At 29.5% G+C, this 57,671-nt stretch carries 53 protein-coding genes (1 of these 53 running past the window's edge); 48 read left to right on the forward strand and 5 right to left on the reverse strand.

Annotated features, from left to right (window positions below; all coding sequences use genetic code 11):
- Window positions 1–510: 510 nt before the first annotated feature.
- The 12 genes from NSA23_RS13445 (at window position 511) to NSA23_RS13500 (ending at window position 15,293) form a co-directional block, all read left to right on the forward strand.
- Entirely contained in the window at window positions 511–2,412 is a 1,902-nt protein-coding gene (locus NSA23_RS13445; RefSeq protein WP_257490612.1) for an acyl-CoA dehydrogenase family protein, read from the forward strand.
- A 56-nt stretch (window positions 2,413–2,468) separates the two neighbouring features.
- Window positions 2,469–3,668, forward strand: a complete 1,200-nt coding sequence (locus NSA23_RS13450) for an FprA family A-type flavoprotein (RefSeq protein ID WP_042679597.1) — start codon at window positions 2,469–2,471, stop codon at window positions 3,666–3,668.
- A gap of 811 nt (window positions 3,669–4,479) precedes the next feature.
- Window positions 4,480–5,415 carry a DUF1177 domain-containing protein gene (locus tag NSA23_RS13455; RefSeq protein ID WP_042679598.1) on the forward strand — a complete coding sequence of 312 codons (936 nt, stop codon included), beginning with the start codon at window positions 4,480–4,482 and terminating at the stop codon, window positions 5,413–5,415.
- A 51-nt stretch (window positions 5,416–5,466) separates the two neighbouring features.
- Window positions 5,467–7,059 (forward strand): ABC transporter substrate-binding protein, encoded by a 1,593-nt coding sequence (locus tag NSA23_RS13460; protein ID WP_257490613.1) that lies wholly within the window; start codon window positions 5,467–5,469, stop codon window positions 7,057–7,059.
- 72 nt (window positions 7,060–7,131) lie between these two features.
- Window positions 7,132–8,097, forward strand: a complete 966-nt coding sequence (locus tag NSA23_RS13465) for an ABC transporter permease (RefSeq protein ID WP_042679602.1) — start codon at window positions 7,132–7,134, stop codon at window positions 8,095–8,097.
- On the forward strand, window positions 8,097–9,014 hold the full coding sequence (locus NSA23_RS13470; protein ID WP_222704723.1) for an ABC transporter permease: 918 nt from the start codon (window positions 8,097–8,099) through the stop codon (window positions 9,012–9,014). The genes NSA23_RS13465 and NSA23_RS13470 overlap by 1 nt, the downstream gene beginning before the upstream one ends.
- A gap of 31 nt (window positions 9,015–9,045) precedes the next feature.
- Window positions 9,046–10,059, forward strand: a complete 1,014-nt coding sequence (locus NSA23_RS13475) for an ABC transporter ATP-binding protein (RefSeq protein ID WP_042679604.1) — start codon at window positions 9,046–9,048, stop codon at window positions 10,057–10,059.
- Complete coding sequence (locus tag NSA23_RS13480) at window positions 10,052–11,020, forward strand: ABC transporter ATP-binding protein (RefSeq protein ID WP_042679606.1); 969 nt, start codon at window positions 10,052–10,054, stop codon at window positions 11,018–11,020. Before NSA23_RS13475 ends, NSA23_RS13480 begins: the two co-directional genes overlap by 8 nt.
- A 19-nt stretch (window positions 11,021–11,039) precedes the next feature.
- Window positions 11,040–12,284, forward strand: coding sequence for a M20 family metallopeptidase (locus NSA23_RS13485; RefSeq protein ID WP_042679608.1), 1,245 nt, complete (start codon window positions 11,040–11,042; stop codon window positions 12,282–12,284).
- A 26-nt stretch (window positions 12,285–12,310) separates the two neighbouring features.
- Window positions 12,311–13,456 (forward strand): amidohydrolase, encoded by a 1,146-nt coding sequence (locus tag NSA23_RS13490; protein WP_042679611.1) that lies wholly within the window; start codon window positions 12,311–12,313, stop codon window positions 13,454–13,456.
- Between the two features lie 16 nt (window positions 13,457–13,472).
- Window positions 13,473–14,612, forward strand: coding sequence for an amidohydrolase family protein (locus NSA23_RS13495; protein ID WP_042679613.1), 1,140 nt, complete (start codon window positions 13,473–13,475; stop codon window positions 14,610–14,612).
- Between the two features lie 9 nt (window positions 14,613–14,621).
- On the forward strand, window positions 14,622–15,293 hold the full coding sequence (locus NSA23_RS13500; protein ID WP_042679615.1) for an AroM family protein: 672 nt from the start codon (window positions 14,622–14,624) through the stop codon (window positions 15,291–15,293).
- Here the strand turns inward: NSA23_RS13500 and NSA23_RS13505 are convergent.
- Complete coding sequence (locus NSA23_RS13505; RefSeq protein ID WP_042679617.1) at window positions 15,285–16,928, reverse strand: helix-turn-helix domain-containing protein; 1,644 nt, start codon at window positions 16,926–16,928, stop codon at window positions 15,285–15,287. The two genes, NSA23_RS13500 and NSA23_RS13505, sit on opposite strands and share 9 nt — an antisense overlap.
- A 408-nt stretch (window positions 16,929–17,336) precedes the next feature.
- On the opposite strand from NSA23_RS13505, the gene NSA23_RS13510 reads away from it, so the two are divergent.
- On the forward strand, window positions 17,337–18,506 hold the full coding sequence (locus NSA23_RS13510; protein WP_042679619.1) for a flagellin N-terminal helical domain-containing protein: 1,170 nt from the start codon (window positions 17,337–17,339) through the stop codon (window positions 18,504–18,506).
- 445 nt (window positions 18,507–18,951) lie between these two features.
- Here the strand turns inward: NSA23_RS13510 and NSA23_RS13515 are convergent, their stop codons facing one another.
- A complete protein-coding gene (locus NSA23_RS13515; RefSeq protein ID WP_147524967.1) occupies window positions 18,952–19,185 on the reverse strand; it encodes a hypothetical protein in 234 nt (77 codons plus the stop codon).
- Between the two features lie 375 nt (window positions 19,186–19,560).
- Between NSA23_RS13515 and NSA23_RS13520 the strand changes: the two genes are divergently transcribed.
- The 32 genes from NSA23_RS13520 (at window position 19,561) to NSA23_RS13675 (ending at window position 51,035) form a co-directional block, all read left to right on the forward strand.
- Window positions 19,561–20,721, forward strand: a complete 1,161-nt coding sequence (locus NSA23_RS13520) for a CD0519/CD1768 family membrane protein (RefSeq protein WP_042679623.1) — start codon at window positions 19,561–19,563, stop codon at window positions 20,719–20,721.
- Between the two features lie 418 nt (window positions 20,722–21,139).
- Entirely contained in the window at window positions 21,140–21,301 is a 162-nt protein-coding gene (locus NSA23_RS13525; protein ID WP_257490614.1) for a hypothetical protein, read from the forward strand.
- A gap of 244 nt (window positions 21,302–21,545) precedes the next feature.
- A complete protein-coding gene (locus NSA23_RS13530) occupies window positions 21,546–23,330 on the forward strand; it encodes a BglG family transcription antiterminator (protein WP_476726960.1) in 1,785 nt (594 codons plus the stop codon).
- Window positions 23,317–23,793 carry a PTS sugar transporter subunit IIA gene (locus NSA23_RS13535; RefSeq protein WP_222704724.1) on the forward strand — a complete coding sequence of 159 codons (477 nt, stop codon included), beginning with the start codon at window positions 23,317–23,319 and terminating at the stop codon, window positions 23,791–23,793. Before NSA23_RS13530 ends, NSA23_RS13535 begins: the two co-directional genes overlap by 14 nt.
- Before the next feature lie 9 nt (window positions 23,794–23,802).
- Window positions 23,803–24,342 carry an RDD family protein gene (locus NSA23_RS13540; RefSeq protein WP_042679627.1) on the forward strand — a complete coding sequence of 180 codons (540 nt, stop codon included), beginning with the start codon at window positions 23,803–23,805 and terminating at the stop codon, window positions 24,340–24,342.
- 45 nt (window positions 24,343–24,387) lie between these two features.
- Window positions 24,388–24,714 (forward strand): PTS sugar transporter subunit IIB, encoded by a 327-nt coding sequence (locus NSA23_RS13545; RefSeq protein ID WP_257490615.1) that lies wholly within the window; start codon window positions 24,388–24,390, stop codon window positions 24,712–24,714.
- An 11-nt stretch (window positions 24,715–24,725) separates the two neighbouring features.
- Window positions 24,726–26,072: a PTS sugar transporter subunit IIC gene (locus tag NSA23_RS13550; protein ID WP_257490616.1), complete on the forward strand. Its 1,347-nt coding sequence runs from the start codon at window positions 24,726–24,728 to the stop codon at window positions 26,070–26,072.
- A 9-nt stretch (window positions 26,073–26,081) separates the two neighbouring features.
- Entirely contained in the window at window positions 26,082–26,603 is a 522-nt protein-coding gene (locus NSA23_RS13555; protein ID WP_257490617.1) for a GrdB-related putative oxidoreductase, read from the forward strand.
- Between the two features lie 67 nt (window positions 26,604–26,670).
- The gene (locus NSA23_RS13560) at window positions 26,671–27,795 is read left to right on the forward strand and encodes a Sapep family Mn(2+)-dependent dipeptidase (protein ID WP_257490618.1); all 1,125 of its coding nucleotides are present in this window, start codon (window positions 26,671–26,673) and stop codon (window positions 27,793–27,795) included.
- 36 nt (window positions 27,796–27,831) lie between these two features.
- Entirely contained in the window at window positions 27,832–28,791 is a 960-nt protein-coding gene (locus tag NSA23_RS13565; protein WP_081915170.1) for a glycosylasparaginase, read from the forward strand.
- Window positions 28,792–28,822: 31 nt separating this feature from the next.
- Window positions 28,823–29,146, forward strand: coding sequence for a PTS sugar transporter subunit IIA (locus tag NSA23_RS13570; protein WP_042679636.1), 324 nt, complete (start codon window positions 28,823–28,825; stop codon window positions 29,144–29,146).
- Between the two features lie 277 nt (window positions 29,147–29,423).
- Window positions 29,424–30,845 (forward strand): sigma-54 interaction domain-containing protein, encoded by a 1,422-nt coding sequence (locus NSA23_RS13575; RefSeq protein ID WP_257490619.1) that lies wholly within the window; start codon window positions 29,424–29,426, stop codon window positions 30,843–30,845.
- A 159-nt stretch (window positions 30,846–31,004) separates the two neighbouring features.
- The gene (locus NSA23_RS13580) at window positions 31,005–31,127 is read left to right on the forward strand and encodes an NAD/NADP octopine/nopaline dehydrogenase family protein (RefSeq protein ID WP_222704725.1); all 123 of its coding nucleotides are present in this window, start codon (window positions 31,005–31,007) and stop codon (window positions 31,125–31,127) included.
- A gap of 173 nt (window positions 31,128–31,300) precedes the next feature.
- Window positions 31,301–32,713 carry a Na+/H+ antiporter NhaC family protein gene (locus NSA23_RS13585; protein ID WP_257490620.1) on the forward strand — a complete coding sequence of 471 codons (1,413 nt, stop codon included), beginning with the start codon at window positions 31,301–31,303 and terminating at the stop codon, window positions 32,711–32,713.
- Window positions 32,714–32,752: 39 nt separating this feature from the next.
- The gene (ald, locus tag NSA23_RS13590; RefSeq protein ID WP_042679642.1) at window positions 32,753–33,871 is read left to right on the forward strand and encodes an alanine dehydrogenase; all 1,119 of its coding nucleotides are present in this window, start codon (window positions 32,753–32,755) and stop codon (window positions 33,869–33,871) included.
- A 404-nt stretch (window positions 33,872–34,275) separates the two neighbouring features.
- Window positions 34,276–34,851, forward strand: a complete 576-nt coding sequence (locus tag NSA23_RS13595) for a pentapeptide repeat-containing protein (protein WP_257490621.1) — start codon at window positions 34,276–34,278, stop codon at window positions 34,849–34,851.
- A 790-nt stretch (window positions 34,852–35,641) separates the two neighbouring features.
- Window positions 35,642–38,584 (forward strand): sigma 54-interacting transcriptional regulator, encoded by a 2,943-nt coding sequence (locus NSA23_RS13600; RefSeq protein WP_257490622.1) that lies wholly within the window; start codon window positions 35,642–35,644, stop codon window positions 38,582–38,584.
- A 20-nt stretch (window positions 38,585–38,604) separates the two neighbouring features.
- Window positions 38,605–39,081 (forward strand): PTS sugar transporter subunit IIA, encoded by a 477-nt coding sequence (locus tag NSA23_RS13605; RefSeq protein WP_042679646.1) that lies wholly within the window; start codon window positions 38,605–38,607, stop codon window positions 39,079–39,081.
- Between the two features lie 66 nt (window positions 39,082–39,147).
- Entirely contained in the window at window positions 39,148–40,176 is a 1,029-nt protein-coding gene (locus NSA23_RS13610) for an alcohol dehydrogenase catalytic domain-containing protein (RefSeq protein ID WP_042679648.1), read from the forward strand.
- A 160-nt stretch (window positions 40,177–40,336) separates the two neighbouring features.
- A complete protein-coding gene (rpiB, locus tag NSA23_RS13615; RefSeq protein ID WP_042679650.1) occupies window positions 40,337–40,798 on the forward strand; it encodes a ribose 5-phosphate isomerase B in 462 nt (153 codons plus the stop codon).
- 40 nt (window positions 40,799–40,838) lie between these two features.
- The gene (locus NSA23_RS13620; RefSeq protein WP_042679652.1) at window positions 40,839–41,666 is read left to right on the forward strand and encodes a transketolase; all 828 of its coding nucleotides are present in this window, start codon (window positions 40,839–40,841) and stop codon (window positions 41,664–41,666) included.
- Entirely contained in the window at window positions 41,659–42,597 is a 939-nt protein-coding gene (locus tag NSA23_RS13625) for a transketolase family protein (RefSeq protein ID WP_257490623.1), read from the forward strand. The genes NSA23_RS13620 and NSA23_RS13625 overlap by 8 nt, the downstream gene beginning before the upstream one ends.
- A gap of 25 nt (window positions 42,598–42,622) precedes the next feature.
- Window positions 42,623–44,008, forward strand: a complete 1,386-nt coding sequence (locus NSA23_RS13630; protein ID WP_081915172.1) for a PTS galactitol transporter subunit IIC — start codon at window positions 42,623–42,625, stop codon at window positions 44,006–44,008.
- Between the two features lie 51 nt (window positions 44,009–44,059).
- Complete coding sequence (locus NSA23_RS13635) at window positions 44,060–44,350, forward strand: PTS sugar transporter subunit IIB (protein WP_042679657.1); 291 nt, start codon at window positions 44,060–44,062, stop codon at window positions 44,348–44,350.
- Between the two features lie 119 nt (window positions 44,351–44,469).
- Window positions 44,470–44,925 (forward strand): hypothetical protein, encoded by a 456-nt coding sequence (locus tag NSA23_RS13640; protein WP_042679659.1) that lies wholly within the window; start codon window positions 44,470–44,472, stop codon window positions 44,923–44,925.
- Between the two features lie 62 nt (window positions 44,926–44,987).
- Window positions 44,988–45,749, forward strand: coding sequence for an SDR family NAD(P)-dependent oxidoreductase (locus NSA23_RS13645; RefSeq protein WP_042679661.1), 762 nt, complete (start codon window positions 44,988–44,990; stop codon window positions 45,747–45,749).
- 61 nt (window positions 45,750–45,810) lie between these two features.
- Window positions 45,811–46,839: an NAD(P)H-dependent glycerol-3-phosphate dehydrogenase gene (locus NSA23_RS13650; RefSeq protein ID WP_042679663.1), complete on the forward strand. Its 1,029-nt coding sequence runs from the start codon at window positions 45,811–45,813 to the stop codon at window positions 46,837–46,839.
- 136 nt (window positions 46,840–46,975) lie between these two features.
- Window positions 46,976–47,779 carry a Cof-type HAD-IIB family hydrolase gene (locus NSA23_RS13655; RefSeq protein WP_257490624.1) on the forward strand — a complete coding sequence of 268 codons (804 nt, stop codon included), beginning with the start codon at window positions 46,976–46,978 and terminating at the stop codon, window positions 47,777–47,779.
- Window positions 47,780–47,845: 66 nt separating this feature from the next.
- Window positions 47,846–49,060 (forward strand): 6-phosphofructokinase, encoded by a 1,215-nt coding sequence (locus NSA23_RS13660; RefSeq protein ID WP_042679667.1) that lies wholly within the window; start codon window positions 47,846–47,848, stop codon window positions 49,058–49,060.
- Window positions 49,061–49,206: 146 nt separating this feature from the next.
- Window positions 49,207–49,338: a hypothetical protein gene (locus tag NSA23_RS13665; protein WP_257490625.1), complete on the forward strand. Its 132-nt coding sequence runs from the start codon at window positions 49,207–49,209 to the stop codon at window positions 49,336–49,338.
- Window positions 49,339–49,362: 24 nt separating this feature from the next.
- Window positions 49,363–49,818: an RNA polymerase sigma factor gene (locus NSA23_RS13670; RefSeq protein WP_042679668.1), complete on the forward strand. Its 456-nt coding sequence runs from the start codon at window positions 49,363–49,365 to the stop codon at window positions 49,816–49,818.
- A gap of 11 nt (window positions 49,819–49,829) precedes the next feature.
- Window positions 49,830–51,035 carry a hypothetical protein gene (locus tag NSA23_RS13675; protein WP_042679670.1) on the forward strand — a complete coding sequence of 402 codons (1,206 nt, stop codon included), beginning with the start codon at window positions 49,830–49,832 and terminating at the stop codon, window positions 51,033–51,035.
- Between the two features lie 83 nt (window positions 51,036–51,118).
- Here the strand turns inward: NSA23_RS13675 and NSA23_RS13680 are convergent, their stop codons facing one another.
- Genes NSA23_RS13680 through NSA23_RS13690 form a run of 3 tightly spaced genes read right to left on the reverse strand, consistent with a single transcriptional unit; the run spans window position 51,119 to window position 56,296 of the window.
- The gene (locus NSA23_RS13680; protein ID WP_042679672.1) at window positions 51,119–52,285 is read right to left on the reverse strand and encodes a mannitol-1-phosphate 5-dehydrogenase; all 1,167 of its coding nucleotides are present in this window, start codon (window positions 52,283–52,285) and stop codon (window positions 51,119–51,121) included.
- 35 nt (window positions 52,286–52,320) lie between these two features.
- The gene (locus tag NSA23_RS13685) at window positions 52,321–54,204 is read right to left on the reverse strand and encodes a PTS mannitol transporter subunit IICBA (RefSeq protein ID WP_042679674.1); all 1,884 of its coding nucleotides are present in this window, start codon (window positions 54,202–54,204) and stop codon (window positions 52,321–52,323) included.
- A gap of 4 nt (window positions 54,205–54,208) precedes the next feature.
- Complete coding sequence (locus NSA23_RS13690) at window positions 54,209–56,296, reverse strand: BglG family transcription antiterminator (RefSeq protein ID WP_042679676.1); 2,088 nt, start codon at window positions 56,294–56,296, stop codon at window positions 54,209–54,211.
- A gap of 369 nt (window positions 56,297–56,665) precedes the next feature.
- On the opposite strand from NSA23_RS13690, the gene NSA23_RS13695 reads away from it, so the two are divergent.
- The 3 genes in view from NSA23_RS13695 to NSA23_RS13705 are tightly spaced (at most 36 nt apart) and all read left to right on the forward strand, a layout consistent with a single transcriptional unit that may run on beyond the window.
- On the forward strand, window positions 56,666–57,313 hold the full coding sequence (locus tag NSA23_RS13695) for a YeeE/YedE thiosulfate transporter family protein (protein ID WP_042679678.1): 648 nt from the start codon (window positions 56,666–56,668) through the stop codon (window positions 57,311–57,313).
- Window positions 57,314–57,337: 24 nt separating this feature from the next.
- Window positions 57,338–57,568 (forward strand): sulfurtransferase TusA family protein, encoded by a 231-nt coding sequence (locus NSA23_RS13700; RefSeq protein ID WP_042679679.1) that lies wholly within the window; start codon window positions 57,338–57,340, stop codon window positions 57,566–57,568.
- A 36-nt stretch (window positions 57,569–57,604) separates the two neighbouring features.
- On the forward strand, window positions 57,605–57,671 hold the start of the coding sequence (locus NSA23_RS13705) for a YeeE/YedE thiosulfate transporter family protein (RefSeq protein ID WP_042679681.1). The gene runs 464 nt beyond the window's last position; 67 of the gene's 531 nt are visible here — the first part of the coding sequence; the start codon lies at window positions 57,605–57,607; the stop codon falls past the right edge of the window.

Raw genomic sequence — 57,671 nt, forward strand, 5'->3', positions numbered from 1 at the left:
GCTATACCTAAAATTAGACTAAGAAAAATATATTTAAATTTATGGAAACTTAGGTACTTCAGTTGTCAACTTGAACATAAAAAAAGAGGCGTTTCATAACTGATAAATCAGTTATGAAACAGCCCCTATTTTTATTATACTGGACTGATTTAATAAATTATTTAAATAAAATTTCAAAAAAATTGGGGAAAACTCAATTGAAGGTGGTATATATATAATGAACAATAATATAGAGCTTGGTTTAAATGTTCTAATGAATAAATATTTAAACTTTTGTGAAGATTAGTTCAAATTCATATTGCAATCTTCACTTCTAAAAGATATAATGAATGTATACCTTAAAGGTAAACATTTAAAAAATATTTTAAATAGAGTAAATGCCGTGAAATATATGGATTAGATGGGTTCTATTTGAGAAACTCTACTTGCGGCAGATTAGGAATGCGTTTTTATATATTCCTAAGAATCATATTCATGATAATGTATTGATCATAAAAAGGAGGTAAATTTATGTTTTTCAAGACTACGGTACAACATGAAGAATTGAGAACAAAAATTAGAAAGTTTGCTGAAGAAGAAGTTAAACCTATTGCATTTATGTTGGACCAGGAAAATAAATTTCCTAAAGAAGCTATTAAAAAGCTAGGTAAAATGGGGATGATGGGAATTCCATATCCAAAAGAGTATGGTGGAGCTGGTTTGGATGTAATAAGCTATGCAATTGCTGTTGAGGAGTTATCTAGAGTAGATGGTGGTACAGGTGTTATTCTTTCTGCACATACATCTTTAGGTGCATATCCAATTGCTGCCTACGGAACAGAAGAACAGAAACAAAAATATTTAGTTCCATTGGCAAAAGGGGAGAAAATAGGTGCCTTTGGCTTAACTGAAGAAAATGCTGGTAGTGATGCTGGGGGTACAGAAACTACTGCTGTTTTAGAAGGGGATCATTATATTTTAAATGGTGAAAAGATCTTTATTACTAATGCAGGTGAAGCTGATATTTATATTGTATTTGCAGTTACTACACCAGGAATAGGCACTCGTGGTATAAGTGCATTTATTGTAGAGAAAGATTGGGAAGGTTTCACCTTTGGTGAACATTACGATAAAATGGGTATTCGTTCTTCTGCTACTGCAGAGCTGATTTTCAACAATGTAAAAGTTCCAAAGAAAAATCTATTAGGTAAAGAAGGCGAAGGTTTCAAAATTGCTATGTCTACATTAGATGGTGGGCGTATTGGTATTGCAGCCCAGGCCCTTGGTATTGCACAAGGTGCTTATGAAAATGCATTAGAGTATGCAAAAGAAAGAGTTCAATTTGGCAAGCCTATTGCTCATAATCAGGCTATATCTTTTAAATTAGCTGATATGGCGACAAAGCTTAGAGCATCTAGATTCCTTGTTTATAGTGCAGCAGAACTAAAGGAAAACAATGAGCCTTATAATATGGAAGCAGCTATGGCAAAACAATATGTTTCTGATGTTACTCTTGAGATTGTCAATGATGCCCTTCAAATATTTGGTGGAAGTGGTTATTTGAAAGGTATGGAAGTTGAACGTGCTTATAGAGATGCTAAAATTTGTACAATATATGAAGGAACTAATGAAATTCAACGTATTGTTATTGCTTCTCATATTATTGGTAAGATGCCAAAAACTGAAGCTAAAGTTTCTCAAGGTGGACCTGCTACAGGTTATCGTAAGAAGAAGATTTTCAAAGAAGGAACTCCTAAGGAACAAGTTGATGCTCTTGTAGAAGAATTGAAGAAAGAGGGATATGATTTCACAGTTGGAATTCCTCTTGATACTCCTATTAGCAAGGCTGAAAGGGTAGTCAGTGCAGGTCTAGGTATAGGAGAAAAAGAGAATATGAAGCTTATAGAAGATTTAGCAGTTCAAGCTGGTGCAGCTATAGGTTCTTCTCGTCCAGTAGCTGAAAATCTTAAGTATTTACCATTGAATCGTTATGTTGGTATGTCAGGTCAAAAGTTTAATGGAAATCTTTATATTGCCTGTGGTATTTCAGGGGCAGGACAGCATTTGAAGGGTATAAAGAATGCTACTACAATTGTTGCAATAAATAATGATCCTAATGCAAAAATTTTCAAGAATGCAGATTATGGTATTGTAGGAGATTTGAAAGAAATATTGCCATTATTAACTGCTGCTTTAGATAATGGAGAACCTAAGAAGGAGGCACCACCTATGAAGAAGATGAAGAGGGCTGTTCCAAAGAAAGTTGTTCCAAACTGGAAACATCATGTATGTAATGGATGTGGTTATGAATACGATCCAGGTGTAGGTGATCCTGAAGGTGAAGTACGTCCAGGCACATTATTTAATGATATACCTGAAGAATGGACTTGTCCAGCTTGTGGTGAAGAAAAAGATATGTTTATAGAAGCTTAATCTTTATAATAAATATATAAAAAAATATATTTTTAACGTAAAAGGAGGATTAGTATATGTATTGTGTTAGGGAAATAACTGAGGATCTTTATTGGGTTGGAGGAAATGATCGCCGTCTTGAACTATTTGAAAACATACATCCCATCCCAAAAGGTGTTTCATACAATTCTTACTTACTTTTAGATAAGAAGACTGTATTATTTGATACTGTAGATTGGTCAATCTGTCGTCAATTTCTTGATAATATTAAAGGGGTTTTAGGTGATAGACCTTTAGATTATATGGTAATTAACCATATGGAGCCAGATCATGCAGCTTGTATTGAGGAGGTTATTCTTCGCTATCCAGATGTAAAGATCATATGCACTGATAAAGCCTTTATGTTTATGAATCAATTTGGTTTCCATGTTGGTGACAGGGTAATAGAAGTCAAAGAAGGAGACACTATGTCCTTTGGGAAACATGAAGTTGTATTTGTATCTGCTCCAATGGTACATTGGCCAGAAGTTATGGTAACATATGATACTACTAATGGTGTACTATTTTCTGCTGATGCTTTTGGTACTTTCGGTGCTTTAGATGGTAAGTTATTTAATGATGAAATGGATTTTGATCGTGATTGGTTAGATGAGGCAAGAAGATATTATACTAATATTGTAGGTAAATATGGTCCTCATGTTCAATCTTTGCTAAAGAAAGCTAGTGATCTTGATATTAAGATGATATGTCCACTACATGGACCAGTATGGCGCACTGATTTAGAATATTTTATTGATAAATATGATAAATGGAGTAGATATGAACCAGAGGAAAAAGGTGTAATGATTGTATATGCATCAATGTATGGCAATACAGAGGCTGCTAGTGAAGATTTAGCAAGAAGATTGGTTGAAAAAGGAATGACAAATGTAGTTATGTATGATGTTTCAAATACTCATGTTTCCTATTTGATTTCTGAAACATTTAAATACAGCCATATAGTTCTTGCTGGAGTAACTTATAATTTAAATATTTACCCACCAATGCTTAATTATCTTATGGACATGAAATCATTAAATCTACAAAAACGTACTGTTGCTATTATTGAAAATGGTTCATGGGCTCCTCAATCTGGTAAATTGATGAGAGAACTTTTAGATGAAATGAAAGAAATGACTATTTTAGATGAAGAAATGTCGATAAGTTCTGCTATAACTGAAGAGGATGCAGACTCAATGGACGATCTTGCTGATAGTATTATAGACTCAATGAAATAATTTTAGAAAGAATATAAATTAGGAACCGACTCATGGATTTTATACATGAGTCGGTTTTTTGATACTAAAATATTTAATTGCAAAAAGGAAGGAGAAAGCATTTCTAATGGTTTAATTTTCTCAATATTGTGGATATAAGATTAACTTTGTGGATAAATATATAATGAACAATAAGCTTATCCACAAAGTTTATTTTAAGTCTGAAAAAGCAGTAAAACTCTAATAGGATATGTTTATTTATCAGTTATCTAAAGATAATATTTATTGTTATTTACAAGAGGAAATAATCTTACAATATTTGTTTTCAACTAAAAAAGAGTAAATTTTCTATACCCTTAATATTAAATCATCTACCTAAACCCTTAAAAAATCTGCTAAGGCAACTGCTTTATTAAAAAAAGGGTTTTGTTTTGCTCCTCAAAATCCCTCCTCTAAAATTATTTATTGATTTTATAATTTAAAAATAACATATAATTATACAATTTCATATTCATATTTAATATCTTTTTCTGCCAAATCATTTACTATATTTTTTACTTCTAGTCACTTATTAACCCGAGTTACCTTTGATGGGTTAGATTAAGTTTGAGTTAAAGATAAGAGATATAATTTCTAATAAAAAATATAAAAAAGTGTGCACTTGCACACTTTACCACATTAAAATATAGAAGTTTATACACAGGGAAAGAAACAATATTTGTTGAATAAGACTGAATAAAGTTATAAATATGGAGATTTAATAAAAACAAAATATTCGAAATATTTATTATTAAGATGTTTGCTAAAAACATTATTGCAAGGAGGTCAAAAAATGATATTGAAACAAGTACTAGAAATTTACGAATTACTTGATAAACCTAATGCAAATGGTAAAGAAGTTGCAGAATTTTTTAAATCTAGAGGGTGCCAAAATGTAAAGGTAAAAACTATAGAAGGAGAAAAGGGAAGTACTGATTTTATAAAAATAGTCATTGAAGGCAAAAATGGCAAACTTTCTGGAGGAAATGCTCCTACTTTAGGCATTATTGGAAGACTTGGAGGATTAGGAGCGAGACCTGAGCTTGTAGGATTTGTATCTGACGGAGATGGGGCTTTGACTGCTTTGTCTGTAGGGCTTAAGTTAGTTGATATGCATAATAATGGAGATGTTTTGAATGGAGATGTAATAGTAACTACTCATATATGTCCAGATGCTCCTACTCAAGAACATTATCCTGTTCCATTTATGGATTCTTCAGTAGATATGGAAGTTATGAATGAATCAGAAGTTGTAGAAGAAATGGATGGAATTTTATCTATTGATACTACAAAAGGGAATGAAATTTTAAATTATAAAGGATTTGCTATATCTCCTACAGTTAAGGAAGGATATATTTTAAAAGTAAGTGATGACTTATTATCTATAATAAAGAGAACAACAGGGAAAATGGCTAATGTATTTCCTCTTTCTATTCAAGATATTACTCCTTATGGAAATGATTTATATCACTTGAATAGTATTTTACAGCCAGCTACTGCTACAAAAGTACCAGTTGTAGGAGTAGCTATTACAACAGAAACTTCCGTAGCAGGATGTGCTACTGGTGCTACAAGTCCTTATGATGTTGAGGTAACAGGTAGATTTGCAGTAGAGGTGGCTAAAGACTTTGGAGAAGGAAGATGTGCATTTTATGATGAAGAAGAGTTTAAAAAAATAATTAGTTTATATGGAAGTAATGAAAGATTCCAAAAGAAATCTACGAAATAATTAATTTATTGATTTTAACTTTGAAAAATCCCAAATTAAAGGAGGAAAAAAATGAATAGGAGAAAGAAAGGCTTATTATTTATTTTAGTAGCAATAATGGTATTATCCTTTACCTTAACAGGCTGTGGGAAGAACAAAAGTGATAAAAAAGCTGGAGGAGATAAAGAAGGGGGTACTTTAACAATTGCCCTTTCATCTACACCTAAAAATTTAGATCCAGTAAAGTACACAGGTGTTTATGAAGGAAATATTATTCGTTCTATTGGTGATACTTTAGTGTTCTATGATAAAGAGCTTAAAGAAGTTATTCCTGGATTAGCTACAGAGTGGGAAATTTCTAAAGATTTAAAAGAATACAAATTTACTCTTAGAGATGATGTGTATTTTCAAAAAGGTAAATATCAAGATGGAAGAAAGATGACTGCTGAAGATGTTAAATATAGTTTAGAGCGTTCAGAAAAAGAATCAGCTATGGGTAGACTTAGAATGCTTGACCATGTAGAAGTTGTTTCAGATAATGAAATAATTGCATATTTGAAAGAGCCAAATGCTGCATTTTTGACAGTATTAACAGATTCAGGCAATATAATTGTTCCCAAAGAAGAGGTAGAAGGTTGGGGAGATGAATTTGGATTACATTTAGTTGGTACTGGTTCATATGCATTTAAGGAATGGCGTAAAGATGATTGCGTAATATTAGAAAAAAATGAAAAATATTGGGGTTCAAAACCTAATTTAGATCAAGTAGTATTTAAGTTTATTTCTGATACCAATATGAGAGCAAATGCTCTTAGAACTGGTGAAATAGATGTTGCTACAGATTTGCAAGGAGAAAGTATAGAAGCTATTAAAAAGGATGAGAAATTAGAAATAAGAGAAAAACCAGGTATGAAAGTGTCTTTTGTATCTATGAATTTGAAAAATGGACCAACTAAGGACAAGAAAGTTAGAGAAGCTATTCTTTCTGCAATTGATGTAGATGCATTAGTTAAGGGATTGTATTCATGGGATGAAGCAGAAAGAGCATATTTACCTCTTCCTCCAGGATCTTGGGGATATGATAAATCTATTGAAGAATTAGTTCCTAAATATGATCCTGCAAAAGCTAAGAAATTATTAGCTGAAGCTGGCTATCCTAATGGAGGATTTGAACTTAATATTTATATTACTGATGACCCAATGAGAGTTAAAATGGCTACAATTATCCAAAGTGATTTAAAAGAAAATTTAAATATAGACCTAAAAATTAATACTGCTGAATGGGGAACTTTTAGTGATGTTGCATCTAAAGGAAAGGCTGATTTATATGGAATGTCTTGGGCTTGGTATCCAGATCCAGATTTTTTCTTATATCAAATGTTCCATAGTGCTCAAATTGGTTCATTAGGAAATGGACAAGGTTTTGAAAATGCAAAGGTAGATGAACTACTAAATAGAGCAGTTTCTGAAACGGGCAATCAAGAAGAAAGAGCAAAACTTTATCAAGAAGCTCTTAAAATAATTGCAGAAGAATACCCAAGATTAGATTATTCAAATGAAAAAGTAATTTATGGAATGAACAAGAAGGTAAAAGATTTTGTACTGTTTGGTGATAATCAAATATTTATAAACCATCCAGAATTTAATGTTTATAAAGAAAAATAGGAATCAGCAGAGATTTGCAAATGGATTTTATGTTTGTAAATCTCTGCGACCTTTTAAAGAGAGGTGAAAAATTTGCTTAAATATACATTAAAAAGATTATTGCAGTTGATCCCTACATTATTAATAGTGGTACTTATAATATTTGTCATAACTAGAGTTGTACCTGGTAATCCAGCAGCTGTAATGCTAGGACCTCAAGCTAGTGTTCAAGATGTAGAAAAATTAGAGGAAGAATTAGGTTTAAACAATAGTATTTGGACTCAAATGCTAGATTATTTAAAGGGTTTACTAAAAGGAGATCTTGGTAAATCCTATTACTATAATGAACCTGTAATAGATATTATTAGTGAAAGATTTCCAAATACTTTATTGTTATCTGTTTTTAGCATGTTTTTAAGTCTATTAATTGGGATTCCAGCAGGAGTTATATCTGCTACAAAACAGTATTCTAAATTTGACTATATAACTATGGTTTTAGCTTTAATAGGTATTTCAATGCCTGTATTTTGGCTAGGACTAATGCTTGTATTAATTTTTAGTGTAAAACTTGGTTGGTTACCTTCAGTAGGTATAGGGGAGGCAGGCTTTATAGATGGACTTAAACATATAATTTTACCTGGTTTATCTCTAGCAATTATATCTGCTGGAGTGTTTGCAAGATTTACTCGTTCAAGTATGCTAGATATTATTAAGGAAGATTATATAAAGACTGCTAGAGCAAAAGGATTAAGGGAAAAGATAGTTATTTGGAAACATGCTTTTAAAAATGCATTGCCACCTATTATCACTATTATAGGTATTCAATTTTCTTCTTTACTTTCTGGTGCTATACTTACTGAAACTATTTTTAGCTGGCCAGGAATGGGAAAATTGATTGTAGATTCTATTGAAAAAAGAGATTATTCCTTGGTACAAGGAGGAGTACTCTTTGTTGCCTTCGTATATGTAGTTATTAATCTAATTGTAGATATTAGTTATGCTTTATTAAATCCAAAAGTTAGAGCAGAATTTGAAGGTACTAAGGAAGGGGGTAAGTAATGAGGATGGAAGATATGAAAAGACATGATGAAATAGATGAAGAAACTTTATTAAACTTGGAGATTATGAAAAAAGAAGAAAAAGCCAACAGTTTTATTAAGAAATTATTGAGAAACAAAACAGCTGTTGTTGGGATGATAATTATAACCATAACTATTATATCTGCTATATTTTCTCCCTTTCTTTCAACCCATGACCCTAATAAGGTAAACACCGAAGAAGCTTGTTTAAAACCTGGTGAAAATGGTCATATATTTGGAACTGATGAATATGGTAGAGATTTATATAGCCGTATAGTATATGGTTCAAGAATATCTATAATAGTTGGAGTATGTGCAACCACTTTAGGTGCAATATTGGGAATCATACTTGGAATAATTTCTGGTTATAAAGGAGGAATTACAGATACAATTATAATGCGATTTGTAGATGGAATGTTTGCTTTCCCTTTTATATTATTAGCTATAGTAATGATGACTGTATTTGGTAGTGGATTGCAAAATGTTGTACTTGCCATTGGTATTGCTAATATACCAAGTTATGCTCGTATTGTAAGAGGACAAGTTCTTATTGTAAAAAAACAGGAGTATTGCCAAGCATTAATAGCCCTAGGGGCATCTAATAAAAAAATAATAATAGATCATATTTTTCCTAATATTTTATCTCCTATTATTGTATATGGGACTTTAAATATTGCGGGAGCAATAATAAGTGAGGCTGCTCTTAGTTTTCTAGGTTTAGGAATACAACCACCAACTCCATCTTGGGGAAATATTTTGAAATCTGGAAAGGATTATTTAATTACAGCTCCCCATATAGCAACATTTTCTGGACTGGCTATATTAGTGACTGTTTTAGGTTTCAATTTATTTGGTGACGGAGTAAGAGATGCTTTAGATCCAAAATTAAAACAATAACTAATAATATTCAATAACGGGTGGTGAAAAAATGGAAGAGAAACTTTTAGAAGTAAAGGATTTAAAAACTTATTTCCATACTTCTTCTGGAGTAGTAAAGGCAGTAGATGGAGTAAGTTTTAGTATAGATAGAGGTAAAACTTTAGGAATAGTAGGTGAGTCTGGCTCAGGAAAAAGTGTAACAGCTTCAACTATTATGGGACTTATACCTTCTCCACCGGGGAAAGTAGAAGGTGGAGAAATTATATTTGAAGGAAATGATATATTAAAAATTCATAAAGAAGAACTTTTAAATATACGAGGAAAAGATATTGCAATGATATTTCAGGATCCAATGACAGCTCTTAATCCAGTTTTCACAGTAGGATATCAAATTACTGAAGCTATTTTAGCTCATAGAGATATATCAAAAAAAGATGCAAAGAAAATTGCTATTAATGCTTTAGAAATGGTAGGAATACCAGATGCAAAATCCAGATATAAATGTTATCCTCACGAGTTTTCAGGGGGAATGAGACAAAGAGCTGTTATCGCTATGGCTATAGTGTGTGATCCAAAACTTCTTATTGCTGATGAACCTACTACAGCTTTAGATGTAACTATACAAGCTCAGATATTGGATTTAATGAAAGAATTACAAAAAAAGTTAAATACATCTATTTTAATAATTACTCATGATTTAGGTGTAATATGGGAAGTGTCAGATTATGTAATGGTGATGTATGCTGGAAGAACTGTAGAATATACAGAAACTAAGACTCTTTATAAAAATGCAAAGCATCCATATACTTGGGGATTATTAGATTCAATTCCCAAGTTAGAAAGTGATAGTGATAAGATGTTAAATACTATAGAAGGTAATCCTCCTGATTTAAGATCTACAGGGAAAGGATGCAATTTTGCTGGAAGATGTCCTTATGCTAAAGATATTTGTAAAAAGTCACCTCCAAAATTAGTGGAGGTAGAACCTAAACATTTTGTGGCATGCTATTTCCAGACAGAAGATACTAGCCTTGGAAAGGGGGGCCAGATTAAAAATGAGTGAAGTTATATTAGAAGTAGAAAATTTAAAAAAATATTTTCCTGTAACAAATGGGAAGCTTTTTGGGAGAACTAATTATTTAAAAGCTGTGAATGATATATCCTTTACTATTGAAAAAGGGAAGACTTTAGGACTTATAGGGGAATCTGGCTGTGGCAAATCTACTGTTGGAAAGACAATAATAGGTTTAAATAATATTACAGACGGAGTTATAAAGTTTAAGGGGAAAGATATAGGTAGTTTAAATAATAAAGAAATGAAACCTTTAAGAAAAGATATTCAAATGATATTTCAGGATCCCTATTCTTCATTAGATCCAAAAAAGAAAATTGGATATTCTGTTAAAGAACCTTTAGATATTCATAATATTGGGGAGGAGGGGGAAAGACAAGATAAGGCTAGACAACTTTTAGAAATGGTAGGCCTTAGCTATTATTATATGAATAGGTATCCCCATGAATTTAGTGGTGGACAGAGGCAGAGAATAAATATAGCTAGGGCTCTTACTTTAGATCCAGAACTAATAATTTGTGATGAACCAACTTCTGCGTTAGATGTTTCCATACAAGCTCAGGTTTTAAATATTTTCAAACAATTGCAAGAAAAATTTGATTTAACTTATTTATTTATATCTCATAATTTAAGTGTAGTGAAATATTTAAGTGATGATATTGCAATTATGTATTTAGGAAAAATAGTTGAAATAGGTGATGTAAAGGAGATATATAAAAATCCTCTTCATCCTTATACAAAAGCACTATTTTCAGCTATTCCTACTGAAGATCCTAACATAATAAAAGATAGAATTAATCTTAAGGGGGAAATACCTAGTCCATTAAATCCTCCTTCAGGATGTAAATTTCATAATAGGTGTCCTCATAAGATGAAAGTTTGTGAAGAAGTAGATCCTAATTTAATAAATGTAGATGTTAATCATAAAGTTGGGTGTCATTTATATAAATAAAGTTTCAGGAGGGATGAAAATGGATATTAAGCAAAATCTTTGGAAGAAAGTTGATGAAAAAAAAGAAGAATTAATAGATTTAACCTCAAAACTCATTTCAATTAATTCGGAAAATCCACCAGGAAATATGGAAGAGATAACCTTTTTTATATGTGATTATCTAAAAAGAAAAGGTATAGATTATAAGGTTTTAAGTCCAATGGAAGATAAGCCAAATATAATAGCTAGAATGGGAAATAAAAAGGGCAAGACTTTAATTTTTAACGGACATAGTGATGTAGTACCAGTAGGAGATTTGTCAAAATGGGATTTTGAACCTTTCTCTGGAGAAGTAAGGGATGGGAAAGTATTAGGTAGAGGTACCTCCGATATGAAAGGTGGCTTAGCAGGAGTACTATTTGCTATGGGAGTTTTAAAGGATGAAAATATAGATATTAATGGTGAAATAATATTGACTGTAGTACCAGATGAAGAAACTGGAGGAGATTTCGGAACTAAATGGCTAGTGGAAAATGATTATGTAAAGGGAGATTATTGTATTGTTGCTGAACCTACAGATATTGATAATATTGAGGTAGGACAAAGGGGGAAAATATTAGTAAAATTATATTCTGAAGGGGTCTCGGCTCATGGTAGTTTATCTCCCTATGTGGGCCAAAATGCTATTTTGAAACTAACAAAGGTTTTAAATGAATTATATAAATTAAATAAATTGACTGGGAATTACGATGATGAGATACAATCTGTTATTGATGAATCAAAGAAAGTAGCTAAGAAATGCTTAGGTGTAAAAGGTGTGGAAAATATTATTGATCATGTAACAGTTAATATAGGAAAAATAGAAGGTGGAACTACCGTTAATATGGTAGCTGACTATGCAGAGGCAGATTTAGATATTAGAACACCTCTAGGGGTTTCTTCAATAGATGTACTAAATGTACTGGAAAAAATATTAAATGATTTAAAACTAGATAATATAACCTATGAATTTCTATGGACTTCAGAGCCCAATAATGTATCTGTAAAAAGTAATTTAGTTCAATCAGTAAAGAAAAATGCAGAATCTGTAGTAGGTAGAAATGTTACTGCTACTTATCAATGGGCATCTAGTGATGCAAGATATTTTAGAGAAGCAGGTATAGAAACTATTCAATATGGTGCTGCCAATACAGAAGGCATTCATTCCTACAATGAAACAGTAAATATTCAAGACTTAATTGATGGAGCAAAAGTTTATTTGGGGGCAGTTGTAGATTTATTATAATAATTTTAAAAGAAAGGAGAAAGAATATGATTCTTTTTAAAAACTGCTCTATTGCTGATGTGAAAAATGGCAGATTTATTGATAGAGATATATTAATTGAAGGAGAGAAGATAAAAGAGGTTAGTAACAATATAGATATATTAGATGAAAATATAGAGATTATTGATATAAAAAATAATAAAGTATTTCCTGGGTTTATAGATGGTCATTCCCATATAGGAATGTGGACATTAAACTATAATGGAAATGATGCTAATGAATGCATACAGCCTATGACTCCATCTTTAAGAGCTATAGATGGATTAAATCCACAAGATAGGGCTTTTGAGTCTGCCTACAAGGCAGGTATAACTACAATTATGATTTGTCCTGGAAGTGGAAATGTAATAGGAGGACAAGCTGCTATTATAAAATCTTGTGGAAAAACAATAGAAGAAAAACTTATGAAATTTCCTGCAGCATTGAAGGTAGCTTTAGGAGAAAATCCTAAAAATGTTTATTCAGAATTAAAAATGTCTCCTAGCAGTAGAATGTCTACAGCTTCTCTTTTAAGAGAAAAATTTGAGAAAGCAAAGCTATATTTAGAAGAAAAAGAACAAGGAAAGTTAGTAGAATATGATATGGACTTAGAAGCAATAATTCCTGTTATGAAAAAAGAAATTCCTTTAAAAATACACAGTCACAGAAGTGATGATACTATTACTGGAATAAATATTGCTAAAGAATTTGGTTTAAAAGCTACACTTGACCATTGCACAGAAGGATATTTAATAATTGATAAATTGAAAGAAGTAAATTTTCCTATTATGGTAGGTCCATTATTTTCTTTTAGAACAAAGGATGAAGTAAAAAATGCTACTTATGAAAATCCTATTGAATTAATAAGGAATGGTTTAAATATATCAGTTGTTTCAGATCACCCATTTTCTAACTGTGAGTACCTTCCTATATATGTAGGGTTATTAGTAAAGTATGGGATGGATTATTTTGATGCAATAAAAACAATTACTATTAATCCTGCAATGGCATTAGGAATAGATAATAGAGTTGGAAGTATTGAATCTGGCAAAGATGGAGATTTAGTAATATTTGATGGAGATCCTCTTGAGATTTCTACTAAAACTTTATTAACTATGATAAATGGACGAATAGTTTATAGGGCTAATAAATAGAAAGGTAGGAGAAAAAATGCTTCTTTTAAAAAATGGAAAAATATTTACTATGACTTCTAATAGAGTTATATATGGAGATATTCTAATAGAAGGTGGAAAGATTAAAGAGATAAGCAATAATATTTCTAATGTTGAAGCCAAGACAATAGATTTAAAAAATAGCATAGTTATGCCTGGACTTATTGATGCTCATAGTAGTTTAGGGCTTATTGAAAATGGAGTGGGTTTTCCAGGAAATGATTTAAATGAAAAAGCTGATAATATGACTCCTCAGCTAAGAGTTGAAGATGGGATAAATATATTAGATAAAAGTTTTGAAGAAGCAGTAAAAAATGGTATTACTTCTACATTAATATGTCCTGGCTCTGAACAAGTAATTGGGGGACAGTGTTCTGTATTTAAAACTTATGGGAAAAGTATAGATGAAATGAATTATAAAAATTTTGCTGCTCTTCAAATAAATTTAGGAGATAAAGTTAAAAGTTCAAACCAAAATAAAATAGAAATGCCTATGTCTAGAATGGGAATAGCCTATATTATTAGGAATCTTTTTAAAGAAGGGACTGAATATATTAAGAGAAATAATAATATTTCATACAAAGATTACAATGTAAAATATGAAAGTTTAAAATCAGTATTATTAAAGAAAATTCCAGTGATATTTTCGGCAGATAAAGTAGAGGATATTTTGACTGCAATAAATATTGGAGAGGAATTTGGTTTGAATATTATACTTCAGTCTTGTACAGAAGGATATTTAATCGTTGAAGAATTGAGAAAAAGAAATATTCCAGTATTATTAGGACCTTATCTTACAGACTATTCTAATTTGGAACTAGTAAATAGAAGCTGTAAGACACCTTGTACTTTATCAAAGTCTGGTATATTAACTTGTATAGTTACTAATCATCCTGATGTTCCTATAGACTTATTAACAATAAATGGAGGAATTGCTGTTAAAGAAGGAATGGATTATGGAGAAGCTCTAAAATCTATAACTATTAATCCAGCAAAAGTATTAGGAATAAGTGATAAGGTTGGAAGTATAAGTGAGGGAAAAGATGCAGATATTGTGGTGTTTAATGGAGATCCATTAAAAGTTAGAACAAGAACTTTATTGACTATAATAAATGGGCAAATTGTCTATGAAGGATAGGTGATAGCTATGGATAAATTAGCAGTATTAACAATAGGGCAATCTCCTAGAGTAGATGCAATACCTGATATTAAAGATGCATTAGGTAGTGAAATACAAATAGTTGAATTTGGTATTTTAGATAGATTTAGTGAAGAGGAGGCTATAGAAAGTCTTTATCCTTCAGATGGAGATAGGGTTTTAGTGAGTAGATTGAAATCAGGCAGAGGAATAAAAATGGCTGAGAAGAAGGTCCATGAATTAGTTCAAGAAACTCTAACCTATATAGAAGAAGATGGGATAGATAAAATACTATTACTTTGTACAGGTAAGTTTCCTAACTACAAGTATAATGGATTATTAATAATGCCCTATGAAATAACTCATGGGGTGGTAAAGATACTAGCTAAGGGAAAGAAAATAGGTATAATAGTACCTAATGAAGAACAAGTAGAGAGTTCTATTAAACTTTGGAAAGAAACAGGAATGGAAGTGGTGGCTAAAAGTGCATCTCCCTATGAAGAAGAATTAGAAAAACTTGAAAACATAGCTAATCAGTTTAAAGATGAAGATGTACTTTTCATAGTCTTAGATTGCATGGGTTATTCCAAAGATATGAAAAAAATTGTCCAAGAAAGAAGTGGAAAACCAGTTATTCTTTCAAGGACTTTAATAGTACGAATTTTAAAAGAATTATTTTGATAAGGAATATATGTCATGAATTTTTAAGCCTAGTTGTAATAATAATCTATTTTGAGAATTATCTAGGTCATAGCCAGTTACTTGGGATAGGCGATCCATTCTTTTATAGAGAGTATTCCTATGAATGTACATTGTTTCAGCAGATTCTGTTATGCTAAAGTTAAAATCTACTAATACTTTAAGGGTCTCTAAAAGGTCAGCGTTATTTTCTTTATCATAGTTTATAATTTTTTTAATAGTAATATTATATATTCTTTCTATTATAGGGTTATTTGTAAGACTATATATTAGGTGGTAAAGAATTAGGTCATTATAAGGATAAATATTTTTAGTCCCTTTAAAAATATCTGAGCCTATTTTTAAGCTGAATACTGCATCATTATATGCATATTTTAATTTATCTATAGGCTCATAATAACGGCTTATTCCTATAGAGAATTTATATTCAGGAATATAAAGCTCTAGTTGCTGAATTAGCTTACTAAAATTATCTATTTGTGTGGAATCAGGTGTATCATCTTTTGTTTGAATAAAGACTATTCCCTTATTATCAATTATATAATAGTCTTCTGGATATCTACTTTTTGCAATACTTAATGTTTTATTCATTATATTATTAGGAATAGTAGTTTGACTTGAAAAATTGTTATTAGTATTTTTTAAGGGATGAATCTTAAGAATCCATACAAATAATTTTTGTTCATATTGAAATTGGAGTTTATCTCCTTGAGCTTTGATAAAATTTTTATCTTGATAAAGGCCATATAATAAGTTATGAATAAATTCTTCTTTTGATTTTTCATGGAACATTTGTCCTTTATTATAAGTAAGTATATTTATTATTATATGAGGAATTATCACATTAGCTAACTCATCTATTATTTTCATTTCTTTCTCTTTTTCTTTTAGGATAAAACATAAAAATCCTAAATTTTTTTGAGGAATTTTTAGAGGATAGAGAATATAATATTCCTTATCATGTAAAACTATTTGATTTGTAAAACTGTGTTTATTATTTATATTGCTAGTTAATAAGCTGTATATTTTGTCTATTGGTATTTTACGTTTTTTAGCATCATGTTCAGGTTTTGAATAATTTATTATTTGAAAATCTTCTGCAAAAAGAACTACGGGCTTATCAATATAAATGTTTAATAAACTTAGTATATTGTCCATAGTAAAGTAATTACTATTTTTTAGAGCATTTAAATTTAAGCTAAACTGGTCAAAAAAACATTCGTTTGCATAATTTTTTGGAATTATTCTACTAACTATATTTTTAAAAGTTGTAGAAGTAGAAAAAATAAATATAGGGAAATCTAAATCATTATTTAATATATCAATATCTTTTAGTGCATTATCTATATTATCAATAGGTGATTGGTTACATACTATTCCTAAGGCAGAGATATTTTTTTTATTTAATAATTCTACAGTATTAAATATATTAAGATTATTTTTTTCAAAGATGTAGTTATTAACTAGTAGAAATGAGTTTTTTTCTATTTTGTATAAATGTTCTGGAACATCAATTATGTCTATATGATCTATATCTTTATTCAAATCAAAATTTTTATTTAAAAGCTTAATTTCCTTTGGTGAATATTTTATACTAATAAGTTCTTTTATTTTCATTATATGCTCGGCTCCTTTTTTAAATAATTAGCAATATGAGAATAAGAATAGAAAATTTTAAAATAGATGATTTTATCTAATATAGAGTTTTCAAAAGATTTAAAAAATATTATTTTTATTTTACATTAGGAAGATTATAAAATCAATATGTAATTTAACAAAATCTGATTTATATATCATTTTACAAAAGCTATAAACTTTTATTATTGGTTGACGATATATATAATGCATAGGAAATTTTAATTATAAAAACATAAAAACTATTAACTTTTATTTATCTTTGCCGATATGTATAGTATAGAAAAATTAAATATTATTTATCATGTTAATAAGCCATATAGGCTTGTTATATATAACTAAATGCGAAAAAGGAGTTTCGCAAAATAAAAATTTCAAGGAGGAAGAAAAATGAGAATTAATAACAACATGATGGCAATGAATGCCAACAGACAATTAGGTATCAACAATACAGGAACAGCTAAATCCTTAGAAAAATTATCATCAGGATTTAGAATCAACAGAGCAGGAGACGACGCAGCAGGACTAGCAATATCAGAAAAAATGAGAGGTCAAATCAGAGGATTAAACATGGCTTCCAAAAATGCTCAAGATGGTATTTCATTAATCCAAACTGCAGAAGGTGCATTAGATGAAACTCATGCAATCCTTCAAAGAATGAGAGAGTTAGCAGTTCAATCAGCTAATGATACAAATGTTGAAGTAGATAGAGGTGAAATTCAAAAGGAAATAGATCAATTATCAGCAGAACTTACAAGAATAGCTGATACTACAGAATTCAATACTCAAAACTTATTAGGTGGAGATTTTAGTGGTAAGTTCCATGTTGGAGCTAATTCAGGACAAAACGTTGATTTAGCTATTGGTAATATGAGTGCTGAAGCGTTAAATGTTCAAGGAGTAGTATATGATGCAACAGATGTTGAAGATGTTGAAGGTCTTCAAGTTAGAAGTAAAACTGGTGATGCCCTAGAAATTGAGTATAAAGCTCTAGGAGGAGATGCAGAAATAAAAGAAACAACAGCAGAGTTTGATGCTGAGAGTGGTAAGATAACTATTACTCTTGCACAAGATGATGCTAATCAAGGTACTGCAACTCATGCTGATATAAAGGCTGCATTGGAATCTGTAGCTGAAAAAGCTGGAATATCAATTTCCACAACAGATGATTTTGCAAAAGATACTGTAGCTACAGCAGCTCCAGCAGCAACAACAGTAAATGTAGCTGATGTAGACGAAGAAGCTAGTAAAAAAGTAGGAATTAACGTTTCTAGTCAAGAAGCGGCAGATGCAGCAATAACTACTATAAATAAAGCAGTTGAAACTGTTTCATCTGAAAGATCTAAACTTGGTGCTATGCAAAATAGATTAGAACATACTATCAAGAACTTAGACAATGCTTCTGAAAATCTACAAGCAGCAGAATCAAGAATTAGAGACGTAGACATGGCAAGAGAAATGATGGAATTTACAAAACAAAACATCTTACAACAAGCTTCAACAGCTATGTTGGCTCAAGCAAATAGCCTTCCTCAAGGAGTATTACAACTTTTAAGATAGTGTGACATTAGAACGTTTTATTTGCCACATAAAGATGAGGAAACTATTTACGGGTCCCTCAAAGAGTAATTTTTGAGAGAAAATTGGGTGAATTGCTGGAACTTCCTAAAGCTCTACTTCCTACAACGTAGTTGGAAACAGCAAACGTGAAAGGTTTAGAATAGTAGAGATGAAACAATGGATAATCAGCAGCCAAGCTCCTGTACTGAAAAGTTGGAGAAGGTTCAACGACTAGGATATACCACCTAAGGTTTTGCTATGGTGATGAAGTCTATAGGAGAAGAGGTCCTCCAAAGTGCCCAACAGCCACAATATTATGGTTGAAGATATAGTCTGGCATATATTGAAAGATATGTGATGGTCCGCAAGCAAACCAAGCACCTCAAACAGTACTACAATTATTAAGATAATTAGGAAACAAAATTTAAGCCGAGAATTTCTCGGCTTAAATTTTACCTTCTTTTTGCTTATCTTTTTTCCCTGTTTGCATTTTTTTATATATTTTATTCATATATTCTTCACTTTTTTTAAGCCCAAGTTTTGAAGCCTTAGTTCTCAGAGTTGATTCTGTATATCCTAATTTTTTAGCTAATTTATTATTATCAGAATTAGGATATTCATTTTTCATGATTTGTTTTTTTTCATTTAAATTATATTTTGAGATGTTACCACCTTCCATATATACAAACATATGTTTTGCATATTATATCATATTGTATTATATATATCTAGCGTGCTTATATATTTTCATGTAACTTTTAAAATTAGATATTTGATTATTACAAAAATTTAAGCACAAATTTATGCAAAATTTTGATACTTTCTTAAGAAAGTATGTTATTGTATATATGATTTCAAATACTTTCATATTAAAATTAATGTAGATATTATCTTTATATTAATTACTATTTAAACTTAATAAGTCAAAATTTTATTAAAAGGAGTGATTAAATTTATTAAGTTTTAACTGTACATAATAAGGAAGTTTAGCAATTATATAGATTGTAAATTTAAAATAGGCTTAATACATTTTAATGTAGGAGGGGGAAAATAGTTGAAAGAGAAGGCTATAGTGAAATCTATAAATAAAGAATCTTTCTTTTGGTTATTTGGTATTTTTATTTTTTTTGGATTATTTATCCATGTTATGGGAGCAGCTAATATGTTTAAAACAATGATGGCCACTGCTCATGATTTAATTCTAAATACAGCTTTTTTTATTATGGGAGTTGCTGTGCTTTCTAGTGCTTTTTCATCTATATTATCTGAGTTTGGAATTGTTGCTATTATTAATAATATATTAAGTCCTATTATAAAACCTTTGTTCAATCTTCCTGGAGTAGCAAGTCTTGGAATATTGACGACTTATCTTTCTGATAATCCAGCAATTATTTCTTTAGCACATGAAAAGGATTTCAAGAAGTATTTTAAGAAGTATCAGCTTCCTGCTATTACAAACTTAGGTACATCTTTTGGAATGGGACTTATAGTATCAACTTTTATGATGGCCCAAGCTAAAAATGGTGAGAATTTTTTAGCTCCAGTTGTAATAGGAAATATAGGTGCTTTTATAGGAAGTATAGTAAGTGTAAGATTGATGCTAAACTATACCAAGGAGATTTACGGTACAGAAGAATATGTGTTTTTTGGTGAAGATAGTTCTTATGATATAACGAAATGTAGGGAAATAAGATCAGGAACTACATTACAAAGGTTCCTTGAAGCAATACTTGATGGAGGAAAGGTAGGAGTTGATTTAGGATTATCTGTTATTCCAGGAGTTGTGATTATTTGTACATTTGTAATGATGTTTACTAATGGTCCATCTGCAAGTGGAATGTATACAGGTTCAGCTTATGAAGGTATAAGAGTACTTCCTTGGATAGGAGAAAAGTTAAAGTTTATATTATATCCGCTTTTTGGGTTTAAAAATCCTGAATCAATAGCATTTCCAGTTACTTCTTTAGGTTCTGTAGGGGCAGCTCTAGGGCTTGTAACAAAATTTTTAGCAGAGGGTCTTATTGGTAAAAATGAAATAGCAGTATTTACAGCTATAGGAATGTGTTGGAGCGGATATTTAAGTACTCATGTAGCAATGATGGATGCATTAGATATGAGGGAATTAACAACTAAGGCCATTATTAGTCATACTATAGGAGGATTATGTGCAGGTATAGTTGCCCATTTCATCTATCTTATATATTCTATTATATAATAATATGTTTTGAATATTATTAGTTATATTTTAATATTACAAACAGGAAGTAATACTAGGTTGAATTTTAGCATGGGAGTTAGAAAGAGCATACGAAAACAATGTTAAATAGTATTAAGCTATTGTAAATTATATTTATAAAATTGTTGGAATATATGTTTATCATATAATAAACATATAGAGAAGGATATAAAGGAACAATTAGAAGCTATAAATAATAAGGAAATACTAAATGAACTAGCTAGAAATGCAGTCAAGACTAAATTATTAGAAGAATTTAAAGAACCATTAGATAAGACATTAGAATAAATTCAGGAATCTTATAGGATTTCATTTTGGATTTTAGGCAGTACTACTGCTAAAAATTGCCTTGTATGTTTAAATATATTAAGTGGAAAATACATATGAGGTGATGATATTGAAAGAAAAGAAAAAGGATAAAAAAAATAATAAGAATTTTTTCAAACAAATGAATTATGAAATTGCTGGCGAACATGGCATAATAGATAATGAAGATATGAAAAACAATAGAAAATTAAATAATAAAGATAGGCAAGATCAAAAAGATAATAAAAAATAAATAGAACCCTAGTTGCTATAAATTATAGTGACTAGGGTTAATAACTTTATTTTAATACATTTTTATAAAACTTGTAGGATATTTTATTTTACTATAATATAGGGATATATATTTTCTGTACATAACTTACTTATCATTAGTGAAGTAATATGTAATAGATTTAGAAATTTTACTTATGTATAATTTTATTAGAAAGGGTTCGTATAACTATGAATAAAAGACAATGTGATTTATTAAAAAGTTAATAATTCAGAAGAAATATATGCCTATGAAGTATTTTTCTGACATATTAAACATATCAAGGAAAACGGTATTAAATGATATTGATGAAATTGAAAAAATTATTAATCCTATTGGTGCTAAGATAGATAGGAAACAAGGAATAGGCATAAGGATATACTATACTCCGTCTCAATTAGATGAATTGAATAATGTACTAAACAATATTAAAGTTTCTAACAAAGACAATGATTTAGAATATAGAAGAATACAGATTTTATTGAACTTACTTATCCCTACTAGTGAATATACTACAATTCAAAAACTTTCAGACGAACATATGGTGAGTAGAACCTCTATTAATAATGACTTAGATGAAATCCAAAAGATATTAGATATATACAATTTAAGTCTATCAAAAACATTAAAGGGAACAAGAATAGTTGGTAGTGAAATAAATATTAGAAAAGCTTTGGTTTCTATAGTTCAAGAATATGGAAAGACTAATCCTGATTATATTGTTGAGTATCAGAACATTCGCCATAAAGAACTTAATATTGATGAAATCAATACTATACTAAACAAGGAATCTGTTTTCTTTTTTGAAGAATTATTGAATGAATTAGAAAATAAATTGAAACTGGTAATATATGAACCTTATTATACAAATCTGCTAACCCATTTAGTAATTATGACAAATAGGATTATTAATGGGAATTATATTGATGATATTTTAGATTTAAATGAATCTGTATTGGTAGTGGATGAAGAATTGTATAGTAGTGCTGTTTATCTAATAAAGGAAATAGAAAAGAAATTTAATATTGAGATTGACAAGCAAGAAATAGTATACATATATAAACACTTAATATCAATAGGGCTAAGCCATGACAATAAGGATGATAATAATGAAAAGAATATTAAGGAATTTGATTTGCCACCAGCTCATTTTACAGAATATTTAATAGATATTGTATCACAAATGTCAAATACTAACTATAGATTAAGGCCTAATTTATACGATAGATTGTTGCTACACATTAAGCCTATGCTAAATAGAATAAAATATAATATTCAGATTAAGAACCCTTTGTTAAATGATTTTTTGAGAGAATTTGAAGAAGAGTTTTTTATAATGAAGATTGCTTGCTTTTTAGCTTGCAATAAATTTGGAATAAATAAGATAAATGACCATGAGGTATCCTATATTCTTTCTTATTTTATATCTGAAAACGAAAAAATTGTAGAGGCAATGAAAATAAAAATATTGGTTATTTGTCATAGTGGATATGGTACTAGCCAGTTATTAGCAGCTAGGTTGGAAAAGGCTTTTAATAATATTGAGGTAGTTAATATTGTTGCATCTAAATCAGTAGATAGTATTGATTTAGATAAAATAGATTTAATAGTTTCTACTGTAAATTTAGATATAGAACAACCGTATTTAATAGTATCTGCATTTTTAAATGAAATTGACAAGGAAAATATAAGAAATTATATAGAAATGATACTAGAGAACAAAAGAAAACTTTCCTCAAATAATCCTGTAAAAACAATCTCATTAGAAACTATTAATAGCTGCAAAGATATGGAAGAATTTAAGAAGTATTTTATTGAAGATAACTTAATCCATATAAAAAATAATACCTATGTATACCTTGTATATAGTGGACAAGATTCAGTTAAAAAATATGTATATGAACAGGATAATTCATGGAAGCATATATTTGCTATAAGGTATTCTAACTATGTATATTTATCAGAGGTATTAAGGCAGATTGCGGGGGGATGTTTAAATGAGGAAAGATAATATGGAAGACAAAAATATACTTAGTCTAGATAATATTATTTTAAATAGTAAACTACATTGTAAAGAAGAAGTTATTGATAAATTATTTGATATTCTAGTAGATTCAGGGGCTGTTTTAGATAAAAAAACGTTTATAGAGGACATATATGAAAGAGAAAGTAGAGGGTTTACTTTTGCTGGAGATTATTTAGCTATTCCCCATAGCTTTTCTAATTGTGTAGCTTGGCCTCAAATAGCTATTATTAGGACAAATAATGCTTTTGTATGGGATGAAAATGAAAATTTAGTAAAATTGGTTATTATGCTTGCTATTCCTGAAAGTACTGAGAGGGAAAAAGAATTAGAGATACTAAAAAATATTGTTTATTCATTAGGAGATGTGAATTTAGTTAAAGATTTATTGGAGGTCAATACAAAGGAAGAATTAATTAAACTTATTTATAGTTATGCTGATAATCAATAGGAGGTTATTATGAGAGTAAGTATATTTAAAAGAGGAATAGCTACAATACTTGATATTTATATATCATCAGTTTTGGCTCATATACCTATTTTATTAATTTATAGTATAGAAACTGGTGAAGTACAGATGACTAAGGAATTATCAGCTTTATCTACATTAAATGGAGTATTAGCTTGCATATTAGGAATTTTAATAGCCTTATTTTATTATGTAATATTACCTGTGTATAAATTTGATGGACAAACTTTAATGAAAAAAACATTAGGCTTTAAAGTAGTAAAGATGGATGGCAATAATGTAGATTTAAATACAATGTTTAAAAGAGAATTATTAGGTTCTATGATTTTAGAAGGCGGATTCGTAATTGGTGGAAGTTATTTAAGGCAATTAATATTAATAATTATTGGCTCAAAATCATTATATAAGGGACTTTTATATGTTTCTTTTGTAACTACGATTTTATCTATAATAATTATGATTTTTTCAAAGTCAAATAGGGCTATTCACGATTATATTGCAGGTACTAAAGTTTTAAATTTAAAAGATTAGTATATTAATTTTTTTATATATAAAACTATAATAATGGAGGTGGAAATGGTGAAAAAGATATATTTATTTTGTGATAATGGAATGAGTACAAGCATGATTGCTAAAAAGATGCAAGATGTTGGTGATAAGCACAAATTATCCATAGAAGTAAAGGCTTTTCCAATTAGAAATTTGGAGAAGATATTGGATGAGAAGAATCCTGACTGTGTATTATTAGGGCCTCAAGTTAGACATTTATTTGAGGATACTAAAAACAGAGTGAAAGATTATAATGTTCCAGTTGGAGTTATTGATTCCGTTGATTATGGAATGATGGATGGAGAAAAAGTGTTAAAAAAGTCAATAGTATTGATGAAAAAATATAAAGGTTAGGGGAGGTTAAAATGTTTGAAAAACTAGAGAAAGTTTTAATGCCTGTAGCAGATAGACTAGGTAAGAATAAAATTTTAGTTGCTATACGTGATGGTTTTTTGGTATCAACTCCATTGATAATTGTAGGGTCTCTATTTATTTTAATAGCAAATTTTCCAATACCAGGATGGTCTGAGTTTTGGGCAAGAATATTTGGAGAAGGATGGGAATCCTATTTATCTAATGTAGCAAGAGCAACTTTTGATATTATATCGTTATTAGCAGTTATTGGTATAGGATATTCTTATTCTAGAGAGATAGGAGCAGATAGAATACAAGGAGCAATTGTTTCTCTTGTGTCTTTTGTAATTTTGATGCCTACAATAATTGCATATGAAGGTGTAAAAGGGACTAAAACATTAAATGCTATAAGTTTTTCTTTTACAGGAACAAGTGGAATATTTTTATCAATGATTGTTTCAATTTTATCTGTTCGAATATTTAACTGGGCTTATAAAAAAGGCTGGACAATAAAGCTGCCAGAAGGAGTACCACCAGCTGTTTTTAATTCCTTTGCAGCTTTGATTCCAAGTGCTATAGTAATGTTTATATTTTTCCTAGTAAGAATTTTATTTGAGCTTACACCATATGAATCTGCACACAATTTTATATATACTGTATTGCAAGCTCCTTTAATGGGAGTAGGAAATAGTTTAGGTGCACAAATTGTTTATGTTGTATCTTGTTCTGTTTTCTGGTTCTTTGGAATAAATGGTCCTGCAGTTGCAAACTCAGTTTTCTCACCAATATTTAGAACTTTGTCAATAGAAAATTTAAAGGCTTTCCAAGCGGGACTAGCATTGCCACATATATATACAGGACAGTTTGTAGACTTATTCCAAACATTTGGTGGAGGAGGAAGTACTCTTTCCCTAGTTATACTTATGGTGACGGTTTGCAAATCTGAAAGAATTAAACAATTAGGTAAATTGTCCATTGTACCTGGTGTATTTGGTATTAATGAACCTATTATATTTGGCTTGCCAATTGTACTAAATCCTGTGATGATTATACCTTTTATAGGGGTTCCATTAATGAATACTATTTTGTCAGCTATAGCTTTTGAGAGTGGGTTCTTGCCTTATACAAATGGAGTTGAAATACCGTGGACAACACCTTTAGGATTTTCAGGATACTTATCAACAGGTAGTTTAAAGGCAGCATTATTTCAAGTTATATTAGTAGTATTAGGCTGTGTAGTCTACTATCCATTTATAAAGATACTAGATAAAAATTATCTAAAAGATGAGCAATCTCAAACAGAAGAAGATGAATTGGAAGATATTTCATTTGATGATATATCTTTAGATGATATTTAGGAGGTAAATATGAAAGTTTTAATGATATTTGACCAAATACAAGCTGGAATGGGAGGGAAAGAAAGAGCTAATCTTCCATTAGGTGGTAAAAAAGGAGAGATAGGTTCAGTTCCTATGATTGATCCCCATCTTAAAAAAGTAGAAGGTAAGGTCATTGCTTGCTTGTATTGTGGTGACAGTTATTTTAAAGAAAATGAAGAGAAAGTAGTTAAAAAGATGACTGCAATGGTGAAAAAATTAGATCCAGATGTAGTTATCTGTGGACCAGCATATAATTATAATGGCTATGCTTATATGTGTGCTGCTATTTCAAAAGAGATAAGTGAAAAGACAGATATACCAGTAGTTGCTGCTATGTCTCAAGAAAATGAAGAAACTATTTTAAAATATAAGAAAATAGTGAATATTGTAAAGATGCCTAAAAAAGGTGGTATCGGGTTAAATAAATCATTAAATAATATTTGTATACTAGCAAGAAAACTATTTGATGAAGAGGACATTAGTAAATTGAAAGAAAAGATATGTTATTAAATATATATAGGTAGTCTATGTACATAGACTACCTATATATATTGGTTTTTATAATGGAGGTTATATAATGGAAGAAATTTTAAATGATAAGATTGAATATTATAAAGATGAATTATTGAAGTCTATTATAGATCTTGTTAATATAGGAAGTATCAAGGAAAAATCAAAGATAGATGCTCCTTTTGGAGAGATGCCAAAAGCTGCATTAGTCAAAGCATTAGAAATAGCTGAAGATTTGGGATTCAAAACCAAAAATTTAGATAATTATATTGGATATGCTCAGTATGGTGAAGGAGAAAATTATATAGGAGTTTTAGGACATTTAGATGTAGTCCCTGTAGGGGAAGGTTGGAAATTTCCACCTTTTAGTGGTCATATTGAAAATGGAAAAATATATGGCAGAGGTGTACTGGACAATAAAGGTCCTATTATATCAGCACTTTATGCTTTATATGCTATTAAGGAAGCTGGATTAAAAATCAATAAGCCAGTGAGAATTATATTTGGTACTGATGAGGAAAGTGGATTTAATGATATTCCATATTATCTGGAAAGAGAAAAACCTCCTATAATGGGATTTACTCCTGATTGTAAATATCCAGTTGTATATGGAGAAAGAGGAAGAGCAAATATTCAATTTCAAATAGAGTATAACGATGAAAACTATGAGAGAATTATAGAAGAGTTTTTTAACTTTTTAAATACTTATATTCTTTCTAGTAAGAGTAATGGTGACAGATTAGGGATTAACTTTAGTGATGAAGAATTTGGTACTATGGAGATGAGAAATTACAATATTGGAATAGAAGAATCTAAACTATTATTTAATATTAGTTTAAGCTATCCAGCTATTGTTAGTATTGATGAAATATTAGAAAAGATGGAGTCAAAATTAAGTGAAAACATAAAACTAGAATTATTATTAAATTATAATCCAGTTAAATTTGAAAAGGATTCTTTTTTAGTTAGATCTTTACAAAAAGCCTATGAAGATGTTACAAATTTAGATGGAACTCCTGTCACTACAACAGGAGGAACTTACGCAAAAATAATGCCTAATATTGTACCATTTGGACCTTCCTTTCCAGGGCAGAAGGGAATTTCGCACAATCCAAATGAATACATGGATATAAGTGATATTATTTTAAATGCAAAGATATTTTCTCAAGCAATATACAATTTGGCAAAGTAAATATAATTTTAAAATGAATAGAAATGGGGGATAAATGTGAAGTGGGCAATTATAGCTACATGGAGGATGGCTTTAGAAGGTGTTCAGAAGGCAAATGAATTGTTAAAGAATAAGGAAAGTTCTGGGGATGCTATTGAAACAGCTATAAAGATGGTAGAAGATTTCCCATATTATAAATCTGTTGGATATGGTGGTCTTCCTAATGAGAATGGAGAAGTAGAATTGGATGCTGCTTATATGGATGGTGATAGTCTATCTATTGGAGCTATTGCAGGTATTAAGGATTTTAAAAATCCAATAAGTATAGCTAGAAAATTAAGTGAAGAAAAATTCAATTGTTTTCTAGTTGGTCATGGAGCAGAAGAATATGCTCATAAAAATGGATTTGAAAGAGCTAACATGCTTACAGATAGAGCTATTATTCATTATAAAAATAGGTTAAAAGAGACTGTAGATAAAGGTTTAAGTCCTTATGCAGGACATGACACTGTAGGAATGGTTGCGTTGGATTCCAATTATTCTATGGCTTGTGGTACATCTACAAGTGGATTATTTATGAAAAAAAGAGGAAGAACTGGTGATTCACCATTATCTGGTTCAGGTTTTTATGTAGATAGTGAAATAGGAGGGGCTACTGCTACTGGACTAGGAGAAGATATTATGAAAGGATGTATATCCTATGAAATTGTCAGATTAATGAAGGATGGTTATACACCTCAAGAGGCAGCAGATAAAGCTGTATATGAATTGAATAAATTGCTTGTTGATAGAAGAAAAGAAGCAGGAGATATTTCTGTTGTTTGTATTAATAATAAAGGTGAATTTGGTGTAGCTACCAATATTGAAGGATTTTCTTTTGTAATAGCTACTGATAAATTGGCACCAACTGTATATGTATGTTCAGTAGAAAATAATAAAACAATTTATGAAGTTGCAACTAAAGAATGGCTAGATAATTATATGAATAAAAGGACAGCTCCTTTAAAATTAAAATAACTAAATCTAATAGAGAAAGATGGTGAATACTATGGAAGGTATAGAATTATTAAATTTCCAGATAATTAGCAATGTAGGAGATGCAAAATCATTTTTATTTGAAGCATTGAAAGCAGCAAGGGAAGAAAGATTTGAGGATGCTGAAAAATTTATAAAGGATGCTGAAAATAGTTTAGGGAAAGCCCATGAAATTCATGTGGATTTACTGCAACAGGAAACCCAGGGAGAACCTATTGAGATATCTCTTTTATTAATGCATGCTGAGGATCAAATGATGTCAACTGAAATGTTAAGAGATGTTACTAATGAAATGCTATTAGTTCATAAAAAATATTCAAATGTTAATAAAGAATGATATTAATTATAAATAGCAAGGATATTTTGCAGGTATAAATACTTGTAAGATGTCTTTGCTTTTTATTTTACATATTTATTAAATATATATTCTAAAATTACTAAAGCGGGTATTCTAAATACAAAACTTATAATGAAATAATCAACATAGGGGAACAGTATTTTGTAAGATGGTAAAGTACTGTTTCCCTAACTAGTATTTATAATGCATAAAGCAATTAATCATTTATATGTTAAAATATATAGATAGTGATTAATAAATTAAAAGAGGTGGGTTCATGAGAGATACATATCTTAAGAATATAAATATGAAATATGTAGATGCTATAATGATTGTTGATAACAAGGGTAGAATAGTATATTCAGTTAGATTTAATCCTAGATTTGATAAAGATGGTTGTGAAGATGAACTTGAAAGTATCATTAATAGAAAATTTTTAGAAGTATATCCTACAATAAAACCTGAAGAAAGTTCAGTTATAACCTGTCTTAAATACGGTCTTCCAATATATAGAGAACATCAAAAATTCTATGATGAAAAAGGAAGGGTATATAACACTCAAAATTTAACATTACCTATTATAAGAAGTGGTAAAATACTTGGTACTATTGAATTATCTAAAGATATTACTAGAATCAAAGAAGATACACCTCTAATAGAAAAGGAGTCTGTATCAGTAATAAATACACCTTTTAGATCAGATGAATTTTCTGTAAAGTATGAATTTAAAGATATAATCACTAGAAATGAGGAAATGAAGGAAAATATAGAAAAGGCTAAACTAATTGCAGACAGTTCCTCTTCTATTCTTGTCTATGGAGAAACAGGTACAGGGAAAGAACTCTATGTACAATCTATTCACAATTATAGTTCAAGGTACAATAGACCTTTTATAGCACAAAATTGTGCTGCTTTACCAGAAAGTTTATTTGAGTCAATACTGTTTGGCTCAGTAAAAGGAGCTTTTACAGGATCAACAGATAAACCAGGATTGTTTGAACAAGCTCATGGTGGAACTCTATTCTTAGATGAAATAAATTCTATGCCAATTAGTCTTCAAGCCAAGCTTTTAAGAGTGTTGCAAGATGGTGTTATAAGGAGAATAGGTGATTCAAAAGATAGAAAAGTAGATGTAAGGATAATTGTAGCTATGAATGTTGAACCATTAAAAGCTATTGAAATAGGTCAACTTAGAGAAGATTTATTTTATAGACTTAATGTAGTGAATATAAGATTAGTTCCTTTGAGAGACAGAAAAGAAGATATTCTATTATATGTAGAGCATTTCATAAATAAATATAACAAAGAGTTAAATAAAAATGTTAAGGGAATATCAAAAGAAGTAGAGGAATTATTTATGTTATATAACTGGCCTGGCAACGTAAGGGAACTACAGCATATTATAGAAGCTTCTGTTAATATTATAAATGAAGGAAATATAAAATTAGAAAATCTTCCAATATACTTATCAGAAAAAATAAAAACAGAAGATGATGAATCACCAAAAGAACATTTTTATTTTAGTTTATTAGAAGGTTGCGAGTCACTAGATAATGTAGTAAATAGTATAGAGAAAAAAATGATTATTGATGCACTTGAAAAATCAAAAGGAAATATTTCAAAGGCAGCAGAAGTACTAAAAATAACAAGACAAAGACTGTACTATAAAATGGATAAACATAATATACAATGGGGGTAGTGTAAAAATTCATACGTCAAATAATATTACATAGTGTAGGAAATCATACATTAAAAGAAGGAAAGTTAGCAATGTTCCTTCTTTTTTTATTGGTATCAATATTGCAGTGTATATAGTCGTAATAATAAATTTTAAAATAGATAGAAAGGAGGAGGACAAATGGTAGGATTTAAAAAAGGTGATGCTAAAGGTTTTAAATGTATAAAAGCTCCAAATACTTTGGAACACAGACATTTAAATGAAGATGTAGGATATGGATTAGTATTTATGACAGATTTGTGAAAACGATTGTAAGTAGATATACCTGTTATGAATTCTGTTATAAATATTGCTTTAGCATTAATGGACAAAGATTACAGGAAAGAGGAAAAAGCACTATAAAAACATTAGGGTTAGAAAAATATGATGTTAAAGAATTAGATAACATTTTTTAAAAATATGAAGGAGGTTATCATATGGACCCAGCAACGAGTTATGGAATATTATCTTTACTACCACCATTGGTAGCAGTTATTCTAGCTTTTATTACAAAAGAAGCAGTGTTTTCACTTCTTATAGGGATTTTGGTAGGGATATTTATAACAGGACAAAATGTTTTATTTGGTTTCACTGGTTTAGTTCAAGATGCATTAGGAAATGCAGATTTTATATGGGTAGTATGTATTGAAGTTTTTGTAGGTATAATGGTTGCTTATTTCCAGAAATCTGGTGCAATCAATGCTTTTACAGATAAAATAAGTAAAAAGAACATAAAAGCAGCAGGAGCTCAAATAATGGCTTGGTTGCTTGGAATATTTATTTTCTTTAGTGACTATTTCAGTCCATTATATGTAGGTACAGTAATGAAAGGAATTACAAATAAAGCTAGAGTGTCTAGAGAAAAGCTTTCTTATATATGTAGTTCTACTTCCGCTCCAGTTTGTACTTTGATACCTTTTTCAGCATGGGGAGTCTATGAAGCTGGATTACTTGTAGGAATAGGAGCTTTTGCTAACAAAACTATAGCCACAAATGCAGTAGTTAAAATGGTGCCATATAATTTCTATGGAATAATTTCAATCTTGTTAGTAGGACTTATTGCTGGTGGAATTGTACCAGATTTTGGGCCTATGAAAAAAGCGGAAAAAAGAGCAAGAGAAACAGGAAAAGTTATTGCTGATGGAGCAAAGCCAATGATAGGTAAAGAACTTGAACAAATAAAGCCAAATGAAGGTACAAGGCCTAATCTTTTAATTAACTTTTTCGCTCCAGCAATAATAATAATAGGTGTCACTTTAGGAACTTATTTAATATCAGGGAATGCAAAAACTCTTGAAGGATTTATTGCAGCAGTAGTGTTTCAGTTTATAACTATGCTTATTCAAAAAATGGCTACAGTACAAGAACTTGTTGATACAGCTATAGAAGGAATAAAGGGTATTATGTCTGCTGTAATTATACTGTCTTTAGCTTATTGTTTAAATGCTATTAGTAAAGAATTGGGAACTGCAAACTATGTAGTGTCTATAACTAAAGCATGGATGACTCCAACACTTTTATTAGTATTTACATTTCTCACCTGTGCATTTGTTTCCTTCTTTACTGGGACAAGCTGGGGAACTTATGCCATAATGACTCCAATAGCTATTCCATTAGCCTTTGAACTTACAGGAGGAGGAATAACAAATATTATTTACGCAACCATTGCAGCAGTTATGGGTGGAGGATGTTTTGGAGATCACTGTTCTCCAATATCTGATACAAATATACTTTCATCTTTAGCATCAGGCTCTGACCATATGGATCATGTAAAAACTCAAATGCCTTATGCATTAACTGCAGCAACCATTAGTTGTATATTATATCTGATACTTGGATTTGTACTATAGTTTGAAATTAAATTTTTAATATATAGGGAGGAATAAAAAATGATAATAGGTATAGCAAAAGAGATTAAAAACAATGAATACAGAGTTGCTTGTACTCCTAATGGGGTTAAGGAATTTATCAAAAGAGGGCATACTGTTTTAGTAGAAAAAGATGCAGGATTAGGAAGTGGATTTTCAGATAAGGATTATATTGGACAAGGTGCAAAAATAGTTGCCACAACAGAAGAATTATACGAAAAATCAGAACTTATATATAAAGTAAAAGAGATACTGCCAGAAGAATATAAGTATTTAAGGGAAGGTTTAATAGTATTTACTTATATTCATTCTAATGCTCATAGAGACCAGACAGATATTCTTTTAGAAAAGAATGTTATAAGTATTGCTTATGAAGATGTTAATGATAAAGATGGAGAATTTCCATTACTTAAGCCTATGAGTGAGATAGCAGGAAAAGGTGGATTTATAGCAGCACTTAATTTCTGCCAAAGTATTCATGGAGGAAAAGGACTATTGTTAGCTAGAGTTCATGGAGTAAGGACTCCAGAAGTGACAATCATAGGAGCAGGAAATGCAGGATTAGGAGCAGCGGAGTTGGCTTCATCTTTTGGGAACAAAGTAACTATATTAGATATTGATACAAATAAACTTGAATATGCGAAAAATATTTTGCCATCAAATGTAGAATTATTATATTCAGATGAACAAAATTTAATTGACTGTTTAAAAAGAACAGATGTATTGATAAATTGTATTCTTTGGCCAAAATGGAGAACAGATCATCTAGTTTCAAGACAAATGTTAAAAATTATGAAACCAAAATCATTAATTGTTGATGTGTCTTGTGATGACAATGGGGCTATAGAGACATCTAGATCAACAAGCCATGATAATCCAATATATGTAGAAGAAGGTATAACTCACTATGTAGTGGACAATATACCAGCAGCATTTCCACAAACTTCTACTTATTCACTATGCAATGCTACTTTACCTTTTGCTTTACAGATTGCAGATAAAGGAGTAGAAAAAGCATTGGTTGAAAATAAATATTTGAGAAGAGGGCTAACAACTTGGAATGGAAAGCTAACTCTTGAGGAAACAGGTAAGAAACAAAATAGACCTTATACTACTCCAGAAAAGGTTTTAGGAATATAAGTCTAAAGTCTTAGTTTAACAAATATTTTGAAATTATAACCATCTGTGAAATGGGTGGTTATGATCATACATAAAAAGATGGTGTATTTAATAATCCTTTATTTGTAGAGATGGTATCAAATTTTGATAGTTTTTTAAATTTTATATTTACGGCAAGAAAGAATATTAACGAATATGGAGGGTATTATCATAGAAAAAATTAAAACTTAAAATATTTATGCATAAATACTGTTATAGCCATGAAGCTGATATATACAAAACTTTAATTAGCTTGATGGCTTTTTTTATTATGTTATAATTAGATTGCTATATTAGTTTATATTATTTTATTAAGACTAGGATAGTTTAATATTTGGGGTATTCTAACAAAAGTGGAATAAGAGACTAGATAAGAGGGGATTTATATGAAATTTGATAATCGAAGAATAGAAGATTTAATATATGAAGAGGAATATGTAGAAAGTTTAAGATATATTGAATGTACATTTTATAATTGTCAGTTCTTAGATACGAAAATGAAGAATTGTAATTTTGATAATTGCCAATTTATCAATTGCACATTTAGAAATTTACAATTTGAAGTTTGTAGATTTCTAAATTGTGCTTTTACTGAATGTAATTTAATAGGAATAAATTGGGCAGAAATACAAGGACGTAGTGCCATCTTTTTTCCTGCAAAGTTTATGAAAGAATGTGTTATTAAATATAATAATTTTATGGATATGCAGCTAATATCCTTTGATTTTAGTGGTTCAACTATACATGATACATATTTTCAAGAATGTGATTTGACAAAAGCGAATTTCAAAAATGTTAATTTTTCAAATTCATTATTTCAAAACTGTGATTTAAAAGAAGCTGATTTTAGGGAAGCACATAATTATTCAATTGACATTAGTAGTAACAATATAAAAAGGGCTAAATTTTCATATCCAGATGTAGTAAATTTGCTTAGTACACTTGATATTAAAATTGAATAGTAATTTATCCTTACAAATTGAAATAAGGTTACTCTATGAAAAAAGTAGCAATTTTTATAAGAGTGTTAGTTTACTTTGTTATTATCTACTTTAATAAATATTAAAGAAGCAGACACTATGATAGAATTGTTTAAAGAAAAGCTAAAGGGTTAATTTATATATAAGGAGAATTAATTTTAATTACTTATTTGGTAAAATTCATATAGAATTTGTTAATTGGAAAAAGTATCAAGAAATATTCCAAAGATGATGGTGATAATTGTTTCTACATATAAATGAAAAAAATATATTGGAGTTATAATTGAATAACTAATTAGTTATATAGAGTTACCTAAATAAATGGGTAGCTCTATTTTCCTATTCATGGTAAAGGCGGTATTAATATCATATATATAAATGTATAATAATAAAGGATTTTGATGAAAAAAATAGAATAATTAAAAAATACTTAGTTATTTCTGTATAAAGATTGATGAAATAAATATATGTAAAGTGACAACATATGAAAAATAACTTAAATTTAATATTGATTCTTTAAAAATAGAGGCTAAAGCCTCTATTTTTTTCAAAGTATATAAAAGTAAAACTAGTATATATTTTATTTACAGTATTGCAAACGTTATCAAAATAGTAAAAATACTATTATGAAAATAGTTTTATTTTCAAAATAGTAATGATTTTTCTGAAAATATTGAGAAAAGGTTGAAATACTAAGGGGTTATTCCAGTATTAAAAAATCAAAAAAAGTATTGGCATGACCATTGCAGTATATAAAGACAGGAGGATCAAGATGGAGAAAAAAGTAGTTTCTTTAATAAATAATGAAGATGAGAAGAATCCTTTGACTGATAATCAGATATCAAAGAAGCTAAACGTTCAAAGAGAGTATGTTACTATGATAAGGAATAAAATGGGTATTCCTAACTCTAGAGATAGAATGAAAGAAGTACTTTTTCCTAAGATTCAAGAAATATTAAATGAAGATAATGATATAACAGAAAGTGATTTAGCAAAAATACTTAAAAAAGAAGGATATAAAATATCTTTGAATTCAGTGATTAAATATAAAGAAGAATTGTTAAGAAGCAAAGAAGTAAATTATTTTGATAATAATTTAAAAGAGAGTCCAAGTAATTATGTTTTAGAGGAAGAGAAGAATTTTTCGTTTAAGGATATTATTGGCTGTGAAGGTAGTTTGAAACTTTGTATACAACAGGCTAAAGCAGCAATCTTATATCCACCCAATGGACTCCATACCCTTATATTAGGACCCTCTGGAGCAGGGAAAAGTGATTTAGCCACAGCTATGTTTAAATATGCTAAAAAATCAGGAACTATTGAAAAAAAAGCTTCATTTATAGTGTTCAATTGTGCAGATTATGCTGAAAACCCTCAATTACTTATGGCACAGTTATTTGGATATAAAAAAGGAGCTTTTACTGGGGCTAATGAAAATAAAGCAGGCTTAGTTGAAAAAGCAGATGGAAGTATATTGTTTTTAGATGAAGTGCATCGGCTTCCACCAGAAGGTCAAGAAATGCTGTTTTATTTATTAGATAAGGGAAGATTCAGGAGACTAGGAGATGAACAAGAGAGAAAAGTCCAAGTAACTATTATCTCAGCTACGACTGAAAGTCCTGATTCAGTTTTATTGACTACTTTTAGAAGAAGGATACCTATGGTTATAGAGTTACCTGATTTAAATTCTAGACCATTGGAAGAAAGATTTAATTTAATAAAGTATTTTTTTAGTAAGGAATCTTATAGGACCAAGAAAGTTATAAAAATAAGTAGTGAAGCTATGAAAGCCCTCCTTCTTTATGACTGTCCCGGAAATGTTGGTCAGTTGAGGAGTGATATACAAGTTTCTTGTGCTAGAAGTTTCCTAAATAGTTTGGTGAAACAAGATAATAAGATGGAAATCACATTAAATGAGCTACCTGTAAATGTAAAAACTGGATCTTTAAAAATTCAAAATAATAGGAAAGAAATACATAACCTTGTAAACAGTTCAGGACTTATTGTATTTCCTAATAATAGGGCAGATAAGATTTCTTTAAAAGAAGATCTCTATGTATTATCCAATGAAATATACACAGATATTGAAGAAAGATATATACATTTACAAAATAAAAAAGTTAATCAAGAAGCTATAAATTATATTATTGGCAATGAAATGGAACAAAGATTAAAGAACTTTATGAAAAAAGTAAATAGTAGTGTTAGAAGTATAGAAAAAAGTGGTTTAACTAGTATTGTAGGAGAAGAAATTGTTTATATAACAAATAAAATTTTAAATATAGCAAAATTAAGACTTAGTATAGATGTAGATAATTTGTACTATGTTCTTGCCATCCATTTAAATACTACTATCAATAGGATTAAACAAGGTAAACTTTTAAAAAATCCTCAATTAGATAATGTAAAAAAAGAGTTTGAGGAGGAATTTGAAGTAGCTAAGGAAATGGTATCTATCATTAATGATGAATTAAATATAAATTTATCAGAAGATGAAGCTGGATTTATAACTATGTATTTAAGGATGTCTGTTGAAGGACAGAATCAAGATATAGAAGGAAGAGTGGGAGTCTTGGTTATGACCCATGGCAATGTAGCTAAGGGCATGTTAGATGTTGCTAATAGATTATTAGGAGTTAATTTTGGCAAATCATTGGAAATGTCCCTAGATGAAAAGCCACAGGCAATGTTAGATTTAGCTATTGATGTTGTAAAGAAAATAGATGAAGGAAAAGGAGTTCTATTGTTAGTAGATATGGGTTCCCTTACTTCTTTTGGAGAATTAATAAGTAAGAAAACAGGAATAGAGATAAGAGTGTTGCCAAGAGTAGATACTGTTATGGTCATAGAAGCAGTAAGAAGAGCTATACTTCCAAGTTCAAATTTAGATGATATTGCAGATACATTGTTGGAAGAAAATATTAAGGTATTAGATAATTCTTCTAATAATCTTATTAAAAATAGAAAAGAACCTAAAACCAAGGCTATAATTACTATTTGTATTACTGGCCAAGGTTCAGCTAAAAAGATAAAAGATGTATTGTCAGAAAAAATAGGGGCTATAGAAAATAATATAGATATTATTCCTATAGGTGTAGTGGATTATGGGTTCAAAGAGCTTATATTAAATATAAAAAAGAATAATAATTTAGTTGCTATAGTAGGCACTATAAATCCTAATATTTATGGGATACCCTATGTTTCTTTTCAAGAAGTTTTGGATAGCGATGGAATATCTAAAATAGAGAGGTTATTAAGAAATCATGATTATATTTCTAGTGATAATAGAGATGTTCAAGATTTTGAATTAATAGATATAGTTAGACCTTCAACTACCATTTTAGATATGAATGTAGAAAATAAAGAAGATGCAATATTAAAATTAGGTCATTTATTATATGAAAAAGGTTTTGTTGAGAAGGAATTTATACAATCTGTACTTGATAGGGAAGAAATGGGACCAGTGTTTTTTACAGAAGGAGTAGTAATACCTCATGGAGATGTTAAGTATGTAAAAGAGACATCTATTGCTTTTGGAAGGATACAAGAAGGAATAGAGTGGGGAGTTAGCAGAGCCATGTTTGTAGGAGTTATAGCTATAAAGTCAAGTGATGTAAATATTGTACAAAGTTTATATGATTTTTTAAATAGGAAAGATACTTTGGAAAAAATAATGGATGCAAAATCATACAATGATTTTATTAGACTATTTTAATTTTATAGGAGGAAATAAATATGAAGGCAGATACAACTAAGGCAAATCTATATGACAATATCACAGTAAGCCGTATTGAAGGAAACAATAATAAAGAAGTACTTGAAAAACTATCAAAGGTAATGTTAGAAAAAGGATTTGTTAAGGAAAGTTATATTGATGCTATATATGAAAGGGAAAAAATTTTTCCAACAGGATTACCTACTGATGATATTGGTGTAGCTATTCCACATACAGACTACTTTCATGTAGAAGAGACATCTATTGGTATAGGAATACTTGAGAAGCCAGTTGAATTTAATGTTATGGCAGATTTAGAAAATACTGTTGAAGTAGAGATTTTATTTATGCTTGCTATAAAAGATTCTGATGGGCAATTAGAGGTTTTGCAAAAATTAATTGGCTTATTTCAAGATGGACATACATTACAAGATATAAAAAATGCTGAAAATGAGGAAGAGATTTCTGAATTAATTAGAAAGTCCTTATCTCTATAAACATATATAGTTTGGGTTTTACTTATGGTAGATAACAATTTAGATTGATAAGTGGAGGAATATAAAATGAAGGCAGCAGTTTACTATGATATTGGAGATATACGATATGAGGAGGTTGACAAGCCTGCCATTGGTTTTGGAGAAGTGCTTGTTAAGATGGAAGCCTGTGGGCTTTGTGGAACAGATATTCATAAAATGTTACATAAAACTGTAGACACTCCTGTAGTATTGGGACATGAGGCAGTAGGAAAGATAGTAGAAGTAGGAGATGGAGTAGAAAAATTTAAAGTAGGTGATAGGGTTTTTTTTGCTCACCATGTTCCATGTTTTACTTGTGAATACTGCATAAGAGAAAAGTATACTTTATGCAATCAATTTAAAGAGACAAATATACATCCAGGTGGATTTTCAGAGTATATCAGAGTACCAAGATTAAATGTTGAAAATACAATGCATATAATTCCAGAAAGCTTAAGTTATATGGAAGCTACTTTGATTGAACCTTTATCTTGTTGTTTATATGGTCTTAAAAAGTTAAATATAAGATATGGAGATAAAGTTTTAATAATGGGTGCTGGACAAGTAGGTGCTCTATTTTGTCAACTTGTAAAAAGTTTAGGTGTAGGGGAAGTTTTCGTAAGTGATATTTCAGATTATAAATTGGAAAAAATTAAGGATTTTGGAGTTAGCGGAACTATAAACGTATTTGAAGAAAATATAGTGGATAGCATAAATAAGCTTACAAACAATAAAGGAGTTAATATAGCTATTGTGGCAGCAGGAGTTCCTTCCTTATTAAAGGATGCTATAAATTGTGTTGATCGAGGTGGACAAGTTCTAGTGTTTTCTCCATTTAACTCTGAGACACTTATGGAAATAGATGGAGATAAGTTTTTCAATGATGAAATATCTGTAATAGGTAGCTATTCCTCTACTCCATATGAGTATGATATTGGAATGAATATGATTGCCAATAAAGAAATAGATGGAAATAAAATGATAACCCATGTTTTAAAACTTTCTGAACTAGAAAAAGCTTTAAATATGTCTACAGATATTGATGAAAATTCTATGAAAATTATTATAGAACCATAAAATTATATCTGTATAGAGTAGTTAAAGCATGTTTAATATTTATATGATTATAAACATGGTTAAAACATTTCTAGAGCCTGAAATCCAGGTTTTAGATTTAGAATATATAAAAAACAAATTATATTTTAACGAATTAAAATCATAAAGGGAGGAAAGAATGATGAAAAAAATAATTATAGGTAGTGATAAAGCTGGTGTAGATTTAAAAAACACAATAGCTGAATTTCTAAAAGATAATGGTATAGATTATGAAGATGTTGGAGTAATGAGTAGTGAGGATGAAACAAAATATCCTTTAGTAGCTGAAAAATTATGTAAAAAGATAATAGATAGTGAGTATAAATACAATGGAATATTAATATGTGGAACTGGTATAGGCATGTCAATATCTGCAAACAAATTTAAAGGCATTCATTCAACTGTTTGTCATGATGTTTATTCTGCAGAAAGAGCAAAACTAAGCAATAATACTAATGTAATATCTTTAGGTCAAAGGGTAATAGGTCCAGAAGCAGCTAAAGTAGTTATCAAAAGGTGGTTAGAATTAGATTTTAAACCTTCTCATTCTTCAGCTAATTTAGAAGAAATAGTTAAAATTGAAGATGAAAATTTTAAAAATTAATACTAGTGGCAATGTATTAATATAACTAGGAGGAGATTTAATGGATAACTATAAGGACTATAAAGATATAGCTAATGATTTAAGAATAAGTATAATTAATATGCTTTATAAATCCCAATCTGGTCACCCAGGAGGTTCTTTATCAGCTTGTGAAATTGTTACAGCACTGTATTTCAAAGAAATGAGAGTCGATCCAACCAATCCAAATTGGGATGAGAGGGATAGATTTGTTTTATCAAAAGGGCATGCTGCACCAGTTATTTATGCAGCATTGTCTAAGAAAGGATATTTCCCAAAAGAAGAATTAAGTAACCTTAGAAAGATAGATTCCATGCTACAAGGTCATCCAGATATGAAGGGAACTCCAGGTGTGGATATGACTACAGGTTCATTAGGTCAAGGGCTTTCAGCAGCGAATGGAATGGCTCTAGCAGGGAAAATAGATAAAAAAGATTATAGGGTTTATGCCTTATTAGGAGATGGGGAAGTACAGGAAGGTATAGTGTGGGAAACAGCTATGTTTGCAGCCCATTATAAATTAGACAATTTAACAGTATTTCTAGATCATAATGGTTTTCAAATAGATGGTAGAAATAAAGATGTTATGAATATAGAACCTATAGATGATAAATTTAAAGCTTTTGGATGGCATGTAATATCTATTGATGGACATAACTTTGAAGAAATATTTAATGCAATTGATGAAGCAAAAAAAGTAGAAGGAAAACCTACTATAATTATTGCAAAAACTATTAAAGGAAAGGGAGTTTCCTTTATGGAGGACCAAGTAGGCTGGCATGGGAAAGCTCCTAATAAAGAAGAAACAAAAAAGGCATTAGATGAACTTGGAGGTGAAATAGATGGCTAAGACAATAGCAACTAGAGATGCTTATGGACAAGCTCTAAAAGAGTTAGGAGAGAAAAATAAAGATATAGTTGTGTTAGATGCAGACCTTTCAGGTTCTACTAAAACTGGAGTATTTAGAGAATCATATCCAGATAGGTTTTTCAATGTTGGTATAGCTGAACAAAATCTCATAGGTACTGCAGCAGGTTTAGCAACTTCTGGCAAGATACCATTTGCTAGTACTTTTGCAGTTTTCGCTACAGGAAGAGCTTTTGAAATAATTAGAAATTCTATATGCTATCCAAAGTTGAATGTTAAGGTTGCAGCTACCCATGCAGGTTTAACTGTAGGAGAAGATGGAGCTACTCACCAAGCTCTAGAAGATTTAAGCATTATGAGGTCTTTACCTAATATGGTAGTTTTAAATCCTGCAGATGGTGTTGAAGCAAAGAAATGTGTATTTAAAGCAGCTGAACATTATGGACCAGTATATATAAGGTTAGGAAGAAGTGGCCTACCTGTAATATTCGATGAAGATTATGATTTTGAAATTGGAAAAGGCGTGGAGCTAGGTTCTGGTGAAGATGTAACAATTGTAGCTACTGGAATAATGGTAAAGAAAGCGTTAGACGCTAGAGAAGAACTATTAAAAGAAGGTATTTCTGCAAGGGTAATTAATATTTCAACTATTAAACCAATTGATAATGATATTATCCTTAAAGCTGCAAAGGAAACAAAGGGAATAGTTACTGTGGAAGAGCACAATATCATTGGAGGATTAGGATCTGCAGTAGCTGAGGTACTAGTAGAAAACTACCCTGTCCCATTATTAAGAGTAGGAGTTAAAGATAGTTTTGGACAGTCTGGTACTGGTGACGATTTACTTAAAAAGTATGGATTGACAGTTGAAAATATAATAGAAAAGGTTAAAAAGATTTACAATTTTAAATAATAAAAAATAAAAAGGGGGAGTCAACTTGGATACTATTAAAGGAGCAGTTGATTTTATATTAGGTTTAGGTCCATCAATTATGTTGCCTATTATATTGACTATTCTTGGTTTATTATTTGGTCAGAAGTTAGGGAAATCTTTTAGAGCTGGCTTAACTGTTGGTGTAGGATTTGTAGGTATCAATCTTGTAATTGAGCTATTATCAGGTTCTTTAGGACCTGCAGCACAAGCATTAGTTCATAGACTAGGATTAAATTTAGATGTATTGGATGTTGGTTGGCCTATAGGTGCGGCTATAGCTTTTGGAACTCCTGTAGCTCCAATATTAATTGTATTGATTTTAATTCTTAATGTAGTTTTGCTTGCTACTAACTTAACTAAAACAATGGATATAGATCTTTGGAACTATTGGCATTTTATCTTTGCAGGTTCTGTTGCATACTACAAATTTGATAGTATGTTTATGGGCTTATTAGTAGGATGTATAACTGCAGTAATAATATTTAAACTTGCTGATTGGACAGCACCAGCAGCAGAGCATCATTTTGGATTACCAGGAGTTTCTTTTCCACATACTGAAAGTGTGAATTTTGCACCACTTATGTATGCATTAAATAAAGTTGAAGATAAGATTCCAGGATTCAATAAGTTAAATGCTAATCCAGAAACTATACAAAAGAGATTTGGTATATTTGGAGAACCAATAATGATGGGAGTTATATTAGGTATTATATTAGGTATTTTAGGTGGATATGATTTAGCTGGAATACTAGATCTTGGTATTAAACTAGCAGCTGTACTTGTTATTTTACCTAGAATGGTTTCCTTATTAATGGAAGGTTTAATGCCAATTTCAGAGGGTTCAAGAGAGTTTATTCAAAAACGTTTTCCAGGAAAAGAAATATATATTGGATTAGATGCTGCAGTTGTAGTAGGTCATCCAGCAGCTATGGCTATATCTTTAATAATGGTTCCAATTACAATTTTATTAGCAGCAGCATTGCCATATAATAGAATGTTGCCTTTTGCAGATTTAGCTGGCATATGTTATGTAACTGTTTGGGCTGTTGCAGCTTCTAGAGGAAATATAGTTAGAGGAATTGTAAATAGTATTATTACTATGGCTATAATATTTTTCGTAGGTACTGATTTAGCGGGATTAACTACAACTATGGGTAAAGCTGTAGGTTTTAATTTCCCAGAAGGGGCTACTATGATATCTGGTATTGACTTAGGTGGCCATATTATTCCATGGATGATGATAAAGATATTAGACTTTAAAGATAAAGCAGGTATGCTACTTGGTCTTGGGGCAGCAGTTGTTTATGGATTATTGTGGTTCTGGGTAAGAAATGATATTAAGAAACAATTTGCTACAGAAATTGCAGAAAAAGAAGAAGTGGCTGAATAAAATTATTTACTATAAATTTATATACTAAATAGAAAATGAGGAGGAAATTAAATGGCTAAGAAAAAAATTCTAGTTGCATGTGGTTCTGGGATTGCAACTTCTACAGTAGTAGCTAATAAAGTTAAAGAGCTTTTAAACTCAAAAGGTGTAGATGCACATATTCAACAATGTAAAGCAGCAGAAGTTCCATCTCTAATTGATGGTTTTGATTTACTTGTAACTACTACACCTATTGGAGATGTAGGGAATGTACCAGTAGTTCGGACTATATCTTTTATTTCTGGAATTGGAATAGAGAAAGATATTGAATTAATTATTGAAAAATTAGGTCTTGAAAAATAGAGTATAAGTCAATATATAGGAGATAAACGAAGTTAGATTTATCTCCTATTAAGAATATTAATACACAATAAGATTAATTTATATAAAGCATAATGTCAATAAATATGGGAGTGAATAATTTGAAAATTTATAAATATAATTCACTAAGATATTTTCTCGCTGTTACTGCACAGATTATTTTATTAATATGTATTTTAATATGGGGGATTTTAGGAATTTTAGGAAATGAACCTCAAAATATTCATAAACTTGTAGTTATAATCATACCTGTTCTATTAGTAACAACTATTGGTTCTATTAGTCAACCAGATAAGGTAACTGATGATGATGAAACTATTACTTTTTTTGGATTTGGTAGAAAACACAAGTATTATTGGCATGATATAAACTTTCTAAGAGTGAGAGAATTTCCATTTACTGACAGAGTATATGTAAGAGTGGGAAAAGGTAAATTATTTTCTGGTCGCTATTGGCTAGATATTTTACAATTTGAAAATGGCAAGGAATTACTTGAGAAATTTAAGGAAATAGAGAGAATATTGCATCCTGAAGTAGCTAAATATCAGAAAAGGTGAAGGAAAGGCAGTTTAAAGACTTATGAACTTGAAAGCTTACCTAGGAGTTAGGAGGTAAATATATGATACAAATTGATTTAAAAGGTAAAAATGTGTTAGTAACTGGCGGTGCTAGAGGTATTGGCAAGGGTATTTCTAAAATTTTTGCTAAAGCTGGGGCTAGGGTTGCTATAAATTATAATGCTAGTGCTGAAAAAGCTAACAGATTAGTTAAAGAAATAGTAGATAACAGTGGGGAAGCCATAGCAATAAAAGCTGATATTGGGAGATTATATGAAGTTGATAGAATGGTAAATCAAGTTATTAAAAAGTGGGGTTGTTTAGATATTCTTGTAAACAATGCTGGGATAACTACTGTTGATAGTATCGATACTCTTACTCCAAATGTTTGGGATGAAATAATGAAGATTAATATATATGGAACCTATAATTGTTCTCATTGTGTAACTTCTCATATGTTGGAATTAGGAGAAGGTGTAATTATTAATATATCATCTACTGGAGCTATAACAGGAGGCGGTGGTGGGCCTCATTATGCAGCTTCAAAAGCAGCAATGATAGGCTTTACTAGAAATTTATCGAAGGATTTAGGACCAAGAGGAATACGTGTAAATGCTATTTTACCTACTATAATTGAATCGGATTTTTTGTTGGAACGTTATCCAAATAAAGATGAAAGAGATGAGTTAGTGAAACAAATTCCTGTAGGAAGAATAGGACTTCCAGAGGATGTAGGATATTTAGCAGCTTTTATGGCTTCAGATTTAGGTTCATATATGACTGGTGAAGTTGTTACCCTTGATGGAGGAAGGACTTATAAATAACTAAGAATAAACATATATGGTTTTATATGAGATGAATTTTAAAATTATGGGAGGATTTAATATGGAAAAAGTTATAGTTGTTGGTGCAGGAGTCATGGGAAGTGCATTAGCTATACATCTTGGAAATAATCAAGTTGCGGTAAATCTATGGGGAACTAAATGGGATGAAAAAGTATTGAAGGATATGGAAAGTACAAGGAGACATTCTAAACTTGAAGCAAATCTATCTGAGAGTATTTCTCTATTTTATGAAGAACAATTAGAAGAAGCTTTTGAAGAAACTAAATTAATAATTATTGCAGTTAGTTCTAAAGGGATTGAATCTATTTGCAAAACTATTTCACCATATTTGAATGAAGAGCATATTATTTTAAGTGTAACTAAGGGAATAGATGAAGACAATTTATACACAATGTCAAATGTTATTGAAAATGCACTACCAGAAGAGTTAAGAGGGAAAGTTAGTATTGTTAAATTAGGTGGTCCTATAAGAGCCAATGAAATAGCTAATGCCAAATATACGGAAGGAGTATTTGCATCTAAAAATATAGAATCAGTTAAATATGCACAGAAATTGTTTAATTCTTCTAAATTTAAAGGTGGTATTTCTGCGGATATAGAAGGTGTAGAACTATGTGCAGCTTTTAAAAATGCATATGCTATTACTATGGGAATTGTTGAAGGATTGGAAGGGGATATGGACAACCCTAAGGCAGCACTTATGGCAAGAGGTGCTGTTGAAATGGCCAATATTGTAGAAGCTTATAATGGAAGTAGGGAAACAGCTTTGGGTATTGCTGGAGTTGGGGACTATTATGTAACGGCTCAAGGTGGAAGAAATAGAACATTTGGGGTACTTTTAGGAAAAGGAAAGACAAAGGCTCAAGCTATGGATATCATGGAAAATCAGACAGTAGAAGGGATAACAGCAACATATAATGGATATAAATTATTGAAGAAATTGGAGAGTCAGGGAAAATTCAATATTAGAGAAAAAGCTCCTCTTTTCCAAGAACTTTATTGGATTCTTTACGAAGGGAAACCTGTTGAAGAAGCAATAAATAGCTATTGGGAAAGTAAGGATATTTAAAACTTCATCTTAAGAAAAGATAACAATATGGAAGTGCCACTTTTATATAGATAAATATTTAAAAAGTGGCATCCTGCATTATCTTAAATAGAAGATTATTACTTATGATGAAAGGAATGAAAAAATGTAGTGCAAATTGATTGGGATTGACTTAGACGTTACTTTATTAAATAATAGAAAGTTAATTTCACCTAAAGATTTAAATATTTTAAAAAGTGCATATGAAAAAGGTATACATATTGCAATATTAACAGGTAGAAATGAGTATTCTACTAAGCTTTATGCTGATTATATAGGGGTTAAAAGCTCTATTATTGCTAATAATGGTTCAATAATTAAAATGGAGAATGGTAGTACTATCATTATAGATATAGAATGGGATAAAATTTTAGAAGTTATAAAGTGTGCAGAAATTTTAAATCTTCATTATAATTTAGTTACTACTGAGCAAATTTATTATCACCGAAAACCTTTAAAACATGAAATATTTTATGGAGATAACGATATAGCCAATCATTCAGATGTAGTGAAGTATAGTATTATTGAAAGTCTAGAAGATATAAAGGATTTAGATGAAAAAGCATTTAAATTACATATATTAGATGATAATACTTGGAGAATAAATAAATTCTTAGATAAAATGCCTTATAAGACAGATTTTGATATGACAAAGACTCCAGAGAATCAGTTGGAAATTTGCCACAAAGACGCCTCTAAAGGTTCTGCTTTGAAAATTATAGCAGATTATTATGATATTTCGTCAGATGGGATTATTGCTATTGGAGATAGTGGAAATGATTTGAGCATGATTGAATTTGCTAATATTGGTATAGCAATGGAAAATGGAATGGACATAATAAAGAAAAAGGCGAATTATATAACTAAGTCCAATGAAGAAAATGGTGTTTATTATGGAATTAAGAAATTTATAAATTTATAGTTATTGAAAATTTAGCATGATGAAATATAATATATAAAGAGTTTAGATATAAGGAGTTGAATATTTTTGAAAAATTGTATAGTTGCACAATCTGGAGGACCAACCTCAGTAATAAATTCATCTGTAATAGGAATTTTTAAGGAGAACTTGAAACAAAAATATTTTGATAATGTTTATTGTGGTTTACACGGTATAGAAGGAATACTTAATAATTATATTATTAATTTAACAGAAATAGGTTATGAAAATATAAAACATTTCAAGTACACTCCTTCCTCTGGATTAGGTTCATGTAGGTATAAATTAGAGGAATTTAATAATTGTAATGAGGATTATTTAAAACTTTTTCAAATATTTAATGAGCTAAATATAGAAGCTTTCTTTTATATAGGTGGCAATGACTCTATGGATACAGTAGATAAATTATCCAGTTATGCCAAAGAGATAAATAGCCATATAAAGTTCATAGGAATACCAAAAACTATTGATAATGATCTTTATGCAACAGACCATACTCCAGGATTTGGATCTGCTGCAAAGCTAATAGCTACGACAGTACTTGAAACTTATCTAGATTCTTCTGTATATCTGAATAATGGTATATTTATATTGGAAACAATGGGTAGAAATACTGGATGGTTAGGGGCTTCTGCTGCCTTAGCTCAGTTAGATGGACAACCAGTAGCTGATTTTATTTATTTGCCAGAACAAGTTTTTAATATGGATAAATTTTTAGAAGATGTAAGAAGAAAATATGAAGAACAAAATAAAGTTTATATTGTAGTTTCAGAAGGTATTAAAAATGAAAAGGGAGAGTTTATAGTTGAAAGTGAGGCTATGCCTCATGATGAATTTGGTCATAAACAATTAGGTGGCATTGGAGATTTGTTAAAGGAAGTTATAATTAATTCAGGTATTACTTCAAGGGTAAAAGCTCTTGAGCTTGGAGTTATGCAAAGATGTGCTATGCATTGTGCTTCTCTTACTGATATTGAAGAAGCTTTTAATGCTGGTGCCCATGCTTTGGAACTTTTCAATAAAGGATATACTGGTGTTATGGTAGCTTTTAAAAGAATTAGTAATAATCCTTATAAATGTATTATGGAAGATGTAGATGTGAAATTGGTTGCCAATGAGATAAAGTATTTTCCGAAGGAATGGATAAATGAAGCAGGTAACCATGTTGATTTAAGGGCATTAGATTATCTCAGACCACTTATTGAAGGAAGTCCACAGTTAGAGTATGAGAATGGACTACCTGTTTATAAAAAGTTAATATAGGTTTATATAAACTTAGTGAAATAAGAAGTCATAACTAGTAATTTAAATTACTAATTATGACTTTTTTATTTATGAATGTAGAATTATTTTATAGAATAGAATTTAAAAATAATATGGACAGTTTTAGCTTTTCATCCGTTATATAAGTGAGAAGATTAATTGAAAGGGAGTTGGAGATGTTTTATTATAATAATATAATGCTTTTTCCGGAGCTAATAAGAAAGGACAATGGAATAGAAAAGTATGAAGATATAGAGAAGAGGTGGTATAGAAAATAATTTTATAACTAAGGAAGTGATGATGTGGATGTTTATAAGGTATATAAAAAATACAATAAAGATTTCATTGCTTTTGCAAAATCTATTACAGACAGTGAAGATCCAGCTTTTGATTTGGTTCAAGAGGCTTATGTAGCAGCATTAGAAAGGGAAGAAATATTTAATAGAATGAATGAATATCAAATAAAGGGCTGGTTTTTTACTACCATAAAGAATAAGAATATTGACAATATAAGAAAACGAAATAGATTTAGATATATTGAAAATATCGAATTATTTGAAGCTACAGAAAACTTTGAAGAAAATATTCATATGAAAGGAATACTAGAGGATCTGCCAGAAAAAAATAAGAAAGTATTGCTTCTTAAATATGGAATGAATTTAAATAGTAAAGAAATAGGGGAAATCTTGGGGATACCTTCATCAACAGTAAGATCTAGATTGAGTGCAGGATTAAAAATTTTGAGAAAAAATTTATAGGAGGAATAAAAATGGCAAAGATTATGAATATTGGTGCTTTAGATGTGAGAAATATTAATGAAAATTTGGCTCAAAAGGTGACAGAAATAGCAAATATAGGAGTACTTATAGAAAGTGATACTTCTCAAGTACTTTTGAAGGATGCAAGTAAAATGAATATTGGCTCCACCGTTAAAGTAGAGAGAAATGTAGATGTAAAAATTATTGTTCAAAATGGAAAAATGGAAATAGATAGAGATTATTTTGAGGGATTGTTAAATCCTGTAGTTATTTTATTAAATGGTAGTCTAACTATTGACAATGATATTGATGTTAAACTGTTTGATGAGAAAGTTTATTCCATAATAGTAAATGGTGAATTAAACTGTCCAAAGAAACTAGTAGGAGTTATTCAATCTAAAGGCATAGTAAATGGTAGATTTTTCAAATACAATAGTGATTATGGATTTTTTGATAATAATGTAAATCTTACTAATAAATTTTTAAGAAGTTTGAACTCTGATTCAAAACTTGCTTTTAAGCAATTATTCCTTATTGAGAAAGTGGATATGAATTTGTTTAAAGAAAGGATATCAAATATTCAAATATTAGATAAACTAATTCTTATTGATGGAGTTGAAGATGAAATATCTAAATATATTGATAAATATTATGCAGTAGATAAATTTATAGTACCTAAAGAAGTTAAAAATCTAAAATATGCAGATGATGATATTTCTATAAATAATAGCTCAATAAAAAAATATAACCATGCTTTTTTATATGTAGATGGAAATGTGGAAGTGTTTTTAAAAGATAGTTTAACTTTTAGTGAATATATAGAATATTTAATTTGCGATAAGATTATATGCAATAAAGAAACCTATGAAATAATTAAAGATAATGTAGATGAAGGTGTAGAAGTGGAAATAATAGAGGGAAAACTTTTAGAAAATAGTGGAAAAATGATATTGTCAGATACTTTAGAAGAAGTAACTATAAGAAATGAAGGAAAACTAATCCTTGATGAAAAATTAGATTATGAGAAATTTAATGAGAATGTGATAGATATTATTAATTATGGCCTTATTGAAGTACCAGAGGATAAAATAAGTATTGTAAAGAATAAAGTGAAAAAGAATTATGGAAAAATAAGGACAAAAGAAGAAATGGAAGTTAAAGACGATGAAACAGATGAAGAAATACTTTATGCCAATGTAGGAGAATTGAAGCTATAAAGATAGTATAAGGTAGCATAAAAAACACTCTCTTCTGGATTTTATTCTTATTTTGATTATTACCAGAAAAGAGTGTTTTTTCATTATATTCTAACTTTTGAGTTTATTTTCATATATTCATTCTTGATTAAAGCTGTTTCTTTCAAGTCTATATCTAATCCAGTTATATGAGCTATTCCTTTTTCAATAGTATTTTCTTCTAATATGTCTTGCATTTTTACTGCTTCTTTATCATTAGGATAATCATAAGAAAGAGCTGCAGCTATGCCTTTTATTAGATTTTTATTTTCTAAATTGTATTCTATTGTTCTTTTTAAGGGTTTGATTAATCTATCATTATTGCCTAACTTTCTTAAAGGTTGTCTTCCTACCCTTATTACCTCATCCCTTAGATATGGATTTTTAAATCTTGATAGAATTTTTTTTATATATTTTTTATGTTTTTCTCTATTAAATCCATACATTCTTATCAAAACTTCTCCACTTTCATTCATAGCAGATAATACTATTTTTTGAATGGATGAGTCTAATATACTTTCTCTTATAGTTTCATATTCGTTTAAATATCCTAAATATGCAGTGATAGCGTGTCCTGTATTTAAAGTAAATAGCTTTCTTTCTATATATGCTATTAACTTATCAGTACAGTCCATATCTTTTATTTTGGGAATATTTCCCTTGAATTTAGTTTTATCTACAATCCATTCACTAAACTCTTCTACTGCCACATGAATTATATTTTCTCTATCATTTTCTAGTGGTGGCACAATTCTGTCTACCGCCGAGTTTACAAATCCAATATATGAATTCATAAATTCTATTTCCTTGTCATTCAAATATTTTTCAACCTGTTCTTTTAAATAATCGGCTGCACCAACCATATTTTCACAGGGTATAATATTCATATAATTATTATTTTTATTTTGGTATCTTTTTTGGATACCTAACGCTATTGTAGGAGCTATTTTATCTAAGACATTAGGTCCAATTGCTGTTGTTATTAAATCTACTTTATTTATTTCTTCGATTAATCTTTCGTCAAGAGAAGATATGGCAGAAATATTTTTAACATATTCTTTCTTAACTTCTTCTCCTACTATTTCAACTAAATATTTTTTATCTCTATTTATAGTGTCTACAATGTCTTGATTAATATCTACAAATATTACATGGTAATCAGAGGAGGATAGTAAATATCCTATAAATCCTCTTCCAATATTGCCTGCCCCAAATTGTATAACCTTTTCCATAGCTATTCCTCCTAATTGTACCATTTTAAATTATATTAATCTCTATTTATAATAGTGTTATATACATCTTCAATATTTTTTGTATTAATTAATTTTTCTACTATTTTCTCATCTTCTAATAGGGTAGCTAAATTAGATAATATACTTAAATGTTCATTATTTTTACCTGCGATACCAATTACTAAATAAACAGTTTGACCATCTCCATAATCAATACCTTCTGGATATTGTAATACAGATATTCCAGATTTTATTATTTCATCTTTAGAATTTTTATCTCCATGAGGAATTGCAACACCATTTCCTATATAAGTTGACAATACATTTTCTCTTCTATGCATAGATTCTATATATTTGGATTTTACATAACCACTTTCTACTAATAATTTACCTGCTAAGTCAATAGCGTCTTCTCTATTGCTACTATCTAATCCTAGAAGGATATTATCCTGTATCAATATATTATTTGATATGGTTTGTTTTTCTTGTTTTACCTTTTCATTTTTATTTATATTGCTTATTTTTATTAATTCCTCTATTAATTTTTCATAAGCAGGAGTAGTAAGAAAATCATCTATGGAAACATGTATTTTATCTGGAGCTTTTTCTTTTGCTCTTTCTGTTAAGTTTTTATGGGTAATGATGATATCTCCATCTTTTGGGATATTTTCAATAGCACAGTTTATAACAGATATATCTAGTCTTGCTTTTTTAATTTTATCTCTTAAAAGGCTTGCACCCATAGCACTAGAGCCCATTCCCGCATCACATGCAAATACAATTTTATTTATTTCATTTTCTAGTTCGAAATTTTCTTCTTTTTTGTTCTTTAATCTTTTCACTTTTACTGTTGCTTTTTCTAATTCTTCATCATTTAACTCTTTATTAGAGGATTTAACAAATATAGATGCCACTAAGAAAGCCACTAGAGTTGATACCAATACCCCTAATAATAATCCTATAAAAGATCCTTTAGGTGTCATTGCAAATAGTGCAATAATACTTCCTGGTGAAGGTGTAGCTACTAAACCTACATTAAACAAATTAAAAATAAATACTCCACTTGCACCTCCTGCAATAACTGCAACAATTAATGCTGGATTCATTAAAACATATGGAAAATATATTTCGTGTATTCCTCCTAAAAAGTGAATAATTATAGCACTTGGTGTAGATTGTTTAATAGATTTTTTGCCAAATGCCAAATAAGCTAACAAAACACCTAATCCTGGTCCAGGATTTGTCTCAAGAAGGAAGAATATAGATTTTCCTATTTCCTTAGTTTCTTGAACCCCTATTGGTCCTAATACACCATGATTAATTGCATTATTTAAGAATAATATCTTGGCTGGTTCTATTATTATTGAAGAAAGAGGTAAAAGCCCTATATTTACAATGAATTCTACTGCTTTTCCTAATGCAATACTTAAACTTGATACTACTGGACCTACGGCTGAATAAGCAAGAATTGCCATCAACATTCCTATAATTCCTGCTGAAAAATTATTAACTAACATTTCAAATCCAGTTTTTATTTTGCCTTCAATTAGTTCATCAAATTTCTTTATCACAAAACCTCCTAGAGGGCCTATGATCATTGCCCCTAAAAACATAGGAATATCTGCTCCAATAATTACTCCCATAGTTGATATAGCACCAATCACTCCACCTCTTTTACCACTAACCATATTACCTCCTGAATATCCTATTAGTAATGGAAGTAAGTAGGTTATCATTGGTCCTACTAATTCTGCTAATTTTTCATTAGGCTTCCATCCTGTAGGAATAAAAAGAGCTGTTATCAATCCCCATGCTATGAATGCACCAATATTTGGCATTACCATTCCAGATAAAAACCTGCCAAAGTCTTGAATCTTGACTCTTGCTCCTTTATGTTCCTTTGCATAAGATTCACTCATTTTATTACCTCCTTTTTGTTTTTATATTGAAATAAAAATCTTCTAAAATATTATTTAAAGTTTGATATATTTCTTTTTCTGTCATTGTTTTTATTGGTTTGCTTTTGAAAATACTTTGAGTAATATAACTCATAATTTCTATATATTCACTTTCTATATTAGATGGAGCCAATAGTATAACTACAACTTCAACTTCAACATTCTTTTTATTGATAATTAATGGAGTTAATATTTTAATGATCCCAAGTTGCAATTCATCTACTGTTTCAGTTCTACAATGAATAATTATTGTACTTGATTCTTCTAGAATAAGTTGACCTAAACTTTCTCTATGAAGAATATCTTTTTTCAACTGATTATATGAAGAGTTATTATTTGTATATATTTTAGTGATTTTATTAATTAAATTTTCATAATTATCTAAATAAATTTTATCGTAATATTTGTAGTTATCTAATACTTGCATAATAGCTTTAGAATAGTTAATGTCTTTTATTAATTTATCTCTAAAACTTATGTTATTTGTAATTTCATAGTTTTTTTCGCTTTTATCTAATGGAATCTTATTCATTAGATTTTTAATATTTTTTTTATCTTCTTCTAGCAACAATGGATTTACTAAAACCCATCCCATGTTTTTAATATTTATAGGAACTGTAGATACAATAAAATCACATCTACCTAAATCAATATTATTTATGTCTATTGCTGATACTGTATCTATTACTTCAATATTTAAAAATTCATTACTAATTTTTGTAGATAATAATCCAGAAGCTCCAATACCGCTAGGACAAACTACAACTATATTAAAAGTATAATTTTTATTTCTTTCTAATGCACCGCCAATATGAAGGGCTATATATCCAACTTCTGTATCTGGGACTTTAATATTAAATTCCTTTTCTATAATAGAAGAAGCCTTTTTTGATAGTTTAAAAATATAGGGATAATTTTCTTTTATTTCACCTAATAAAGGATTTCTAATTTCCATTCCCATTATTATTCTCTTAATTGCAGGCTCTAAATGAATTGTTAGATTAATTAATATTTTTTCATCTTGCATCAAATTTAATTTTGATTCATTTTGGATAAATCTAATCATAGCCTTTGCTGTTTTAATGATTCGATAATTATCTATGAAAAAGTTATCCCAATCATTTCTTTGTTGATCAAAATATTTTTTTGATCCTAGAAGGTGCATAGTAATATATCCAATTTCATCTTCTGGCATATTAATATTAAAGTTGTTTTCAATTTCATAGGATAATTCTTTTGCGTAAACATATTCTTCATTATTTTTTATATTATTTAGATATTTTTCCTCCATGTGAATTTCATCCCCATTTTTGATTCTTTCAACTACCAAGGCTAAATGGACAGTTAATGCTACATATTGGCTATCATTAAGGTCTAAATTTATATTTCTTTCAAATTCTGAGACTATTTTTTCTACTTTTCTAATAGTATTTTTATCTATCATATTTAAAAGTTTATTTTTAGTCTTAAATGCTATAGAGTTGTTATTTTTCTTTTGAACAATATCTCCAAGTATATCTAAGACATCATTTTGTAAATTATTTTCATATATAAGATTTACTATTAGTTTTCTCAAATTGGCTTCTGTTCCATCAATATAAACACCAAGTCCAGGTCGTCTAACTAATTTGACCTCATATTTTGCTAAAATATCCTCAATTTTATCTAGGTCCAGACTAATAGTACCTTCAGTAACATTTAAATCAGATTTAAATCTATATATCTTAATTGGTTCTTTATTTTTAAGTAGTTCAATTAGTATGAACAATTGTCTTTCCTGTGGTGAATATCTTTTTTGGATTTTTTCATTATGTAGTAATTGTTTAAGTCTATTTTTTTCTTCTAAATTTCCTTCAACTATAATTCCATAGCCAGGTTTTTTAGTAAATTTAAAGCCATGAATATTCAAATAATTTTCTATTTCGGGCATTTGTCTCGTTATAGTTCTTGAACTAACGTTTAATTTGTCACCTATAAATTTTGTAGTAATAGGTTCTTTACTTTCTGCTAGAATAAATAATATGTCCTTGCTTCGCCTTTCTAAAGATTTCATATTTATCTCTCCTAGAAAATGTTTACTTAAATAAGTTTATTCCAATTTCTTAATATAATAGTACCCTAGAAGTGTTGATATTACAAAGGTTAGTTAGCGTCAACTTGTCATCATAACTTAGTGACATTATTAAAGGATTTATTATATATCTAGAACTTTATCTCTAATAAGATATGAAGATTTTTCTATACTATGGCATGAATATTATTCTAGTTATAGGTAGAATTGACAAACGAATTGTTAATTTTATATCAATATCTTTAATGCTGTATTAGAATTACTAATTACTAAATATGGGATCTATAGTATATAATTGATATAAAAGATAGTTATTATTTTAACAATATTCTATTATATGGAGGTGATTGCATGGAAGTAAGTAAAGGTAATAAGAGAAAGAAGAAAAAAGCAAATCAGATACCAGTTGGAATAGGATTATTAATAATAATTATTATATTAGGATATTTGATAAAGAATTTAGGAACTAAACATCCCATGTCTTGGCTTTTGGGGATACTTCTTGGATTTACCCTTAGAAATTCAAGATTTTGTTTTACAGCATCTCTTAGAGATCCTGTATTAACTGGAGGTACTAGTCTTTCTAAAGCAGTGATTATAACTATTGCTTTGGCAACTATAGGTTTTGCAGCTATTCAATATGGAGCATATATTGAGGGAACATCTATACCAGGAAATATAAGCCCTTCAGGAGTTCATATAGCAATAGGAGCTTTTATGTTTGGTATAGGAATGGTTATAGCTGGAGGATGTGCTTCTGGAACTCTTATGAGAGTTGGAGAAGGTTTTATGATGCAATGGTTATCTTTGATTTTTTTTATAATTGGTTCCCTATGGGGAGCTAAACATTTTGGATTTTGGGAAAATACTTTTATGAATAGAGGAAAGGAAGTTTTTTTACCTGATGTTTTAGGTTGGTTTCCAGCTTTAATTTTACAATTTGGCCTTTTATTAAGTCTTTATATTTTAGCAGATCGGTTTGGAAATAAAAATAATTAAATAAAAATTAAGGGGGAAATTAAAATGTCAAAAGAACTAAGATTAGATTGTTTAGGTGAAGCATGTCCAGTGCCTTTGATAAAAACTCAGAAGAAGATGAAGAAAGTTGGTGTTGGTGATACTTTAGTAGTTGAGGTAGACCATAGTTGTGCTATAAAAAATGTTCCTGAATGGGCAAGGAAAGAAGGATATAATTGTGAAATAGATGAAATTGATGATGGGCAATGGGAAATATATATAGAAAAAACTAAATAATTAGTGTATTTAACTTTATTGGAAAGGAGGCTAAATATGGGGATTAAAAATAGTCCTTATTATAAAAAGTTTCTTAAAAACCCTTGGTCCTATATAACTGGTG

It is taken from the genome of Anaerosalibacter massiliensis (genome assembly GCF_024623155.1).
In the GTDB taxonomy this organism is placed as follows: Bacteria; Bacillota; Clostridia; order Tissierellales; family Sporanaerobacteraceae; genus Anaerosalibacter; species Anaerosalibacter massiliensis.

Bases quoted from the DNA above. Each gene is read 5' to 3' on its own strand.
- NSA23_RS13585 (WP_257490620.1), top strand. From the start codon at position 31,301: ATGGACCCAGCAACGAGTTATGGAATATTATCTTTACTACCACCATTG.
- NSA23_RS13570 (WP_042679636.1), top strand. From the start codon at position 28,823: ATGGAAGGTATAGAATTATTAAATTTCCAGATAATTAGCAATGTAGGA.
- NSA23_RS13675 (WP_042679670.1), top strand. From the start codon at position 49,830: ATGGCAAAGATTATGAATATTGGTGCTTTAGATGTGAGAAATATTAAT.
- NSA23_RS13650 (WP_042679663.1), top strand. From the start codon at position 45,811: ATGGAAAAAGTTATAGTTGTTGGTGCAGGAGTCATGGGAAGTGCATTA.
- NSA23_RS13455 (WP_042679598.1), top strand. From the start codon at position 4,480: ATGATATTGAAACAAGTACTAGAAATTTACGAATTACTTGATAAACCT.
- NSA23_RS13445 (WP_257490612.1), top strand. From the start codon at position 511: ATGTTTTTCAAGACTACGGTACAACATGAAGAATTGAGAACAAAAATT.
- NSA23_RS13490 (WP_042679611.1), top strand. From the start codon at position 12,311: ATGATTCTTTTTAAAAACTGCTCTATTGCTGATGTGAAAAATGGCAGA.
- NSA23_RS13475 (WP_042679604.1), top strand. From the start codon at position 9,046: ATGGAAGAGAAACTTTTAGAAGTAAAGGATTTAAAAACTTATTTCCAT.
- NSA23_RS13485 (WP_042679608.1), top strand. From the start codon at position 11,040: ATGGATATTAAGCAAAATCTTTGGAAGAAAGTTGATGAAAAAAAAGAA.
- NSA23_RS13510 (WP_042679619.1), top strand. From the start codon at position 17,337: ATGAGAATTAATAACAACATGATGGCAATGAATGCCAACAGACAATTA.
- NSA23_RS13505 (WP_042679617.1), bottom strand. From the start codon at position 16,928: ATGAAAATAAAAGAACTTATTAGTATAAAATATTCACCAAAGGAAATT.
- NSA23_RS13635 (WP_042679657.1), top strand. From the start codon at position 44,060: ATGGCTAAGAAAAAAATTCTAGTTGCATGTGGTTCTGGGATTGCAACT.
- NSA23_RS13580 (WP_222704725.1), top strand. From the start codon at position 31,005: ATGGTAGGATTTAAAAAAGGTGATGCTAAAGGTTTTAAATGTATAAAA.
- NSA23_RS13470 (WP_222704723.1), top strand. From the start codon at position 8,097: ATGAGGATGGAAGATATGAAAAGACATGATGAAATAGATGAAGAAACT.
- NSA23_RS13645 (WP_042679661.1), top strand. From the start codon at position 44,988: ATGATACAAATTGATTTAAAAGGTAAAAATGTGTTAGTAACTGGCGGT.
- NSA23_RS13480 (WP_042679606.1), top strand. From the start codon at position 10,052: ATGAGTGAAGTTATATTAGAAGTAGAAAATTTAAAAAAATATTTTCCT.
- NSA23_RS13700 (WP_042679679.1), top strand. From the start codon at position 57,338: ATGTCAAAAGAACTAAGATTAGATTGTTTAGGTGAAGCATGTCCAGTG.
- NSA23_RS13555 (WP_257490617.1), top strand. From the start codon at position 26,082: ATGAAAGTTTTAATGATATTTGACCAAATACAAGCTGGAATGGGAGGG.
- NSA23_RS13545 (WP_257490615.1), top strand. From the start codon at position 24,388: ATGGTGAAAAAGATATATTTATTTTGTGATAATGGAATGAGTACAAGC.
- NSA23_RS13620 (WP_042679652.1), top strand. From the start codon at position 40,839: ATGGATAACTATAAGGACTATAAAGATATAGCTAATGATTTAAGAATA.
- NSA23_RS13535 (WP_222704724.1), top strand. From the start codon at position 23,317: ATGAGGAAAGATAATATGGAAGACAAAAATATACTTAGTCTAGATAAT.
- NSA23_RS13685 (WP_042679674.1), bottom strand. From the start codon at position 54,204: ATGAGTGAATCTTATGCAAAGGAACATAAAGGAGCAAGAGTCAAGATT.
- NSA23_RS13500 (WP_042679615.1), top strand. From the start codon at position 14,622: ATGGATAAATTAGCAGTATTAACAATAGGGCAATCTCCTAGAGTAGAT.
- NSA23_RS13495 (WP_042679613.1), top strand. From the start codon at position 13,473: ATGCTTCTTTTAAAAAATGGAAAAATATTTACTATGACTTCTAATAGA.
- NSA23_RS13550 (WP_257490616.1), top strand. From the start codon at position 24,726: ATGTTTGAAAAACTAGAGAAAGTTTTAATGCCTGTAGCAGATAGACTA.
- NSA23_RS13605 (WP_042679646.1), top strand. From the start codon at position 38,605: ATGAAGGCAGATACAACTAAGGCAAATCTATATGACAATATCACAGTA.
- NSA23_RS13560 (WP_257490618.1), top strand. From the start codon at position 26,671: ATGGAAGAAATTTTAAATGATAAGATTGAATATTATAAAGATGAATTA.
- NSA23_RS13575 (WP_257490619.1), top strand. From the start codon at position 29,424: ATGAGAGATACATATCTTAAGAATATAAATATGAAATATGTAGATGCT.
- rpiB (WP_042679650.1), top strand. From the start codon at position 40,337: ATGAAAAAAATAATTATAGGTAGTGATAAAGCTGGTGTAGATTTAAAA.
- NSA23_RS13600 (WP_257490622.1), top strand. From the start codon at position 35,642: ATGGAGAAAAAAGTAGTTTCTTTAATAAATAATGAAGATGAGAAGAAT.
- NSA23_RS13595 (WP_257490621.1), top strand. From the start codon at position 34,276: ATGAAATTTGATAATCGAAGAATAGAAGATTTAATATATGAAGAGGAA.
- NSA23_RS13690 (WP_042679676.1), bottom strand. From the start codon at position 56,296: ATGAAATCTTTAGAAAGGCGAAGCAAGGACATATTATTTATTCTAGCA.
- NSA23_RS13515 (WP_147524967.1), bottom strand. From the start codon at position 19,185: ATGGAAGGTGGTAACATCTCAAAATATAATTTAAATGAAAAAAAACAA.
- NSA23_RS13625 (WP_257490623.1), top strand. From the start codon at position 41,659: ATGGCTAAGACAATAGCAACTAGAGATGCTTATGGACAAGCTCTAAAA.
- NSA23_RS13450 (WP_042679597.1), top strand. From the start codon at position 2,469: ATGTATTGTGTTAGGGAAATAACTGAGGATCTTTATTGGGTTGGAGGA.
- ald (WP_042679642.1), top strand. From the start codon at position 32,753: ATGATAATAGGTATAGCAAAAGAGATTAAAAACAATGAATACAGAGTT.
- NSA23_RS13460 (WP_257490613.1), top strand. From the start codon at position 5,467: ATGAATAGGAGAAAGAAAGGCTTATTATTTATTTTAGTAGCAATAATG.
- NSA23_RS13680 (WP_042679672.1), bottom strand. From the start codon at position 52,285: ATGGAAAAGGTTATACAATTTGGGGCAGGCAATATTGGAAGAGGATTT.
- NSA23_RS13540 (WP_042679627.1), top strand. From the start codon at position 23,803: ATGAGAGTAAGTATATTTAAAAGAGGAATAGCTACAATACTTGATATT.
- NSA23_RS13610 (WP_042679648.1), top strand. From the start codon at position 39,148: ATGAAGGCAGCAGTTTACTATGATATTGGAGATATACGATATGAGGAG.
- NSA23_RS13695 (WP_042679678.1), top strand. From the start codon at position 56,666: ATGGAAGTAAGTAAAGGTAATAAGAGAAAGAAGAAAAAAGCAAATCAG.